Source organism: Micromonospora sp. PTRAS2 (genome assembly GCF_054052245.1).
In genome coordinates this window covers 860198-917868 of the sequence record NZ_JBSWBU010000002.1, presented here as the reverse complement: position 1 = coordinate 917868, position 57671 = coordinate 860198, and the positions used below count along the sequence as shown (strand labels likewise).

The following is a 57671-nucleotide window of genomic DNA, read 5'->3' as shown; positions in this document are numbered from 1 at the left end:
CTCGGCGTCGCCGTGCCCCCACCGGGCGTCGCCGAGGCCGCGCAGCGCGTACGCCCTGCGGACCGGACTGCCGATCGTCTCGGCCAGCTCCAGCGACCGCCGGAAGTACGTCTCGGCCCGGTCGAACCGGCCCCGGTCCCGGTACAGGTCGCCGAGCCGCTCGGCCAGGTCGGCGGCCACGTCGGCGTTGCCGGCCCGGTGGGCGGCGTCCTGGGCCAGCTCGTGGGTGGCCTGCCAGGCGCTCCACTGCGACCGTTCCGCCAGGAACATGGTCGACGCCCGTGCCAGCCGCCAGGTCACCTCCCACCGCCCGGTCCGGTGCGCCTGGCCCAGGGCCGCCACGACGTCGGTCTGTTCCCGGGCGAACCAGCGGCGCGACTCCGCCCCGAACCGGCCCGCCCCGGCGGCGCCGGTCAGCGCGGCGGCGGCCCGCTCGGCGGCGGCCACCCAGGCGGCGAAGGCACGGTCCAGGGCCGCCGCCCGGTCGCCCGCCGGCTCGGCGACGGCCGCCTGCTCCGCCGCGTACACCCGCAGCAGGTCGTGGGTGTGGTAGCGGTCCTGGTCGGTGCCGGTCAGTTGCAGCAGTTGGGCGTCCACGAGCTGGTCCAGCGTGTCCTCGGCGGCGGCCGGGTCGGCGTCGAGCAGCGCGGCGGCCAGCCAGCCGGGGACGGTGGGCTGGTCGAGCAGGGCGAGCAGGTGGAACGCCCGGCGGGCGGCCGGTTCGAGGCTGTCGTAACTGAGCTGGAAGCTGGCCCGGACGTCGAGGTCGCCGACGCGCAGCTCGTCGAGTCGGCGCCGGCCGTCGGCGAGCCGGTCGGCGAACCGGTTCAGGCTCCAGTGGCCCCTGGTCGCCAGCCGGGCGGAGGCGACCCGGACGGCCAGCGGCAGCCGGCCGCACAGCTCGACGATCGCGCCGGCCGCCGCGGGCTCGGCCGCGACCCGGGCGGGTCCGGCCGCCGCGGCGAGCAGCTCGACGGCCTGGTCCCGGTCGAGCACGTCGAGGTGCAGCGTCCGCGCCCCGGCCAGCCCGGCCAGCGGCATCCGGCTGGTGACGACGGCGGCGCAGCCCGGGCCGCCGGGCAGCAGCGGTCGCACCTGCTGTTCGTCGGCGGCGTCGTCGAGCACCACGAGGACCCGGCGGTCGGCCAGCCGGCTGCGGTAGCAGCGGATCCGCTCGTCGAGCTCGACCGGGAGCTGCTGGTCGGTCATGCCCAGCGCCCGCAGGAAGCGGGCCAGCACGTCCGCCGGGTCGACCCGGTGCGCGCCCTGGCCGTGCAGGCCCACGTGCAGCTGGCCGTCGGGGAAGTGCGGCCGGAGCCGGTGCGCGACGTGCACGGCGAGGCAGCTCTTGCCGACCCCGGCGGTGCCGGAGAGCGCCCAGATCCGCATCGCGGCGGCCGGCGGCCGGCCGAGGAAGGCGACGGCGTCGGCGACCTGCTCGTGTCGCCCGGTGAAGTCGGGAACGTCGGCGGGCAGCTCCGCCGGCACGGGCCGGCTGACCCGGGCCGGGGTGGCCGCGGCCGGGCGGCGCAGCCCGGGGGCCAGCGCCCGCAGGGCCGGGCCGGGGGGCACGCCGAGGTCGTCGGCGAGGACCCGCTCGGCGTCCCGGTACGCGGTGACCGCCTCCGCGTGCCGGCCGGCCGCCTGGAGCGCGCGCACCTGCTGCTCCCGGAAGCGTTCGTGCAGCGGATGGTCCGCCACCAGCCGGGCGAGCCGGGGGAGCAGCTCCTCGTGCCCGCCCAGGCGCAACACCGTCTCCACCGACTCGCCGATCGCCCGCAGCCGGCCCTGGTCCAGCGCGGCGGCCTCACCGCACAGCAGACCCCGGCCGACGAGGTCGGCCAGCGCCGGGCCGCGCCACCAGAGCAGGGCGTCGTGGTACGCGTCGCGCGCGGCGCCCAGGTCGCCGCCCGCGGCCAGCCGCCGGGCCACGGTGACCCGGGCGTCGAACTCGTCGGCGTCGAGGCGGTAGGCGCCCGCGTCGAGCCGGTACGCGCCGTTGCCGAAGGTGAGCCCGCCGGGGAGCAGCTTGCGGAGCTGATGCACGTAGAGCTGCAGGTTCTTCAGCGCGGAGCGGGGCGGGGCGGCGGGCCACAGGGCGTCCACCAGGTCGGCGACGGCGGTCGGCCGACCCGGCCGGAGAACCAGGACGGCGAGCACCGCGCGCTGCTTGGGCGGCCCCAGCGGGACCGGCTCGCCGGCCAGCTCCGCCTCGACCGGGCCGAGAATGCGAACGAGTATCCGAACCCCCACGGCAGCCGGCGGAGCGAGCCCAACCTGACGATCAACTCAGTCGATGATTGTAGGCCCGCCCGCCGACATGCCGACGGTGTCCCGACGGGTGGGCGGCGGCGCTACGCCGCCGCCCACCGTGGCGCTAGGAGTGGTTGAACGAGTAGGTGATGGTCTCGGCCTGGTTGGCCGGCAGGCACTGTGCGACGTCGGTCGCGCAGGCCGCCGGGGCGATGCCGAACAGGAACTGCACCGGACCGGCGGTGAACGACCGGCTGGAGTCGGCGGTCACGCTGAGGTTGAACACGTACAGGACGTGGTCGGAGGATTCCTGGAAGTTGGCCGGCGTGCTCGGCATGCTCGGCCGGCTCCACAGCCGGACCCACCCGCCGTTCGCAGTGTTCTGGTGGAAGCGCATGAACGGCTGGCCCCCGGGGTTGTCACGCAGCCACTGGGTCGGCACCGCCACCGGGAACGAGACGTACTGGGTCTTGAAGTTGAGCGTCGCCCCCGAGGCCGGCCCGTAGACCCCGGCCCCCGAGCCGATCAGCGGGGCGTACGACAGCCAGTCCGACCAGGGGCCGGTGCCCCCGAGCCCGGTGAAGCGCACCCGGAACCGCGTCGAGGCGTCCCGGGCGGACGGCACCGGGAACCGGCTGTAGTCCGACGTCGAGCAGCCGTACGGGTCGATCGGCGAGCAGTAGCCGCTGAGCTGCTTGACCTGCCCCCCGATGTCCTGCTGGAGCTGCCACGACGGGTACGACGCCCCGGCGTCCACCACGTACTGCGGCATCTCCCAGTAGCTGACCGGGTAGAGCACGTTGTTGAAGCGGGTGCGCCAGACGACCTCCTTCGGGCGTGGGCAGTGCTCGGTGGCGCCGACCCCCCGCTCCCAGATGAAGTCGCAGTACGCCCGCTTGTAGCGGGGCGGCAGGTTCGAGTAGACGCGGTCGGTGTGCGCCACCAGCCCCCAGTTCTCCGCCGGTGCGCCGGCGTTGCCCTGGTGGTAGCGGTACCAGATCGCCTGGGCGGTGTCGGCGCGGTTGGCCAGGGCGGTGAAGACGTCCTTGACGTACTGGCCCTGCTTGGCCTCCTTCTCCTCCAGGGTCGACGCGGACACGTCGTTGGAGTTGAAGCCGACCTCGGTCAGCCAGAACAGCGAGGTGGACTGCGGCACGCCCGCGGCGGTGAGCACCGCCCGGACGGCGTCGAGCCGGCCGTTGATGCCGGCCAGCAGCGTCGAAGTGGCGGTGTTGGCGTAGCCGCCGGGCAGGCTCAGCCCCATCGCGAAGGGGTACGGGTGGTAGCCGATCCCGTCGAACGGCCACGCCCCGCCGTTGGCCGCGCGGAACGCGGCGACCGAGGCGGAGCTCAGCACCCCGCTCAGGTGAAAGGTGTCGTCGTTGGCGGTGCCGGAGTCGCCGCCGTCCATCCCGGGGTGCATCCCGTGCGTGATCACCTTGACCGTGCTGCCGCAGGGCTTGCTGCCGGCGAGCCGGCAGTACCGGTAGAACTTCCCGATCAGCCGGCCGTACGCGTCGCCCGGCACCACGTACGGGCCGGGGTGGGCGGCGGTGCCGGGGTGGTACAGCTTGTTGGCCTCGTTGAGCACCTCGACGGCGGCCAGGCGGCTGCCGAACGTGGTGACCACCGACAGCGCCTTGTCGATCCACACCTTCATGAACTTCGTCGTGGTGCCGTACTCCGGGTACTGGCTGACCGCCACGGAGTCCTGCAGCTGGTACAGGTAGGGCTCGCTCGCGGGCACCCCGCTGTCGCTGACCCCGCCCTCGACCAGGGCGAAGTTCAGCACCGCGATGACCTTGACGTCGCTGGGCAGCTTGTCGATCAGCCGGCGGTAGAGCGTGAAGTCGACGGCCGTCTCGCCGGGGGCGGCGATCTCCAGTCGTACCGTCTTGACCTTGGCCTCGACCAGGTCCTTGATCATCTGGTCCTCGAACGCGACGCGCTGCGCGTCGGTGAGGTTCGGTTCGACGGCGGGCCGCAGGCTCCACGGGCTCATGACGGCCAAGCCGGTCTTCGACTGGGAGGCGACGACGGCCGGTGCGACGGCGGTCGTCACCCGGCCGGCGCTGGCCGCCGAGAGCTGTGCGGTCGTGATCTGCGCGGCGGCGGCCGGCGGCGGCCCGGCGGCCGGGTCGGCGGCGGCGGGCCGCCCGGTGCCGACCGCCGTCACGGCGACGACGGTCAGGCCGGCCAGCAGCCGGCTCGTTGCTCGGTGTCGCATGCAACCTTCTCCCTTGCCCCGGCCCGTGCCGGCCGGACTGCCGCGAGCATGCGAGCCGCCGGTATGCGTCCGGTATAACCGCCGGTCGGCTCGGCCGCCGGGCCGCCCTTCCGGGTTGATCGTCGGGCCGACCGGCGGGGCGACCATTCACAGCCCGGCCACAAGCAGGCCACAGAGGGCGCCGGCCGGGCGTGTCTAGCGTCGGGACCAGCCGACGAACACCGACCCCGGGAGGAACCCATGCGCCACGACCTCGACCACCACGAAGGGCAGCGGGTCAGCCGCCGCCGGCTGATCGCCGGGATCGGCTCGGTCGGGCTGGCCGGCCTGCTGGCGGCCTGCGGCCGGGACGGCGGCACGGTCACCACGTCCACCGGCGAGACCGTCTCCCCGCAGGCCACCGCCAGCACGTCGACCGACCTGACCGCGCTGTTCGGCGAGGCCAACACGTGCACACTGACCGCGAGCACCACCCAGGGCCCGTACTACTTCGACGCCGACAAGATCCGCAGCGACATCCGGGAGGACCGGGAGGGCACCCGGCTGCGGGTGGCGGTCCGGGTGCAGGACAGCGAGCAGTGCGGGCCCCTGGCCAACGCCGTCGTGGAGATCTGGCACTGCGACGCCGAGGGGCTCTACTCGGGCGCGGAGGCGCAGTCGTCCGGCGCGGGCGGCGCGCCGGGCGGGGCCTCGGGCGGGGGCACCCCGCCGAGCGGCACCGGGGCCCCGGGCGGCACCCCGCCCAGCGGCGGGCCGGGCGGTGGCACCCCGCCGAGCGGCGCGCCCGGCGGCGGTGCGGCACCGGGCGGCGGCTCGGAGGGGTCGGCGGCCGACCTCACGCCCACCGACGACAAGCGGTACCTGCGCGGGGCCCAGGTCACCAACTCCGACGGGATCGTCGAGTTCACCACCATCTGGCCGGGCTGGTACCGGGGCCGCACCACGCACATCCACGCCATGGTGCACGTCGACAACAACCGGGTGCTGACCACCCAGATGATGTTCGACGAGGCCCTCAACACCAAGGTGTACGCCGCGGCGCCGTACTCGGCGCACACCGGGCGGGACACCTTCAACGACAACGACACGATCTACGCCGACAGCATGCTGATGAAGGTCGTCGAGGACGGCGACGGCTACCTCGGCGTGCTCAACTTCTCGGTCGACTCGGACCAGGACGGCGCGTGAGCCCGCCCCGCCCCGCCCCCGCCGGGGGCGGGGTAAGAAGGGGACCCTTCTCTACCGTATGCGTTAACAGGGGGCCCTTCCTTACACAGCACGCGCGTAGCGGAGCTGGCGGGTGAGGGCCGTGCCGATCCGGTCCTCCCGGCGTTCGCCGGTGGGCCGCCAGCCGCCCCGCTCGTAGAAGCGCCGGGCCGGCGCGTTGCCCTCCAGCACCCACAGCACCGCCCGCGTCCGGCCCCGGTCGCGCATGGTGGCCAGCGCGTCGTCCATCAGCGCCCGGCCCGTGCCCCGGCCCCGCTCGCCGGGGTCGAGGTGGATGGCGTTGAGCAGCCCCGTCGCCGGGTCGCCCGCGTCGTCCGGGCCGACGTAGCTGAAGCCGACCAGCCGGCCGTCACGCTCGGCGACGGTCATCAGGTGGTCGTCACGCTCCCAGGTCCACCGCTCCACCCAGTACCACCCCATCGCCTCCGCCGTCGGGTTCGCGAGGGCCTCCGCCGGCAGGAACGACGAGTACGCCGCCACCCGGGAGCGCTGGTGCAGCGCCCCCACGGCGCGCAGGTCGTCGCCGGTGGCGTGGCGGAGGGTGATCGTCACCCGGCCGAGGGTACCCGCCGGGGCGGCACCGGGACGGTCGTCAGGTCCTCGGCGACGACCAGCTCACCGGCGAAGTGCTCCCGGGCCTCGTCGGCGAAGCGCCGGACGTCGCCGTAGCGCTGGGAGAAGTGGGTGAGCACCAGCGTGCGTACCCCCGACTCGGTCGCCACCCGCGCGGCCTGGCCCGCCGTGAGGTGCCCGACCTCGGCGGCGAGCGCGGCCTCGCTCGCCAGGAACGTCGACTCGATGACCAGCAGGTCGGCGTGCTCGGCGAGGGCGTACACGTTGTCGCAGAGCCCGGTGTCCATCACGAACGCGAACCGCTGCCCGGGGCGGGCCACGCTCACCTCGTCGCGGGTGACGCGCCGCCCGCCGACGTCGAGGTGGCCGACGCGCCGCAGCTCGCCGACGGCCGGCCCGGCGATCCCGTACGCGGCCAGCCGCTGCGGCAGCATCCGGCAGCCGTCCGGCTCGACGAGGCGGTAGCCGTACGTCTCGATGGGGTGCCGCAGCCGGCGGGCCTCCAGGGTGCCGCCGCCGCGCAGGGCGATCCGCTGCCCGTCGGCGCTGATCGGCTCGACGGCCAGCTCGGCGGTCTCGTGGAAGGAGCTGGCGTGCCGCAGCCGGGCGAAGTAGTCGGCCCCGCCGGCCGGGAAGTGCACCGCCACCGGGCGCGGGACCCGGTCCAGGGAGAGCCGCTGGATGGTGCCGGGCAGGCCGAGGCAGTGGTCGCCGTGGAAGTGGGTGACGCAGATCCGGGTCAGGTCGGTGGCGGTGACGCCGGTGTGCAGGAGCTGCCGCTGGCTGCCCTCGCCCGGGTCGAGGAGGATCACCTCGTCGTCCCAGCGCAGCACGTACCCGTTGTGGTTGCGCGCCCGGGTCGGGGTCTGGCTGGCCGTCCCGAGCACCACCAGTTCACGCATGGACACGGCGTTCTCCCCGGCGGATACATGAAGCGACCCCCGGGGCTTCCGTGCTCGCGCACGGGCCGGCTGGACTTGGCCGGCACCCCGGGGGTCGGGTGGCTGTCGTGGTTTCGCCGCACCGCTGCCACACGGTCTCGACGATCGTGCACCCGCCTCGCGGCGGGCAGGTTCTCACTGTCGAGGACAGCGGCTAGCGGACAGCCACCTCACGAGTCCGATTGCTATACAAGTCTGGACCACCTCCTTTCCCGTGTACCGCCACGCTATCCACTTCCCGGGGGCGTCGGCAACGGATTTCGACCAGCGGCTCAGGCGCGGTCGGCCGGCGTGGCCGGGGCGGGCCCGACGAGCGCTGCCGGAGCGGCCCTCACGGCGCTGCCGGAGCGGTCAGTCGGCGATGCCGATCGGGCCCTCGCGCGGCCCCTCCTCGCTGGCCGGCTGCACCGCCAGCGACGGGAAGTCGGCCAGGTCGCCCTCCGGCTCGGCGTCCCACTCGGGGAACACCAGCTCGCTCTGGAGATAGAGGCAGAGCAGCTGGGTGAGGTGACCCAGCCCGTCGAGGTGGGTGCGCTCGTGGCCGTGGGTGGCGTCCACCCCGAAGCCGAGCAGCGCCACCCGGGCGTGCGCGCCCGCCTCCACCGCCGCCGCCACGTCCGAGCGGTAGAACTCGAAGACGTCGCGGACCAGGTCCACCCCGTGCTCGCGGGCGATCGCGGCGAGGTTGCGGGTCAGGTGGTAGTCGAACGGCCCCACCCCGTCGCCCATGGCCAGGGTGGCCGCGTTCTCCCGGGACTGCTGCCCGGGGGCGACCACCGCGGCGTCCACGGAGACGATCTCGGCGACGTCCGGGTCGAGGCCGTGGCTCGCCCCGTGGCCGATCTCCTCGGTGACCGTCACCAGCAGGTGCGCGGTCACCGCCGGGGTGACGCCCGCGTCGACCATCGCCTTGAACGCGGTCAGCACCGCCGCCACCCCGGCCTTGTCGTCCAGGTGCCGGGACTTGACGTACCCGCTCGGGGTGATCGTCGGATTCGGCAGGAACGCCACGAAGTCCCCGACGTCGATGCCGAGCGCCCGCAGCCCGGCCTCGTCGGCCACGGGCTCGTCGACCCGCACCTCGACCTGCTCCCAGCCGACCCCCTGGAGGTCGACGGCCTCGTTGTAGCGGTGCCCGCTGGCCTTCAGCGGCAGCACCTGGCCGCTGATCACCCGGTCCAGGTCGTCGGTGAAGATCCGCACGTGCGCGCCCTCGGCGAACCGGGCGCTGTGCGTGCCGACCTGCATCAGCTCCAGCCGGCCGTTCTCCTTGAGCCGCTTCACCATGCCGCCGATGGTGTCGGTGTGCACCACGATCGCCCGGTCCGCCCCGGTCTCCCGGGGCCCCGGCAGGCAGGCGCTGAGCGCGCCGCGCCGGGTCAGCGTGGAGGAGATCCCGAGCGCGGAGAGGCGCTCGCCCACGTACTGCTGCACGTGGTCGGTGCGCCCCGACGGGCTCGGGATCTCCAGCAGCTCCACCAGCACCTGGCGGAGGTAGTCCAGGTCGATCTTCAGGGGGGCGGGTTTGCGTGCGGTCATGCCTGAGAGCTTGCCGCACCCGCCGGGGTCCAGAGGCGTTGCGGTGCCCGCGTGCCGGGGAAGAGGAGGTCGACGAAGCGCTCGGCGGTCGGCTGCGGCTCGTGGTTGGCCAGGCCCGGCCGCTCGTTCGCCTCGATGAACACGTGCTCCGGGCCGTCCGGGGCGCTGACCAGCAGGTCCAGCCCGGTGACCGGGATGTCCAGCGCCCGGCTGGCCGCCACGCACGCCTCGGCGATCGCCGGGTGCAGCTCGCCCGTCACGTCGTGGATCGTCCCGCCGGTGTGCAGGTTCGCGGTGCGGCGCACGGCCAGCACCGTGCCCTCGGGCAGGACGTCGCTCAGCTCGTAGCCGGCCTCGGCGACGACCTCCCGGGTCATGTCGTCGACGGGGATGCGCGACTCGCCCCCGGTGGCGGCGGCCCGGCGGCGGCTCTGCCGCTCGATCAGCTCGGCGACGTCGTGCACCCCGTCGCCGGTGACCTGGGCGGGTCGCCGGACGGCGGCGGCCACCACCTCGTGGTCGATGACGATCACCCGCAGGTCCTCGCCGTCGCGCATCTGCTCGATCAGCACGTCCGGGCAGAAGCCGCGGGCCAGGGCCACGGCGGCGGTCAGCGCCTCCGGCGTGCGTACGCCGACGGTGATGCCGTTGCCCTGCTCGCCGCGCGCCGGCTTCACCACCACCCGGCCCACCTCGGCGAGGAACGCGACGTCGGCGTCGTCGCCGGTCGCGGTGCGCCCGGCCGGCACCGACAGGCCCGCCTCGGTGAGGATGCGCCGGGTGACCCGCTTGTCGTCGCAGCGGCTCATCGCCACCGCCGAGGTCAGCTCGGACAGCGACTCGCGGGTGACGATCGTCCGGCCGCCGTTGCTCAGCCGCAGCTCGCCCCACTCCGGGTCGGTGACCTCCACCCGGATGCCCCGACGCATCGCCTCGTCGGCGACGATCTTCGCGTACGGGTTGAGCCGGTCGTACCCCTTCGGGGCGGCCGGCAGGAACAGCCGCTCGTTGATCGGGTTCTTCCGCTTCACGCAGAGCGTCGCGGTGCGGTAGAAGCCGAGCCGCTCGTACAGCCGGATCGCCCCGGTGTTCTCGGCCAGCACCGACAGGTCGACGAACGCCCGGCCGCGCGCGGTGAGCCGGGCCGCCAGCTCGGTCAGCAGCGCCTGGCCGGTGCCGGGCGGCGCGGTGTTGAAGTCCACGGTGAGGCACCACAGGCTGGCCCCGTTGTCCGGGTCGGCGAAGACCGCGACGTGGTCGACTCCGGTGATCGTGCCGACCACGTCCCCGGCGGCGTCCTCGGCGACCAGGTGCAGGAACCGGTCGGTGCGGGCGTTGTCGACCAGCACGTCGACCGGGGCGGTGACCATGCCGTTGCGGGCGTAGATCCGGTTCACCGCGTCCGCGTCGTCGGCGTCGCGCAGCGTCCGGATTCGCAGGCCGGGCAGCCCGTCGCGGTCGTCGGCGGCGGCCGGGGCCGCGGGCAGCCGCAGCCGGTACGTCAGCGACGGGTCGATGAACAGCTCGTCGGGCAGCCGGGACACCAGCACGTGCGGGTCGCGCAGGTAGATGCAGATGTCCCGCGCCCCGGCCGCCTCCGAGCGCAGCACCGCCGCCACGGCGGCCTGCTCGCTGAACGTCTGGCCGAACACCAGCCGCCCCCAGCCGCAGTCGAGCACCACGCCGCCGCCCGGCGGCGAGCCGTCCCGTTCGGGCTGGGCGCCCGAGCCGTCCGGGGAGTCCGGCGCGTCCGGGTCCGGCGGGGCCGGGGCGGGTGCCACCGGGTCGCCGCCCGGCCCCACCCGCTCGCGGCGGCGGCCCAGCACCCGTTCCCGGTCGGTGCGCGCCGTCCCGGTCGCCAGGGTGTCGCTCACGGTCAGTCGATTCCGTGGCTCTGGAGCCACATTTCCAGGAGTCCCAGCTGCCACAGCTTGTTTCCGTTCAACGGGGTGAGTTCGGCGTTCGGGTCGGCCAGCAGCGCGTCGACGTACTCGGTGCGGAACAGGTTGCGGTGGCGGGCGGCGGGCGCGTGCAGCGCGTCGCGTACCCGGTCGAGGAGCTTGCCCTCCAGGTGGGTGAGGCCCGGCACGGGGAAGTAGCCCTTCGGCCGGTCGATGACCTCGTGTGGCAGGACCCGGCGGCCGATCTCCTTCAGCACGCCCTTGCCGCCCTGGGCCAGCTTCAGCTCCGGCGGGCAGGTCGCGGCCAGCTCCACGAACTCGTGGTCGAGGAACGGCACCCGGGCCTCCAGCCCGTGCGCCATGGTCATGTTGTCGACCCGCTTCACCGGGTCGTCGGTCAGCATGATCTGGGTGTCGATCCGCAGGCCCGCGTCGACGGCGGTCTGCGCGCCGGGCCGGGCCAGGTGGGCGGCCACGAACTCGCGGGCCGGGTCGCCGTCGGCCAGCCACGCCGGGTCCAGCACCCGGGCCAGCCCGGCCGCGTCCCGGTCGAGGAACGCCTTCGCGTACGTCTCGACGGCCCGCTCCCGGTCGACGCCGGCCAGCGGCGGGTACCAGTGGTAGCCGCCCAGGATCTCGTCCGCTCCCTGACCGGACTGGACCACCTTGACGTGCCGCGACACCTCCTGGCTGAGCAGCCAGAACGCCACGCAGTCGTGGCTGACCATCGGCTCGCTCATCGCCGCCACGGCCGCCTCCAGCGGGGGCAGCAGGTCCCGGGCGGCCACCCGGATCTGGTGGTGGTCGGTGTCGAACGTCTTCGCCACGATGTCGGAGTAGACGAACTCGTCGCCGGAGCGGCCGCCGACGGCGTCGAAGCCGATGGAGAAGGTGGCCAGGCCGCGCTGCCCCTGCTCGGCGAGCAGGGCGACGACCAGGCTGGAGTCCAGCCCGCCGGAGAGCAGCACGCCGACCGGCACGTCGGCGACCATCCGGCGGCGCACCGCCGTGGTCAGCGACTCCAGCAGGGCGTCCTCCCAGTCGCGGGCGGACCAGCCGGCCCGCTCGTCGCGCCGGGTGAACGCCGGGTCCCAGTAGACCCGCTCGTGGGTGGAGCCGTCGGCCTCGTAGACCCGGACGGTGGCCGGGGGCAGCTTGGCGACCCCGCGCAGGATGGTGCGCGGCGGCGGCACGATGCTGTGGAAGCTCAGGTAGTGGGCCAGCGCCACCGGGTCGATGGCGGTGTCGACGCCGCCGCCGGCCAGCAGCGCGGGCAGGGTGCTGGCGAAGCGCACCACGCCCGGGGACTCGGCCACGTACAGCGGCTTGATGCCGAGCCGGTCGCGGGCCAGCACGAGGCGGCCGGTGTCCCGCTCGCTGATCGCCACGGCGAACATCCCGACCAGGTGGTCGACGAAGTCGAGCCCCCACTCGGCGTACGCCTTGACGACCACCTCGCTGTCGCCGGAGGAGAAGAAGCGGTGCCCCCTGGCCTGCAACTCCTCGCGCAGCTCGCGGTAGTTGTAGACGCAGCCGTTGAAGACGCCGGTCAGCCCCGACGCCGGGTCGACCAGCGGCTGCCCGCTCGCCGCCGACAGGTCGATGATCTTGAGGCGGCGGTGGCCGAGGGCGACCGCCCCCTGGGACCACACGCCGCTGTCGTCGGGGCCCCGGTCGCTCATCGTGGCCGCCATGCGTTCCACCGCCGCGACGTCGGCCCGCGAGCCGTCACGGCGGAACTCCCCAGCCAGTCCGCACATGCCAGACAATGCTGCCAGAGGTGAGCCCCGCTCGCCTGTTGAGATGATGTCGTCGGCGTTACGTGCTTGCTAAGATGCGCGCCGTCGCGCCCCGGTGGGCCGCAGCCCGCCGGCACCGCCGCCCGGTCCCACCGCCGCCCCGCGTGGCTGCCCGCCCAGCCTGCCCGGCCGGTTGTGAGAAACCCCGCATCGGTGCGACGCCGCCGGGCCCACGGCCGACCGCTTCCGACCGGACGGTCGCGCCGCGCCCGCCGCCGGTGCCCCGTTGTCCCCCGGACGGGGCATTCAGCGCCGAACGTCGCCGTGCCAGGGTGAGATCGGGCCCACGAGGAGGCGATGACCATGGTCGCGACGCGACGGACAGGCGTGCGGACCGGACGCGGCGTGCGTACCGCCGGCCGGCTGGCGCTGGCGGCGGCGGTCGCGGCGGCCGGGGTGCTGGCCGGGGTCGCCCCCGCGCAGGCCGTCGCCACCCGCACCGTGGCCTTCTGGAGCATGGACGAGCCGACGGGCGCCACGGTGCTCACCGACAGCAGCGGCAACGGCCCGCACGGCCGCGTCGGCGACGAGGTGGTGGCCGGGACGCGCTACGACGGCGCCACCGCCCACCGCTTCGCCTACCACAACCCCGCCGACAAGGAGTACGTGCCGGGGCACGTCAACCTGGTGCCGGCGAGCAACGACTTCAACCCCGAGGCCGGCGACTTCTCGTTCTCGATCCGCTACCGCACCACGAAGTCCTTCGGCAACATCATGCAGAAGGGCCAGGGCGGCACGGCCGGCGGCTACTGGAAGTTCGAGGCCCCCGAGGGCAAGCCCCGGTGCATGTTCCGGGGCGGCGACGGGGCGACGCGCACCGGCTACACCGGCACGTCCATCTCCGACGGGCAGTGGCACACCGTCACCTGCAACCGCACCGCCAGCTACGTCGAGATGTACGTCGACGGCGTGCGCACCAGCCGGCTCACCGGCCCCACCGGGACGATCGCCAACAACTGGCAGTTCTCGATCGGCGGCAAGAGCTCCTGCGACGGGGTGAACGTCACCTGCGACTACTTCGCCGGGGACATCGACTGGATCCGGCTCGTCAAGGGCACCGGCGGCGCGGCCAACACCCCGCCCAGCGCCGACCTCGCCGCGTCCTGCTCCGGGCTGGTGTGCGCCTTCTCCGCCGCCGGTTCCACCGACGCCGACGGCGCGGTCCAGGACCACGCGTGGGACTTCGGCGACGGCGCGACCGCCGACACCGCCAGCGTCCCCACCACCACCCACACGTACGCCCAGGCCGGCACCTACCGCGTCGCCGTCACCGTCACCGACGACCGGGGGGCCACCGGCACCGCCACCCGGGACGTCACCGTCGCGCCGCTGCCCGAGCTGATCTCGTACGTCGGGCAGGCCACCGCCAACGCGAACGTCACCAACCACTCCGTCGTCGTGCCCGCCGGAGTCCGGCCGGGGGACGTCCTGCTGCTGTTCCTCAGCCAGAACACCCACGCCGACACCGGGGAGCCCACCGGCGTCACCGGCTGGACGCGACTGGACCGCCTCGACGGGGGCTACGCCACCACCACCGCCTGGTGGAAGATCGCCGCCGCCGGTGACGCCGGGACGACCCTGCGGGTCACCCTCGGCAAGCAGTCGAAGGGCAACCTGGTGCTCGCCGCCTACCGGGGCGCCGACCCGGCCGCCCCGGTGGCCGCGTTCGCCAGCGCCGCCGACCCGGCCAGCTCCGCCACCCGGGTCACCCCGACCGCCCCGGTCGCCGCCGAGCGCGGGTGGGGCGTGTCGTACTGGCTGCACGGCGACGCCACGTCGACCGCGCTGACCCCGCCGCCCGGGGTGCAGGTGCGCAGCAACAGCTCCCAGACCGGCGGGGGGCGGGTCACCGGGCTGCTCGCCGACTCGGGCGCGTCGGTGCCGACCGGCGCGTACGGCGGCCTCGGCGCGACCGCCGCGGCGGCCAGCACCACCACGACCACCTGGACCGTCGTGCTCCGCCCCGCGTGACGCCGGTCGGCCTACCTCTGCTCCAGAGAACGACTGAGGTCGCGCCGCCACTGCGCGAACCGTTCCCGCAGGCCCGGCAGCTCAGCGGGAGAGACGCCGTAGCAGTCGAAGTCCGCGTCGGTGATCTGCGTCAAGGCGCCCAAGGCGTCAACGAAGGCCGCCACCTCAAACCCGGGATCGGCGTTCATCGCCAGATCGAGGAGACGCCCCCGGGTGTAGCGGCCACTGCTGAGCGCTGCATCCACGTCGAGGAAGTCCCGCGCCTCGGCGCGGCCGAACAGGGCACACATCTTGTTGGCGACGGCGTCGTCCGGATGAAGGACAGGGCCGACTGGCGACGGGACCGGAGGATGGGCACGCCAGTCCGCCGACATCTCCAGTTTCTCCGGCTCGCTCCCGGGTCTGGACCGATCAGCGAGAAGGAGACGGGCGAAGGTCTCGTTGCGGATGACAGCGGTCACCTCGAAGCCGTGCGCGTCGAACGCCTTGACGACCTCGTCAACGGCACGGGGGAACTCGGCGCGAGTCTGCCAGGCGGTGAAGAGATCCACGTCCCAGCTCAGTCGGGCACCCATCCCATGGACGCTCACCGCGTATCCGCCCGCCAGAGCAAAGCCGTAACGGCCCGCGACAGCGAGTGCGATCTCGGCGATGAGGGCGTGTTGCTGCTGCATGACCTCAGGCGGCAACCTGGCGCGTCCGCCGAAGTTCGGGGAAACGACTCTCCCACGACTCCCGCACGGAAGTAGGCAGCCACATCGAGGGCCACAACCGGATCAAGGTCTGACGGTCGAGGAACGTGTGCAGGTCCTCGGGGGCGGCGGCCTCGTTGAGTACCGTGCGGTACAGGTCAAGGATGCGGCCGGGGTCCGCGAGGTCGTAGCGGGCGTTTCCCGACCACTTGAGGTGTCGGGGAAGGTCGACGACGCCGCTGGTCGGACCGTCGAGCCGATCGAGGGAATCGGGCACGACGACCGGCTTGGCGTATCCGCGTGGGCGGATGTCACCGGCCATCGTGCCCTCCTAGACGTCTCTGTCAGGGTAACGGGTCAGGGCCGCCGGAGGTGCGGGCCAGCCTGTCCCTTTCAGGCGGTGCGGGCCACGCCCACCGGGCAGCTCAGCCCGTTCGGCCCGTGGTTGCAGTACCCGTTCGGGTTCTTCGTCGGGGCCAGGTACTGCTGGTGGTAGTCCTCGGCGAAGTAGTAGCCGCCGAGCCGGTCGATCTCCGTGGTGATCTCACCCTTGCCGGCCCGCGCCACGATCGGCGCGAACGCGTCCCGCGACGCGGTGGCGGTGGCGAGCTGCTCGTCGGTGCTGGCGTAGATCGCCGACCGGTACTGGGTGCCCACGTCGTTGCCCTGTCGCATGCCCTGGGTCGGGTCGTGGTTCTCCCAGAACACCTTCAGCAGATCCTCGTAGCTGATCACGGTGGGGTCGTAGACGACCTGGACGGCCTCGGTGTGCCCGGTCATGCCCGAGCAGACCTCCTCGTACGTCGGGTTCGGGGTGATCCCGCCCGCGTAGCCGACGGAGGTGGTGAGCACGCCGGGCAGGGTCCAGAACAGTCGCTCGGCGCCCCAGAAACAGCCCATCCCGAACACGGCGACCTGCGCGCCCGCCGGGAACGGCCCCTTCAGCGAGGAGCCGAGCACCTCGTGGCGGTCGCCGATCGGCATCGCGATCGGGCGGCCGGGCAGGGCCCGGTCGGGGGTGGGCAGCTCGGCGGGCATGCGACGAAGGAACACGGTGGAACTCCTCTCGTACCTCTCCCCGCGTGCAACACCGCCGGGCCCCGGTTCCTTACCCGCCCCGGCGGTGGGTAACCGACGCCCGTCGGGCGGGGCCTCAGGCCACGGCGGCGGCGACCCGGGCGGCGTACGCCCCGGCCTCGGCGTCGTCGGCGTAGCGCGTGCGGGGCCAGAAGAACCCGCGCAGGCCGTCGCCCTTCGTCCTCGGCACGACGTGGGTGTGCAGGTGCGGCACCGACTGGGACACCTTGTTGTTCATCGCCACGAACGTGCCGCCGGCCCCGAGCCCCGCCTCGACGGCCACGGCGAGCCGCTGCACCAGCCCGAAGTAGCCGGGCAGGTCGCCCGCCGGCAGGTCGGCCAGGGTCACCAAGTGGGTGCGCGGCACCACCAGCACGTGGCCCTTGAACACGGGCCGGGTGTCGAGGAACGCCACCCCCTCCGGGGTGTCGGCGACCCGGAACGCCGGGACGTCACCGGCCGCGATCCCGCAGAACACACACCCGCCCATCCGGCCAGGCTAGCCGCGCGCCCCGCCCACCGCCGCACCGCGAACTGCGGCTCCGCGTCGCACATCGCCCCGGCGACGTCACCACCGATCGAGATAGGTGTCCCACTCGTCGTCGGCAACGCCTGGCGGGCCGGTCTCACCGTTCGCCAGGCGAGCCCTGATGTCGGCCTCCCACCGCGATGCCCAGCGTCGCAGCTCATCAAGGTCCGGCTCGGTCAGGCCGTAGGTGAGGAATGTGCGAGGGTCACGCTCGTCGACAGCACCGAGCCGGTCTGCCAACTCATCCAGCGAGAATCCCGCGGTGTGACGCGCGCCGAGAGCCTCAAGCTCGGTCCAGCTGAGTTGTGCGTTCGCGGCGTGGATGTCGATGAAGTCCCGGTGCGCGGCTCGATCGTGCAGGGCTCGCACCTTCAGCCCGACCGCGTCCTCGAAGGCGAGAACGGGGCCGATGCTCAGCATCGGCCAGCCGGCTCACCACGGTCGAAAGCGGCAGCGCCGAGGCGGTGGCGAAGTCGATGTCCTGTGACGGCCGGCTCACCAGCTCGTGCGCGCACATGGCGTAGCCACCCGCCAACACCAGACCGAGATCGTCACCAGCGGCGAAACCGATTCTCAGCAACTGGCGGTGCAGCTCCTCCATCAGAGGGCGGCGAGACCGGGCAGCCGGCGTTCCCAGAGAGCGATCAGGCGTCGAGCGGTCAACCGGCGGATGCGGGGCCAGTCGTGTCGGAGCAGAGTGGCGTTGACGTACCGGATCAAGTCGTCCCGCTGGCCGCAGTCGAGCAACAGGCAGTAGAGCGTCAGGCGCTCACGAGGGTCGCTGACGTCGAAGTCAGCCGGACCGGACCAGGCCAGCCGCACCGGAAGGTTGACCCGCCCGTGCTCCGGGCCGGCCAGCAGCCCCAGGGAGGGCGGGATCCGGTCTGCTGCGCCGACCAGGCGCGAGGGCAGCGGCACGGTCGAGGTCATCCGCCAAGTATGGAACACCGGTCGGACAACCTCACGAAGGCGCGGCCGGCTCGGGAGGCGGTGAGCGGGGAACCCTTCTCTACCGTAGGCGTTAACAAGGGGCCCCTCCTTCCCACCGGCTAACGTCTGCGGCATGAACCACGGCTTCGAGACGCTCGCGATCCACGCCGGACAGGACCCGGAGGCCCGCACCGGCGCGGTGATCCCACCGATCTACCAGACCAGCACGTACGCCCAGGACGCCGTCGGCGCGCCCCGGCAGGGCTACGAGTACAGCCGCTCCGGCAACCCGACCCGCGACGCCCTCCAGGAGTGCCTCGCCGCGCTGGAGGGCGGCCCTGTCGGGCTGGCCTTCGCCAGCGGCCTGGCCGCCGAGGACGCCCTGCTGCGTACCGTCTGCAAGCCGGGCGACCACGTGGTCATCCCCGACGACGCGTACGGCGGCACGTACCGGCTGTTCGCCAAGGTGGCCGAGCGGTGGGGGCTGACGTACACCCCGGCGAAGGTCTCCGACGTCGACGCCGTGCGGGCCGCGATCCGGCCCGGCGCGACCCGGATCGTGTGGCTGGAGACGCCGACCAACCCGCTGCTCGGCATCGCCGACATCGCCGCCCTGGCCGCCGTCGCCCACGACGCGGGCGCGCTGCTGGTGGTCGACAACACGTTCGCCTCGCCGTACCTGCAGCAGCCGATCGCGTACGGCGCGGACGTCGTGGTGCACTCCACCACCAAGTACGTCGGCGGGCACTCCGACGTCGTCGGCGGGGCGTTGGTCGCCGCCGACCGGACGCTCGGCGAGGAGCTGCGCTACCACCAGAACGCGATGGGCGCGGTCAACGGCCCGTTCGACGCGTGGCTGACGCTGCGCGGCATCAAGACCCTCGGCGTACGGATGGACCGGCACTGCGACAACGCCGAGCGGATCGCCGCGTACCTCGACGGGCACGCAAAGGTCGCCCAGGTGATCTACCCGGGCCTGCCGTCGCACCCCGGTCACGAGGTGGCCACCAAGCAGATGCGCCGCTTCGGCGGCATGATCTCGTTCCGGGCGGCCGGCGGCGAGGAGCACGCCGTCGAGATCTGCAACCGGGCCAAGCTGTTCGTGCTCGCCGAGTCCCTCGGCGGGGTGGAGTCCCTGATCGAGCACCCGGGCCGGATGACACACGCAAGTGCCGCCGGCTCGCCGCTTGAAGTTCCCGGTGATCTCGTGCGACTGTCTGTCGGCATCGAGACGGTCGACGACCTGCTCGCCGATCTGGAGCAGGCACTGGGCTGACCGCTGGTGAGGGAGGGTGGCCGTGCAGGACCTCATGCCGACCTGGGTGGGCGCGACCGCGAAGCAGATCGCCCGCGGCGTACGCCGGGGTGACGTCTCCGCCACGCAGGTCGTGGCCGACCACCTCGACCACATCGCCCGGGCCGACGCTGACCTCGCCGCGTTCCGCACGGTGCGCGGCGGCGAGGCGATCACCGAGGCGGAGAAGGTCGACGAGCAGGAGGAGCTGGCCAACCTCCCCCTGGCCGGCGTGCCGGTCGCGGTCAAGGAGAACACCGCCGTCGCGGGCCTGCCCACCTGGCACGGCTCGGCGGCGGTGCGCAGCGCCGTCGCCGAGGCCGACCACGAGGTGGTCCGGCGGCTGCGCGGCGCGGGCGCGGTGATCCTCGGGGTGACCCGGATGCCCGAGCTGGGCCTCTGGGCGCTCACCGACGACGCGAGCGCGGTCACCCGCAACCCGTGGGACCTGCGGCGCACCCCCGGCGGCTCGTCCGGCGGCGCGGCGGCGGCGGTGGCCGCCGGGCTGGTGCCGATGGCGCACGGCAACGACGGCCTCGGCTCGATCCGCATCCCGGCGGCCTGCTGCGGCCTCGTCGGGCTCAAGCCGGGCCGGGGCGTGGTGCCCTGCCAGCTCGGCGCCGACGACTGGTTCGGCCTCACCGAGCACGGCATGCTGACGTCCACGGTCGCCGACGCGGCGGTCGGCTTCCAGGTGCTCGCCGGCCGCCCGCAGGAGAAGCTGGTCCCGCCGCAGCGGCTGCGGGTGGGCGTCTCGCTGCGGTCCCCGGTGCGCGGCGTCGCCCCGGACGCGCCGAACCGCGACGCGGTCGCCGCCGCCGGCCGGCTGCTCGCCGCCGCCGGCCACGACACCGTGCCCGCCGACCCGGTCTACCCGACCCGCCTCGGCCTGGCCGGCATCGCCACCTGGTTCGCCGCTGCCGCCGCCGACGTGCGGGCCGCCGGGCTCGACCGGCGCAGCCTCCAGCGGCGCAACCGCCGGCACGTCGCGCTGGGGGAGTGGGCGCAACGCCGGGGGTACGTCCGCGAGTCCGACCGGGTCGCCTGGCGCGAGCGGTCCATCGGCTTCTTCGCCGACCACTCGGTCGACCTGCTGCTCACCCCGGCGCTGGCCGGGCCGCCTCCGGAGGCCGTCGGCTGGTCGGGCCGGTCCTGGGCGGCGAACATGAAGGCCAGCATCCGGTACGCCCCGTTCGCCGCCCCGTGGAACATCGCCGGCCTGCCCGCGATCGTGGTGCCGGTGGGCCGCCGCCCCGACGGGCTGCCGGTGGCGGTGCAGCTCGTCGGCCCGCCCGGCTCGGAGCTGCTGCTGCTCGGCGTCGCCGGCCAGTTCGAGATGCAGGCCCCGTGGGCCCGGCACGCCCCCGGCTACCCCCGCGTCGGCACGGGGTCGCCGGCCGCCGCGTGACCGTCCGGCCCGCCGTGACCGGCTCGTAGCCGCAGGTAGCGGCCGGTGTCGCCGCCGTCGGGCGGTGCCGGTGGTGGCACGATCGGGGCATGACGGAACTGGTCGGCCTCGCCGAGGTACGCGCCGCGCGGGAGCTGCTCGCCGGCGTCACCCGCACCACCCCGCTGGAGCCCTCCCGCCCGCTGAGCGCCGCGCTCGGCGGGCCGGTGTGGCTCAAGTGCGAGAACGTGCAGCGCGCCGGCTCGTACAAGGTGCGCGGGGCGTACGTGCGGATCTCCCGGCTGTCGGCGGCGGAGCGCGACCGGGGGGTGGTAGCCGCGAGCGCCGGCAACCACGCCCAGGGGGTGGCCCTCGCCGCCGGGCTGGTCGGCACGCACTCGACGGTCTTCATGCCGGTGAACGCGCCGCTGCCGAAGGTCGCCGCCACCAAGGGCTACGGCGCGCAGGTCGAGCTGATGGGCAACACCGTCGACGAGTCGCTGGTGGCGGCGCAGACCTTCGCCGAGCGGACCGGGGCGATCCTCATCCACCCGTTCGACCACCCGGACGTGATCGCCGGGCAGGGCACCGTGGCGCTGGAGATCCTGGAGCAGTGCCCCGACGTGCGGACGATCGTCACCGGGGTCGGCGGCGGTGGCCTGATCTCCGGCATGGCGGTGGCGGCGAAGGCGTTGCGGCCCGACGTGCGGCTGGTCGGGGTGCAGGCGGCGGGCGCGGCGGCCTACCCGCCCTCGCTGGCGGCCGGCGAGCCGGTACGCCTGCCGGCGTTCAGCACCATCGCCGACGGCATCGCCGTGGGCCGCCCGGGGGAGATCACCTTCAACCACGTCCGCAAGCTCGTCGACGAGATCGTCACGGTCTCCGAGGAGGACATCTCCCGGGCGCTGCTGATGCTGCTGGAACGGGGCAAGCAGGTCGTCGAGCCGGCCGGGGCGGTCGGGGTGGCGGCGCTGCTGGCCGGCGTGCTGGAGGTCGAGACACCGGTGGTGGCGGTGCTCTCCGGCGGCAACATCGACCCGCTGCTGATGCTGCGCGTCATCGAGCACGGGCTCGCGGCGGCCGGACGCTACCTGCGGGTGACCGTGCGCTGCTCGGACCGCCCCGGGCAGCTCGCCTCGCTGCTCAGCGAGATCGCCGAGCACCGGGCGAACGTGGTCGACGTGGAGCACCAGCGGGCCAACCCGCACCTGCGGCTCGGCGAGGTCGAGGTGGCGTTGTCGGTGGAGACCCGGGGCGTCGAGCACTCCGACACGCTGATCAGCGCCCTGCGGGCCAGCGGCTACCAGGTGGTCTTCGCCGCCGACCGCTGAGCTGCTGCCGGTGCAAGGAAGGGCCCCTTGTTAACGCATTCCGTTGTACAAGGGGCCCTTGTTAACAGTTGTTCGGCTCGACGGCCGGGTCAGCCGGTGAACGGCTCGAAGCTGACCACCGTCACCTTGATGTCCGCGCCGCTCGGCGCGGTGTAGGTCACCGTCTGGCCGGGCCGGCTGCCCAGGATCGACTTGCCCAGCGCCGACTCGGGGCTGTAGACGGTCAGCTCCGTGGTGGAGGAGATCTCCCGCGAGCCGAGCAGGAAGGTCTCGGTGTCGTCGGTGTCGTCGTCGAAGTAGATCGTGACGACCATCCCGGGGGAGACCGTGTCGGCGCTCGGCGCCTCGCCGACCTTGGCGGTGCGGAGCAGCTCCTTCAAGTAGAGGATCCGTCCCTCCTGCTTGCCCTGCTCCTCGCGGGCGGCGTGGTAGCCGCCGTTCTCCCGGAGGTCGCCCTCCTCGCGCCGCGCGTTGATCTCGGCCGCGATCACGGGCCGGTTGGCGATCAGCTCGTCGAGCTCAGCCTGGAGGCGGTCGTGCGCGTCCTGGGACAGCCAGGTGGCGGGCGCCTCGTTCCCTTTGTTGGACACAGGCGATCTCCTCGGTTGTGCGGACTGGCTGACGGGTGAACTACCAAGTTACCAGTGCCGTGCCCGTCCGGGTGCAGACGATCACCGCGGGTGCCGGCGGCGGGGCCCGCGGTGCGCGTGGCGCGGTGGCGTCTCAGCAGCTCAGTCGGCCGGTCGGCAGCGCACCACCTCACCGATGAAAGGGCGGGCCGTGGTGGCCAGCCGATGCCGGGCGGCGGCCTGGGACTCGCCTGGCGGGGCGGCCACGGTGACCTCCTCGCGGGCCACCTCCGCCCCGTCGTGCGAGCGGGCCCGCAGCACGCAGGTCGCCGAGCCGCCCGCCGGGACCGTCACCCGGAAGTCGACCACCACCTGGGAGTCGGTGATGTCCGTGTACGTGATCACCTGGGCGTCGTAGGTCGGGTCGCCGTACTTGCCGTACATGCTGAACGCCGCCAGCCCGAGTGCCGCCACCAGGGCTGTCGCGAGCAGCGCGACCAGCGCCGGCCGGCGTCGGCCCGGCTCCCTGCGCCGGCCGTAGCGGCCCGGCGGGAACACGGGCGCACCCGGCGTGATTGTGGCGTGCGTCTCGGTCACCGGCGGCGGTCTCCTGGCGTTGTTGTCGGCCCCATCGGCAAGAATGGCAGAGTCCAATCTTTCCAGCCCGGCGCCGGCTCGTGGACGAGTCCTCAGTCACCTTCGCTGAGGTAAGGATGACAGGTCGGCGGGCGACGCCGGCAGGCAGCGCCGGTGGGCACAGACGAGGAGCGCCGCAAGTGGCAGAGCAGCTGCGTCTCATGGCCGTCCACGCGCATCCCGACGACGAGTCGAGCAAGGGTGCCGCGACCATGGCGAAGTACGTCGCCGAGGGGGTCGACGTGCTGGTCGTGACGTGCACCGGTGGCGAGCGCGGCAGCGTGCTCAACCCCAAGATGGACCGGCCGGACGTGTGGGCCAACATCGCCGAGATCCGCCGCGCCGAGATGGACGCCGCCCGCGCCATCCTCGGCGTCGAGCAGGCCTGGCTGGGTTTCGTCGACTCGGGGCTGCCCGAGGGCGACCCGTTGCCGCCCCTGCCCGAGGGCTGCTTCGCCCTCCAGGACGTCGAGGTGGCCGCGGGCCCGCTGGTGCGGCTGATCCGGCAGTTCCGTCCGCACGTGATCACCACGTACGACGAGGACGGCGGCTACCCGCACCCCGACCACATCATGACCCACAAGGTCACCGTGGCCGCGTTCGACGCCGCCGGCGACCCGGAGCGCCACCCCGACCTCGGCGACCCCTGGCAGCCGCTCAAGCTCTACTACGACGTGGGCTTTTCCAAGGGAAAGATCCTGGCGCTGCACGAGGGCATGCTCGCCGCCGGCCTCGCGTCGCCCTACGAGGAGTGGCTCAAGCGCTGGGACGACCGCCCCGACAAGGGCCCCCGGATCACCACCCGCGTCGAGTGCGCCGACTACTTCCCGGTCCGCGACGACGCGCTGCGCGCCCACGCCACCCAGATCGACCCGGACGGCTTCTGGTTCCACGTGCCGATGGAGCTCCAGCGGCAGGCATGGCCCACGGAGGACTTCCAGCTCGCCCGCTCGGTGGTGGACAGCCCGCTGCCCGAGTCCGACCTCTTCGCCGGGGTCCGCGAGACGGCCCATGCCTGCTGAGCCGGCCGTGCCGGCGGGAGCTGCACGGGCCGCACGGCCCGTGCGGCTCACCGAGCCGGCCGTGACCGCCGATCCGGCGCCGGGCTACCCTGGGGTCCTGCCACGACCCGGAGGAACACCATGCTGACCGCCGCCCAGGTGCTCGCGCAGAACAACTTCGGTGACACGCGTACGGGTGGCCTGGCCGGCCCGATGGGCCTCTTCCTCATCGTGCTGCTGGGCACCGCCACCGTGCTGCTCATCCGCAACATGAACTCCCGGCTGCGCCGCCTGCCCGACCACTTCCCCGCGCCCGGTGAGTCCGCCGACGCGGGCCGGGTGGACGCCGCCGTCGGGAGCGGGCCAGCGGCCACCGACGCGGGGCGGGCCGACGCCACAGTCGTCGATCCGACAGACGGGACCTTGGGGCACGACTCACGCTCGACCGCCCCGAAGGGCCCCCAGCAGCACGGAAACGGGTGATCGGGGCGTGATTCACGCCGAAGCCGGCCGTCGCCCCCTGTTGCGCTCCCCGGCTTTGGCTTAGCCTTCCGCCGGGGGACCAAAAGTCCCCGGGCCGCGCGCGGGAGGGGGCACCGATGACCGGGTCAGCGACGGCTGCCCGCTGTGCGGTGCGACGGGCTGTCCGTCTTGCGGCGCTCTGCCCGGCTGCCTGCGGTGCGGCGCGATCGGCTGCCCACCGCCACGCGGTGCGACCGGCTGCCCACGGCGCGGTGCGGCGACCGGCGGACGGGGGAGGTCGGTGACCTCCGCCAGGGCCGACGATCCGCTCGGCCTGCCGGAGCCGGCCAGCGCCGATCCCGGCCCGTCGGGGCGGGCCGGCACCGAATCCGACCCGCAGTCGCGGGCCAGCACCGAATCCGGTCCGCCGGGGCGGGGCGCCGCCGGAGACCCCGACCGGTCGGCGGAACGGAGCACCCCTCACCGGGTCCTCGCCCTGACCGTCGCCGTGGCGCTCACCGCCCTCGTGGCCGCCGCGATCGGGCTCACCCTCCCCACCCACCTGCCGCCCGACGACCCGCTCCCGGCACCCGCCCGGTTCGGCATCGGCGTCGCCGTCGTCGTGGTCGCCCAGCTCGCCCGGCTGCGCTTTCGCACCGCCTCCGGAATGGTGAGCACCACCTGGGGCGAGGCGGCCCTCGTCGTCGGGCTCCACCTGGTCCCCGCCGGCTGGCTCCCGGCCACCACGCTCGTCGGCGCCGGGCTGGCCTGGGCGCTGCTCTCCCTGGCCGCCGACCGTCAGCCGCCGCTGGAGACCGTCCGCATCGCCGCCTCGCTGAGCGCCGCCACCGCCCTCGCCGTCGCGGTCACCAGCGCCCTCGGCGCGCCCCTGCTGGCCACCCCCACCCCGGAGCTGGCGCTGGCGCTGGCGGCCGGCGCGGTGACGTACCTGCTCGCCACGGCCTGGCTCGGCGGGGTCGCCGTCGCCCTGCGGCACGGCGTGCCGATGGGCCCGCCGCTGCTCGCCGCGCTGCGCGGCAAGCTGCTCATGTTCGTCGGGAACGTGGCTGTCGGCCTGGCCGCCGTGACGCTGCTGGAGCTCGACGCCCGCTGGCTGCTCGCGTTCCCGCCCGTGCTCTGGCTGCTCCAGCAGACCTACCGGCACCGGCTGCGGGCCGACCAGGAGCGGCGCACCTGGCGGGCCTTCGCCGAGGCCACCGCCGCGCTCAACCAGCTCGACGAGCGGGGCGTCGCCACCGCGGCCGTCACCGGCGCGCTGACCCTCTTCGGTGCCGAGCTGGTCGACGTGGACGTGGCGCGGGGCGACGGCCGGTGGCGACGCTACCGGGGCGACAGCGGCGGCCGGGTGACCGACCGGGAGATCGACCCGCCCACCGGCTCCGCCGCCGGCCCGCACGAGCTGGTCCGCCCGCTGACCGTCGGCAGCAGCCGGGTCGGCGAGCTGCGCGTCCGGTTCCCCGGCTCGGCGCCACCCGACGCCCGCGAGCAGGACGCCGCCGCCGCATACTCCGACGCCCTCGCCGCCGCCCTGCACGACGCCGCCACCCACCGCGAGCTGCGCCTCGTCACCGCCCGTTCGTCGTACGAGGCGGTGCACGACCCGCTGACCGGCCTGCTCAACCGGGCCGCCATGCTCGGCAAGGGCGACCAGGCGCTGCGGCAGCGCGCGCACGACCACCCCGTGGCCCTGCTGCTGCTCGACATCGACCAGTTCAAAGAGGTCAACGACACCCTCGGGCACGCCGCCGGCGACCAGCTGCTGCGGCTGACCGCCAACCGGCTCGGCGCGCTGACCCGCTCCGGGGACCTGCTCGGCCGCCTCGGCGGCGACGAGTTCGCCCTGCTGCTGACGTCGGTTCCGGTGGTCGGTGCCCGGACCGCACCCATGGCGTACGCGCTGCGCCAGGCCCGGGAGATCGCCGAGCGGCTCGCCGCCCCGACCGAGGTGGCCGGGGTGCGGATGTCCGTCGAGGTTTCCGTGGGGGTGGTGGTGGCCGACGCCGGCACCGCCGACCTGACGGAGCTGCTGCGCCGGGCCGACATCGCGATGTACCAGGCGAAGGAGGGCGGCGGCAGCGTCGCCGCGTACGACAGCTCGAAGGACGCCGCGAGCACCGACCAGCTCGCGCTGCTCGCGGAGCTGCGGGAGGCCCTCGCCGCCGACGACCAGCTGGTGCTGGCGCTCCAGCCGGCGGTGGACCTCGCCACCGGCGCGCCGACCGGGGTGGAGGCGCTGATCCGCTGGCGGCACCCGCGTCGGGGCTGGCTCGGCCCCGGCGACTTCATCCGCCCGGTGGAGAACAGCGAGCAGCTCGGCACGTTCACCCGGTACGTGCTGGACAAGGCGCTCACCGTGGCCGCCGAGTGGGCCCGCGCCGGCCTCGACGTGCCGATCTCGGTGAACCTGTCGGCCCGCAGCCTGCTCGACCCCCGGCTGCCCGCCGAGATCGGCGAGGCGCTGCGCCGCCACCAGGTGCCGCCGCAGCGGCTGGTGCTGGAGATCACCGAGACGGTGGTGATGAGCGAGCTGGAGGTCATCGACGAGGTGCTGGCCACCCTGCGGTCGATGGGCGTGCAGCTCGCCGTGGACGACTTCGGCACCGGCTTCTCGTCGCTGGCGTTCGTGACCCGCATCGCCGTGGACGAGCTGAAGGTCGACCGGTCGTTCGTGATCCGGATGGCGGACTCACCGGAGGCGGCGGCCATCGTCCGGGCGACCGTCGGCCTCGCCCACGAGCTGGGCCTGCGGGTGGTCGCCGAGGGCGTGGAGACCGCCGAGCAGCGGCTCGCCCTGGCCGAGCTGGGCTGCACGGCCGCCCAGGGCTACCACTTCTTCAAGCCGATGCCGGCCGACAAGATCAGCGCGGTGCTCGGGTCGCTGGTGGACACGTCCCAGGCGAACGTCGTGCCGCTGCGCGCAGACGGCGCCTCCTGACCTCGACGGCGGGTCCAGGGCATTCAGGCTCGGGTGCCTGACCGGACCAGGTAGTCCGGGCACGGGTCCAGTTCCGGCTCGACGCCTGGGAGATCTTGGAAAGAAACGGCCCCCGGAGGGGCCGAAATCTTCCAAGATCTCCATCGCCTTCGCGTCTCAACACACCCGACTCATGCTCGGCAGCCCTCTTTGCCGCCGACGCGCGGATCGGTCAGCCGCGGGGGAGGACGTCGTCGACCACGCTGGGCAGGGCCGCCCAGTCGGCCGAGGCGATGCTCGCGTGGGCCCGCGCTAGTTGCGCCACCCGGGCCGCCGCCGCGTCGGGGTCGGTGTTTCCCACCGCCGGGGGGACGTTCTGCGCACTGGTCATCACCAGCAGGTAGTGGTTGGTGTCGTACCAGGCGGTGTCGATGCCGCCGGTGACGTACGCCGACGCGTCGCCGTCGAAGACGACGAACCAGGGGCGCAGGGCGGTGTCGGCGTACCGGGTGCGGGGGTCGCCGGCCTGGGCGCGGTGCACGGCCGGGAACGCCTGCGCCGAGCCGAGGGTGCCGGCGGCGGCGAGCGCGGCGAGGTGCTGGGCGTACTCGATGTCGGTCCACAGCTTGTCGGTGGGGTTGCTCTCCTCGAGGGTGCCGGGGATGAGGTGCACGACGACCCGGCCGGCGAGCTGCTGTCGGGTGGGCCAGTTGTCGGCGCGGGTGGCGGCGTCGAGGCTGGCGTGGCCGCCCAGGAGGTCGGCGGGGCGGAACACGGCTGACCCGAGCCGGGCGGCGAGCAGCGCGTCGAGCTGCGCCGGCCCCTGCCCGGTGCGGGCGCTGAAGCCGGTCTTCAGCTCCAGTTTGAGGTGCAACGGGCCGGCGTCGGGGTGGGCGGCGAGCCAGAGCCGGATGTCGTCGAGGCAGTGTTCGAGGTTCTTGTTGCGGGTGCCGGTGTAGAGCTGGGCGGCGTTGGTGGCGGCGACGCAGTTGTTGTTGTTGCCGAGCGGGTTGGAGTGGCTGACCCGCCACTGGTTGGCGACGATGTCGGGCCAGACGTCCAGCTCGATCATCCCGGGCCGGGCGTCGAGGGCCTGCGCCAGGTAGTCGTACGTCCCCTTGTCGTACGCGTTGTGCGTGCCGACGGCGGTGGTCGCCGAGACCCGGGCGCCGGGGTCGACGGCGGCCTCGGCGGGGCCGGCGGCGACGAGTGCCGCGAGCACCGCGATCGACGTGAGCGCGGGCAGGGAACGGGATCGGCGCATGCGTGCCTCCTCGGCGGGCCGGCGACCGTCGCCGGGCATGCACCGATATAAATACATGAACGTGAATGGGGGAAGACCTGCGGGCGGCCGGCGCGGTACCGCCGCCCGGTGGATATGGTCGACGGGTGAACCGACTCGCGAGCGCCACCAGCCCGTACCTCCTCCAGCACGCCGACAACCCGGTGGACTGGTGGCCGTGGTGCGACGAGGCGTTCGCCGAGGCGAAGCGGCGCGACGTGCCGGTGCTCGTCTCCGTCGGCTATGCCGCTTGCCACTGGTGCCACGTGATGGCGCACGAGTCGTTCGAGGACGAGGCCGTCGGCAAGCTGCTCAACGACGGCTTCGTGGCGATCAAGGTGGACCGCGAGGAGCGCCCCGACGTCGACGCCGTCTACATGACCGCCACCCAGGCGATGACCGGGCAGGGCGGCTGGCCGATGACGGTCTTCGCCACCCCGGACGGCACCCCGTTCTTCTGCGGCACCTACTTCCCGAAGCCCAACTTCGTCCGGCTGCTGGAGTCCGTCGGCACCGCCTGGCGGGAGCAGCGCGAGGCCGTGCTGCAACAGGGCTCCGCCGTGGTCGAGGCGATCGGCGGGGCGCAGGCCGTCGGCGGCCCGACCGCCCCGCTCACCGCCGACCTGCTCGACGCCGCCGCCGCCCAGCTCACCCGGGAGTACGACCGGGAAAACGGCGGCTTCGGCGGGGCCCCGAAGTTCCCGCCGCACCTGAACCTGCTCTTCCTGCTGCGTCACCACCAGCGCACCGGCTCCGCCGAGAGCCTGGAGATCGCCCGGCACACCGCCGAGGCGATGGCCCGGGGCGGCATCCACGACCAACTGGCCGGGGGCTTCGCCCGCTACTCGGTGGACGGGCACTGGACGGTGCCGCACTTCGAGAAGATGCTCTACGACAACGCGCTGCTGCTGCGCGTCTACACCCACCTGTGGCGGCTCACGGGCGACCCGCTCGCCCGGCGCGTCGCCCGCGACACCGCCCGGTTCCTCGCCGACGAGCTGCACCGGCCCGGCGAGGGCTTCGCGTCCGCGCTGGACGCCGACACCGAGGGCGTCGAGGGGCTCACGTACGCCTGGACCCCGGCCCAGCTCGTCGAGGTCCTCGGCGAGGATGACGGCCGCTGGGCCGCCGACCTCTTCGCGGTCACCGAGTCAGGTTCGTTCGAGCACGGCACGAGCGTGTTGCGGCTGGCCCGGGACGTCGACGACGCCGACCCGGCGGTCCGGGGCCGCTGGCGCGACGTCGTCGGGCGGCTCCTCGCGGCCCGCGACACCCGCCCCCAGCCGGCCCGCGACGACAAGGTGGTGGCCGCCTGGAACGGGCTGGCGATCACCGCGCTCGCCGAGTTCGTCCGCCTCGTCGAGACCCTCGGCACCGGCGGCGACGAGGCCGACGCCAACCTGCTGGAGGGCGTCACGATCGTCGCCGACGGCGCGCTGCGGGACGCCGCCGAACACCTGGCCACCGTGCACCTCGTCGACGGCCGGCTGCGCCGGGTGTCCCGCGACGGGGTGGTCGGCGAGCCGGCCGGGGTGCTGGAGGACTACGGCTGCGTGGCCGAGGCGTTCTGCGCCATGCACCAGCTCACCGGCGAGGGGCGCTGGCTGGAGCTGGCCGGCAACCTGCTGGACACCGCCCTCGCCCGGTTCGCCGCCCCCGGCGGCGGGTTCTACGACACCGCCGACGACGCCGAGCAGCTCGTGGCCCGGCCGGCCGACCCGACCGACAACGCCACCCCGTCCGGCCGGTCCGCGCTCGCCGCCGCCCTGGTCACGTACGCGGCCCTGAGCGGGGAGGCCCGCTACCGGGAGGCCGCCGAGGCGGCCCTCGCCACCGTCGCGCCGATCGTCGCCCGGCACGCCCGGTTCACCGGGTACGCGGCGGCGGCCGGCGAGGCGCTGCTGTCCGGCCCGTACGAGATCGCCGTGGTGACCGACGACCCGGCCGGCGACCCGCTCGTCGCCGCCGCGTACCGGCACGCCCCGCCGGGCGCGGTGCTGGTCGCGGGCCGGCCCGACCAGCCGGGCGTGCCGCTGCTCGCCGATCGGCCGATGCGCGACGGGCGGCCCACCGCGTACGTCTGCCGGGGGTTCGTCTGCCAACGCCCGGTCACGACCGTCGACGACCTCCTCGCCCAGCTGTAAGGAAGGGCCCCTTGTTAACGCATTCGGTATAGCGGGGTACCCCGCTCACCCCTCGCCCCGATCCTCGCCGGCGGCGGAGCCGCCGCTAGGCTGGCCCGCGAGATGGATACCCGAACCGGTCTGCCAGTTGTCGGCATGGTGGGGGGCGGCCAGCTGGCCCGGATGACCCACCAGGCCGCGATCGCCCTCGGTCAGTCGCTGCGCGTGCTCGCGCAGGCCCCGGACGACGGGGCGGCCCTCGTCGCCGCCGACGTCCAGTACGGCGACCACACCGACCTCGCCGCCCTGCGCACCTTCGCCAAGGGCTGCGACGTGGTCACCTTCGACCACGAGCACGTGCCGACGGAGCACATCCGTGCCCTCGCCGCCGAGGGGGTGAAGCTCTTCCCTCCGGCCGACGCCCTGCTGCATGCCCAGGACAAGCAGGTCATGCGGGAGCGGCTCGGCGAGCTGGGCGCACCCAACGCGGCGTGGCGGCCCGTCGCCGAGCCGGCCGACCTGGTCGCCTTCGGCGACGCGCAGGGCTGGCCGGTGGTGCTGAAGGCGGCCCGGGGCGGCTACGACGGTCGGGGCGTCTGGCTGGTCGACGACGCCGCGCAGGCCGCCGAGCTGGCGGCCACCCTGCTCGCCGGCGGCACCCGGCTGATCGTCGAGGAGCGGGTGGCGCTGCGCCGGGAGTTGGCCGTGCAGGTGGCCCGCTCCCCGTTCGGGCAGGTCGCCGCGTACCCGGTGGTGGAGACCGTGCAGGTGGGCGGCATCTGCGTCGAGGTGCTCGCCCCCGCGCCGGGCCTGCCCGAGGAGCTTGCCGTCGCCGCCCAGCAGCTCGCCATCGACCTGGCCACCGCGCTCGGCGTGGTCGGCCTGCTCGCCGTGGAGCTGTTCGAGACCCCGGCCGGGCTGGTGGTCAACGAGCTGGCCATGCGCCCGCACAACTCGGGCCACTGGACGATCGAGGGGGCCCGCACGTCGCAGTTCGAGCAGCACCTGCGGGCCGTGCTCGACTATCCGATGGGCGACACCTCGCTCGCCGCCCCCGTCGTGGTGATGGCGAACGTGCTCGGCGGGCAGCCGGGCGGCATCTCCATCGACGAGCGGCTGCACCACCTCTTCGCCGCCGAGCCGGGCGCGAAGGTCCACCTGTACGGCAAGCAGGTGCGACCCGGCCGCAAGATCGGGCACGTCACGGTGCTCGGCGACGACCTGGCGGACGTGCGGGCGCGGGCCGCCCGGGCCGCCCACTGGCTGACGGAAGGGACGCCGGCATGACCACCGTCGGTTTGATCATGGGCAGCGACTCCGACTGGCCGACCATGAAGGCCGCCGGGGAGGCCCTCGCCGAGTTCGGGGTCGGCTACGAGGTGGGCGTCGTCTCCGCCCACCGCACCCCCGGCAAGATGATCGAGTACGGTCGCACCGCCGCCGACCGGGGCCTCAAGGTGATCATCGCCGGGGCGGGTGGGGCCGCCCACCTGCCCGGCATGGTCGCCTCGGTCACCCCGCTGCCGGTGATCGGCGTGCCGGTGCCGCTCAAGCACCTCGACGGGATGGACTCGCTGCTGTCCATCGTGCAGATGCCGGCCGGTGTGCCAGTGGCCACCGTGTCGATCGGCAACGCCCGCAACGCCGGGCTGCTCGCCGTCCGCATCCTCGCCGCCGCCGACGAGGGGCTGCGGGCGCGCATGGTGGCCTACCAGGCGAGCCTGGAGCAGTTGGTCGCCGACAAGGAAGCCGCCCTCCACGCCACCCTGGCCTGACCGCCGCCGGCCCGCCCTGCCGTCACCGCCGGCCGGACCCGCCGCACGCTGCCGTCACCCGCGTGCGGACCCGGCGCACTCCGCGCAACAAGGCACCCACGCCACAGGGCCCCTCCGATTCATCTCATTCCGCGCAGGGCCGTCTGGAGGCGGTCCTGGGCGCGGCGGCGGCGCTCGTTGCTCGCGCCGAGCACCAGCAGCACCAGCCCCACCGGGATCAGCACCAGCCAGGGGCCGAGGCTGAACAGCGCGTGCACCGCCGCGATGGCGGTGACCGTCGCGCCGACGATCACCGGGGCCTGCTGCTGGCTGGTGGTGCCGAAGATCAGCACCGCCACCGCGCCGAGCAGCAGCAGCACCTGCCGCAGCATGCTGGAGTCGGTGGCCAGCACGATCGCCAGGGTCGGCACGAACGCGGCCACCAGCGCGGGCCCGTACGCCACCCAGCTCGACAGGTCCGGCCGCTGCCGCAGCTCCAGCACCCCCACCAGCAGGGCCAGCGCCGCGAACGGCAGGGTGTAGGCCTCCGGCAGCGCCACGTCGGCGACCCGCATCAGGATCCACCAGGCGACGATCTCGCAGAAGACCACCGCCCAGAACAGGATCCGCCGCTCCACCGGCTGCCGCCCTGGCCGGGCCGCCGCCACCCCGAGCACGGCACCCCAGGCGGCCAGCAGCGCGGCGATGTGCCGGGGCGAGTCGAAGGCCAGCGCCAGGGCGATCAGCGCGGCGGCGAACCCGCTCCACTCCACCGTGGCCGCCTCGCGCCGGGCCTCCGGCCGACGCAGCCGGGGCAGGGTCGCGGCGAACACCTGCAGGGCCGCCCCGACGGCCAGCACCCCGAACGCGGACCAGACCGCGGCCAGGCCCGCCACCAGGCCGACGACCAGCACGAACAGCTGCGCCGTCAGCGAGGCGAACAGCCAGCCGAGGATCCGGGCCCGCTGCGTGGTGCCGTACAGGGCGGCGACGACGCCCACGCCGACCGCCCCGCCGAGCGTGAACAGGGTCAACTCCCGGGTGGCCAGGCTGCCCAGCAGCCCGGCCCCGCCCCCGGCGAGGCCGATCACGAAGACCAGCACCCGGGCGGTACGCAGCGACCGCGCCCGCTCCGCGATCGGCGGGGGCGGGCTGAGCGCCAGCCCCAGCATCGAGATCGTGAACACCGACAGGGCGGCCAGCACGCTCACCGGCCAGCCGTGGCCCAGGGCGGTCGGTGTGATCAGCAGGGTCACCGCCGCCCCGGGCAGCACCACCGGCACCGCCCGGGACCGTCGCCCGCCGCTGAGCCCGACGGCGGCCAGCGCCGCGGTCAGCGTGAGCAGCAGCGCGGTCAGCACGTGCGTCGGGTCGACCGCGTCGGCGGGCGGGGCGAGCAGTTCCGGCGGCGGCCCCTGCCACACCCGCTTCAGCGCCCGGTACGGCTCGACCAGCGCCACCTCCAGCGCGGGCGCGAGCGAGAACACGGCCAGCGCGACGGGCAGCGCCGCGGCGGCCAGCGCCCCCGCCGCCGGGCTGACGCGCCAGCGCACCGCCGTGCCGTCGTCGTCGGGGGCCCGGCGCAGCGCGCCGTCGAGCAGCACCGTCCAGCGCCGGACCCGTTGCGCCGAGCCGGCCGGCGGCACGGTCGACGCGCGGACCAGCTCGGCGAGCACCCCGAGCAGCGCGGCGGCCGCCGCGTACACGCCGGAGGGCAGCCCGGCCACGATGGCGGCGGCGGCACTGACGGTCGCGCCGCCGACGATGGCCGCGCTGGCGTACGGAAGATATTGCGGGACCTGCCGGCGGACCGCGGCGATCGCGGCCAGGCCCAGGCTCGACGCGGCCAACGCGGCCGTCAGCACCACCTCGGGTGACCGGCCGAAGTCGGCGGCCAGGGCGGCCACCGCGCCGGGGAGCGCGAGCAGCGCGGCCCCGGCCGCGATCCCCCCGATCTGCACCAGGTGCGGCGGCATCCCGTCCGCTTCCACGTCGTCCACCAGCGGGGCGGCGAACACCCGGGACAGGGCCGCCACGACCACGCCGACGAGCACGATCCCGCCCAGCGCCAGCGCGGTCGTCCACGGCCGGACCAGCCCGGCGCCGGCCGCGTGCAGGGCGACCGCCCCGGCGACGGTCGCCCGGGACAGCCCGGCGCGCGGGTCGAGCGACGCGGCGGCGGCCGTCCCGAAGGCGGTGGCGACCGCCAGGCCGACCACCACCGGGGACCACCAGGGCAGGTCGAAGGCGGCCGGGAGGCTGATGGTGGCGAGGACGGCGGCGGCACCCGAGACGTCGTGCCTCCACGGATGCGGCAGCAGCACCCCGGCGGCGATGCCGAGCAGGGCCAGGGCGACCGGCGCCTGCCAGGTGGACCCGCCGGTCGGCGCGGCCGGCCAGCCGGACAGGTCGCCCGCCCAGATCGGGCCGGGGGTGGCCAGCACGCCCCAACCGCCGCGCAGCGCGCTCCAGCCCGCGAGCAGCCCGATCAGGGCGCCGCCGACGGCCAGGCCGAGGATCGGCCCGCGCCGCCACTCCTCCGGCATCGCCCGTGCCACCGCCGCGACCGCCGCCACCAGCGCGGCGGCCACCACGAGCTGCCCGCCCGGGGTGAGCACCGCCGCGACCCGGACCAGCGTCGCGACCAGCGCCGCGGTGACCGCCGCCGTGGCCAGGTCGGAGCCGTCGAGCGTCACGTCCGCACGCCGCCCCGCGTCGATCGACGGGGCGAGGAAGACCAGCAGGCCGGCCACGAACAGCAGCGCGCCCACCCAGGCGTCGGCGGCGGTGGCCCCCGGCGCGGTGAACGCGGCGGCCGTCACCACCAGCGCCCCGAGCCCGGTGCCCAACGCCAGCGGCATGGGGATGCGCCGCTCGGAGACCTGCACCAGGGCCGCGTAGCCGAGGGTGACGCAGACCGCGAGGAAGCTCGCCGCCAGCACCGGCACGGTGACCACGCGCAGGCTCGCCGGGGTCGGCGTCGGGTCGGTCGGCACGGTCGCGGCGACGAACGCCGCCACCGCCCCCGGCAGCGCGAACGCCGCCCCGCCCGCGGCCCAGTTGGCGACGGTGTCCGCGGCGGCTGCGGCGGTCATCCGGACCCGGGGCACCACCGCGACCAGCGCGCCGCCCACGAAGAGGGCGAGCAGCACGGCGGCGGTCAGCGCCGGCCGGGCCAGCCCGGCGCCCGCGCCGAGCAGGCCGACGACGGTGGCGGCGACCGCGTGCACGGTGGCGGACCGGGTCGTCGTGGCGGTGAGCCCGACCGCGCCGATGCCGACGGCGGCGACCACCATCGGCCACGGCGCGGCCGCCCAGCCCAGGCCGAACGACGCGGGGACGGCCAGCGCGGTCAGCGCCGCCCCGGCCACCGCGAACTCGCGGCGGATCTGCGGGGGCAGCGCCAGCACGGCGGCGACGGTGAGCAGGAAGGCGCTGGCGGCGAGCTGCCAGGCCGCCGGGCCGACGGAGGCGGCCAGCTCGGCGGGGTAGCGGTCGAGGTCGGCCGCCCAGGCCGGGGTGGCCGCGAGGGCCGGGGCCAGCCCGGCGCGCAGCGCGCCGACGGCCACCACCAGGCCGCTGACCGTGAGCGCCGCCGCCGAGGCGAGCTGCGGGCCGCGCCGGGCGGCCTCCGGCAGGGCTCGCACCGCCAGGCCGGTGACCGTGATGACGGCGGCGACGAGCAGCAGGGCCCGCCCGGGGAGGGCCACCGCCGCGACCCGGCCCAGCGCGCCGACCACCGCGAGGGTGAGCACGCCGGCGGCCACGTCCGGCAGGGGCGGCCGGCGCAGCACCAGCGCGCCGCCCAACCCCACCAGGGCGGCCAGCAGCAGCGCCGCGCCCGCCCCGGCCGCCGTCGGCACCGAGGCGGCGCGCAGCAGCGCGGTCACCGCGTACGCCAGGGCCAGCACCACCGCGACGCCGTGCAGCAGCCAGGTCAGCTCGCGCAGGGCCGGCACCGGGCGGGTGGGCGGCTCGCCGGCCGGCACCCCGCCGGAGGCGTCGAGCACCTCGCCGGCCTCCTCCGGGTCGCCCTCCGGCCGCCGCTCCCCGCCGGGCCGGCCGCCCCGGGTGGGCCGGTCCTGCACGGCGTCCCCGGCGGACGGGTCGGCTCCGGCGGGCCGGTCGTCCTCGCTGGGCCGCCGGGGCGGCGGGGCGGGCGGGGCGATCCGGCCGCCCGGCAGGTCCTGACGCACCGGCCGCTCCACCGTCACCGGGGACCGGGCCAACCAGAGGTCGACCATGGCGACGACGGTCAGCACCAGGGCCCAGCCGGCCGGCCCGGACACCCGGTCGTACGCCAGCAGCGGCAGCACCGGCTGCGCGGCCAGCACCGTGGCGAAGCGGGGCGCGCGCAGCCCCGTGAAGAGGGCGTAGCCGAACCCGACGGCGGCGGTGACCAGGAAGATCACCCCGGCGAAGACCGCACCGGACGCGCCCCCGCCGCCGATGAGGTCCACCGCCCACAGCGCGTACCCGGCGAGGGGCACCAGCAGCAGGCCGACGGCGGAGATCGTCTCGGCGGTCGAGGTGAGCCCGCGCCGGGCCAGCACCGGCGGGGCGAGCAGCAGCAGCACCGTGGCGACGAGCAGGACCCCGAGCCGGGACAGGGCGTCCATCGAGCTGGTGGCCACCACGGCGAAGACCACCGCGGCCACGGCGAGCAGCAGCGCGCCCAGCCCGAGGGGGATGTTCTGCACCTCGCGGGACGACGCCTCCGGCGGATTCTCGGGGTCGTCGGCGTCCAGCCAGCGGGCGGCCGACGGGGGTGGGGGCGGCGGGTCCTGCGGCGGGGGTGGGGCGGCGCCCTGGCGGGGCACCCGGGGCGGGGCTCCCGTCGTCGCGGTCGGCGGGCGGCGGCCGGGGCGGCGGCGCAGCACCCGCCGGGGGCGTACGGCCTGCTTGAGGCGTTCCTCGGTGGCGTGGCTCAGGATGTCCCGCTGGAAGAGGGCGGCCTGCATCTTCGCGGCGATCTGCCGCTGCTCGGCGGCGATGGCGGCCTCGCGGGCCTTCATCTCCGCGATCGAGCGCTCGACCTCCGCGAGGTGACCGGCCCACTGGGGCTGGTGCGCGCCGCAGTGCGGGCACTGCGCGGCCGGCTTGATCTCCCGACTGCACGAGGAGCACTGAAAGGTCTGCACGACACCCCTCCACCCGGCCGGCCCGCACTGTGGACTACCACTGTCGCAGCATGCCCTGAGCCGGCGCGGATTTCGACACCTGTCGGCGGTTCGGCGGTGACGAATGGGTGACCGGGGACGCCACCGGGCCGACCGGGGCGGCCGACGGGGTGACCGGGGCGGCCGAGCGGTGGCCCCGACGTGCGACGGCCGGCCCCGGACGAGGTCCGTGGCCGGCCGTCACCGGTGTCGGTCGGGGGTCAGGGGCGGCCCATGCCCCGGTATTCCCAGCCGGCCTGGCTCCACAGTGTCGCGTCGAGGCAGTTGCGGCCGTCGACCACGCGGCGGCCGGCGACCAGCTCGCCGAGGGCGACCGGGTCGGCGTTGCGGAAGTCGGCCCACTCGGTGAGCACGCAGACCAGGTCCGCCCCGGTCACCGCGTCGGCCATCGTGGACTCGTACGTCAGCTCGGGGGCCACCCGGCGGGCGTTCTCCGCGCCCTGCGGGTCGAACACGTGCACGTCCGCCCCGGCCTTGCCGAGCAGCCCGGCGACGGCGAGCGCCGGTGCGTCGCGTACGTCGTCGGTGTTGGGTTTGAACGTGGCGCCGAGCACGGCGATCCGGGTGCCGGACAGGTCCGGGCCGGCGGGCCCGGCGCGGCGGCCGAGCAGCTCGGCGGCCAGCGCGATCACCCTGGTCCGGCGGCGCAGGTTGATCAGGTCGACCTCGTGCAGGAAGCGCAGCGCCTCGCCGGCCCCCAGCTCCTGGGCGCGGGCCTGGAACGCGCGGATGTCCTTGGGCAGGCAGGCGCCGCCGAACCCGAGGCCGGCCTGGAGGAAGCGGTTGCCGATGCGGGGGTCGTACCCGATGGCCTTGGCGAGCTGGGTGACGTCGCCGCCGGCGACCTCGCACACCTCGGCCATCGCGTTGATGAACGAGATCTTGGTGGCCAGGAAGGCGTTCGCGGCGACCTTGACCAGCTCGGCGGTGGCGAAGTCGGTGACCACCAGCGGGACCTCCCGGTCCTCGGTGGCGGCCAGGTCGAAGACGCCCTTGTGGGCGGCGTAGAGCATGCCGTTGGCCCAGTCGCTCTTGACGCCGACCACGATCCGGTTGGGGCGCAGCACGTCGTCGACGGCGAAGCCCTCCTGGAGGAACTCGGGGCTCCAGGCCACCTCGACGCCGAGGTCGGCCGGGGTGTGCTTGCCGACGAGCTGCTCCACCCACTCGGCGGTGCCCACCGGCACGGTGGACTTGCCGACGATCAGCGCCTTGCGCGTCAGGTGCTGGGCGAGGCCGGTGACGGACGCCTCGACGTACGACAGGTCGGCGCCCATCCCGTCGGCCCGCTGCGGGGTGCCCACGCAGATGAAGTGCACGTCGCCGAAGTCGGCCGTCTCGGCGATGTCGGTGCTGAACCGCAGCCGGCCGGCGGCCAGGTTGCGCCGCAGCAGCTCGTCGAGGCCGGGCTCGTGGATCGGCACCTCGCCCGCGTTCAGCTTGGCGATCTTGTCGGCGTCGACGTCGAAGCCGAGCACCTCGTAGCCCAGCTCGGCGTAACAGATGGCGTACGTCGCACCGAGGTACCCGGTGCCGAGGAAGGTGACCCGGGGCCGGGCCGCGCCCGACGGCGGCGTGACCGCGGCGATGGCCGGCATCGGTTGGGTGTTCGGGTACGGGATCGTCACGCCTGTCTTCTCCGCTCGCGCTGGCGGCGCTTGCTCGCGTCGCATTCGGCTGCGGCGCCTGGCCGGCACCGAAGGGGAATTGTGTCGTTTTCTGCTCGCCGTGCCGCGTCGACCTCCGCGCGCCGTGTCGCGTCGACGCCTCGGTCAGGCCCGAGCCTACGCGCCGGTAAGGATCAACTGAGCGCTGGTCGCTATCCTTCAGTCTGCGCGGTCGGCGGTTCCGAGACGCTACAGACTGGGCATGATAGCCGTGAAGGGGAGGGGCCGACATGGCCGCAGAGCAGTCGTTCGACGTCTACCGGTTGCCCGAGGAGCACGAGGCGGTCCGCGAGGCGGTGCGTGAGGTCTGTGCGGCGAAGGTGGCGCCGCACGCCGCCGAGGCGGACGAGACGGGCGAGTTCCCGAAGGCGTCCTACGACGCGCTGCGCTCGGCCGACTTCCACGCCCCGCACATCCCCGTGGAATACGGCGGCGCTGGCGCGGACGCCCTGGCCACGGCCATCGTGATCGAGGAGGTCGCCCGGGCCTGCGCCTCGTCCTCGCTGATCCCGGCGGTCAACAAGCTGGGCACCATGCCGCTGATCCTGGCCGGCTCCGACGAGCTCAAGCGCGCCTACCTGACCCCGGTGGCCGCCGGGGAGGCGATGTTCTCCTACTGCCTCTCCGAGCCGGAGGCCGGCAGCGACGCCGCGTCGATGACCACCAGGGCGGTCCGCGACGGCGACCACTGGGTGCTCAACGGCGTGAAGCGGTGGATCACCAACGCCGGAGTGTCGGATTTCTACACCGTCTTCGCCGTGACGGATCCCACAGCCCGATCGAAGGGCATTTCGGCGTTCGTGGTCGAGAAGTCCGACCAGGGCGTCAGCTTCGGCGCCCCCGAGAAGAAGCTCGGCATCAAGGGCTCGCCGACCCGCGAGGTCTACCTCGACAACGTCCGCATCCCCGCCGACCGCATGATCGGCGCGGAGGGCACCGGCTTCGCCACCGCCATGAAGACCCTGGACCACACCCGGGTCACCATCGCCGCGCAGGCCGTCGGCATCGCGCAGGGCGCGCTCGACTACGCCAAGGGGTACGTGCAGGAACGCAAGCAGTTCGGCAAGGCGGTCGCCGAGTTCCAGGGCGTCCAGTTCATGCTCGCCGACATGGGCATGAAGCTGGAGGCGGCCCGCCAGTTGACGTACGCCGCCGCCGGCAGGTCCGAGCGGGGCGACGCCGACCTGACCTACTTCGGCGCGGCGGCCAAGTGCTTCGCCTCCGACGCCGCCATGGAGATCACCACCGACGCCGTGCAACTGCTCGGTGGGTACGGCTACACCCGCGATTACCCGGTCGAGCGGATGATGCGGGACGCCAAGATCACCCAGATCTACGAGGGCACCAACCAGGTCCAGCGCATCGTGATGGCCCGCCAGCTGCTGCGCGGCTGACCCGTCGGCGGCGCCCCTGGGCTCGGGCCGGGCCCCTGGCCTCGGGCCGGCGGCGCGGGCGTCGGGGCCCGGGGGCGCCGGCATCCGGGCCGGCCCGACGTGCCGGGCACGGGGTGCCGGCCTCCGGTTCGTTCGACGTTGCCGGGCACGGGGTGCGGTGGCGGGGGGAGGCCCCGTCCGCGCCCCGTGCCCGACGGCGGTCTCGTCAGCGCAGCTCGGTGGTGGTGTCCTCCGGGCGGCGCGGCGGGGCAGACCAGGGGGACTCCCCGGCCGTGCGGCGGGGCAACGGCTCCGGCGGCGGCTGGTCCGGGTAGCCCAGGGTGAGCGGCGCGGTGTCCCGCTCCGCCGCGCTGCCGCCCGACGGCCAGTCGGTGAGCGTGAACGTGTTGGTGGCGGCGTCCTCCGGCCGCTGCGCCGGCACGGGACCGGCCGCCGGCCGGGGCCAGCGCCGCCACCGCTGCCGGCTGAACGTGGCCATCAGCAGCAGCGCGCCGACCAGGAAGAGCGTGCCGTTCTGCACGGGCAGGAACAGCGGCAGCGGGTCGCCCAGCGCCCTCCAGCCCTCGGGGACGCGGTCGCGCACCTCGAACGGCGCGACGAACATCCCGACGTACGGGGCGATCAGCAGCAGCCCGGCGACCAGCGGGCCGAGCGGCGAGACACGCAGGGTGCCGAGCAGGCCGAGCAGGACGCCGGCCACGGCCAGGTAGACGCCCGGCTCGATCAGGTTGGCCGTGTTGAACGTGCCGATCTCCACCCACCGGGTGATCGTGCGGGTCGACCCGTCCTGCCCGAGCGCGAGCAGCACCCAGGTGACGGGCGCCACCACCAGCCCGGCGAGGAAGCTCCAGAGATGTCGCATTGGCGCACCGTACCGTTTCCGGCATGACAGATCACCTCTCCACCGCGCCGCATCCCGCTGCGTCCCCGCAGGGCAAACCCACGTCGTACTCCCGCGTCACGCTCAGTCGCATCATGACCGCGGTCGATGTCAATCTGTACGGGACCGTGCACGGAGGGGTGTTGATGAAGTTCGTCGACGACGTGGCGGGCGCGGCGGCGGCCCGGCACAGCGGCGGCACGGCGGTGACGGCCGCGATCGACGAGATCGTGTTCTCCGAGGCCGTCCGGGTGGGCGACCTGGTGCACGCGCACGCCCAGGTGAACTGGACCGGGCAGACCTCGATGGAGGTGGGCGTGCGGGTGGTCGCCGAGCGCTGGGACTCGGCCGAGGACGAGCCGGTGCCGGTCGCCACGGCGTACCTGGTCTTCGTGGGGGTGGACGTGGGCGGCCTGCCCCGCCCGGTCCGGCCGGTGCTGCCGGAGACCCCGGAGGACGAGCGCCGCTACCGGGAGGCGGAGATCCGCCGGGCCCACCGCCTGGCCCGCCGCCGCGCCATCCAGGCCCACCGCGAGGGCTGACTGTCCCCCTCCCGGCCCGCCCCGTCCCCGCCTGGCGGCCGCTGTGAGAAGGGTGCCCTTCTCTACCGTATGCGTTAACAAGGGGCCCTTCCTTACACCCCACACAGCGCGGGCGGCGGGGGTGTGGGGCGGGCACGCCCCGGCGGTGGGTACCGGGGCGGACAATGTCCCTGCGACATAGGGCAAGATGGCATCACGGCCCACGTGACGGGGCGGTCCGGGGCCTGGAGGAGGGTGAAGCTGTGGGTGACGTGCTGTGGACACCGCCGGCGGACGTGCGCGAGCGGTCCCGGATCGGTGCCTACCTGCGTTGGCTGGCGGAGCACCGGGGGCTGGAGTTCGCCGACTACGCCGCGCTGTGGGAGTGGTCGGTCACCGACCTCGACGGGTTCTGGCGGTCCGTCTGGGACCACTTCGGCGTCGTCGCGCACACCGAGCCGACGGCCACGCTGGCCGACCCGGCGATGCCCGGCGCCCGCTGGTTCCCCGGGGCCACGCTCAACTACGCCGAGAACGTGCTGCGCATGCCGGGGCTCGGCGACGACGACCCGGTGGTGATCGCGCACGGGCAGACCCGCGCGCCGCAGACCCTGACGGCCGCCGGGCTGCGCGAGCAGGTCCGCCGGGTGGCGGCCGGGCTGCGTCGCCTCGGCGTCGGCCCCGGCGACCGGGTCGCCGCGTACGCGCCGAACATCCCCGAGACGTACGTGCTGCTGCTGGCCACCGCCAGCCTCGGCGCGATCTTCTCGTCCTGCGCGCCGGAGTTCGGCACCCGCAGCGTCACCGACCGGTGGCGGCAGATCGAGCCGAAGGTCCTCGTCGCCGTCGACGGCTACCGGTACGGCGACAAGCCCGTCGACCGGCGCGGCGAGGTGGCCGCCATCCGGGCCGCCCTGCCGTCGCTGGAGCACACCGTCGCCGTCGCGTACCTCGACCCGGACGGCCCGGCCCCCGACGGCGCGCTGCCGTGGGCGGAGCTGGCCGCGCCGACCGACGAGCCGCTGACCTTCGCCGGCGTGCCGTTCGACCACCCGCTGTACGTGCTCTATTCCTCCGGCACCACCGGGCTGCCCAAGCCGATCGTGCACGGCCACGGCGGGATCCTGCTGGAGCACGTGAAGATGCTCGCCCTGCACCACGACCTGGGCCCGGGCGACCGGTTCTTCTGGTTCACCACCACCGGCTGGATGATGTGGAACTTCCTGGTCTCCGCGCCGGCGGTCGGCGCGGCGATCGTGCTGTTCGACGGCAACCCGGGCCACCCCGACCTGGGCGGGCTGTGGCGGCTGGCCGCCGAGACCGGCACCACCTACTTCGGCACCTCCGCGCCGTTCCTGCTGGCCTGCCGCAAGGCCGGCCTCGTGCCGCGCGAGGTCGCCGACCTGTCCGCGCTGCGCGGCGTCGGCTCGACCGGCGCGCCGCTGCCCGCCGAGGGCTTCACCTGGGTCTACGAGGCCGTCGGCGACGACCTCCAGCTCCAGTCGCTCTCCGGCGGCACGGACGTGTGCACCGGCTTCGTCGGCGGCGTGCCGCTGCTGCCCGTCCACGCCGGGGAGATCACCTGCCGGGCGCTCGGCGCGCGGGTGGAGGCGCGCTCGGCCGACGGCACGCCGGTCCTCGGCGAGCTGGGCGAGCTGGTGATCACCGCACCGATGCCGAGCATGCCGGTCGGGTTCTGGAACGACACCGACGGGTCCCGCTACCGGGAGGCGTACTTCGAGCTCTACCCGGGCGTGTGGCGGCACGGCGACTGGATCACGATCAACGAGCGGGGCGGCTGCGTGATCACCGGCCGGTCCGACGCCACCCTCAACCGGGGCGGCGTGCGGCTCGGCACCGCCGAGTTCTACTCCGTCGTCGAGGGCCTCGACGAGGTCGTCGACTCGGTGGTGGTGCACCTGGAGGACGACGAGGGCGGCGCGGGGGAGCTGCTGCTGTTCGTGGTGCTCGCCGCCGGCCTCGAACTCGACGACGCGCTGCGGAAGAAGATCTGCCGCGAGCTGCGCACCGCCCTGTCGCCCCGGCACGTCCCCGACGAGATCCACCAGGTCCGGGCCGTCCCGCGCACCCTGAGCGCGAAGAAGCTGGAGGTGCCCGTGAAGAAGATCCTCACCGGCACGCCGGTGGACGACGCGGCGGCCAAGGGCGCCCTGGCCAACCCGGAGTCGCTGACGGCGTTCGCCGCGTTCGCCCAGCGCCGGCCCGCCCCGGAGGCACCGGCCCGCTCCTGACGCCCGTCGTCAGGCCAGGGTGCGGGTGACCCGTTCCGTCTCGGCGCGGGCGGGCAGCCTGGCCGGGTCCGCGTTGGCGCACAGCACCGTCGACGCGCCGGCCACCAGCGGGGCGAGCAGCCAGTCGACCGGGTCCGGGTGGGCGGTCACGTCCAGCAGGACCCGGTCGCCCCGGGTCAGCCCCAGCTCCGCCACCCGGGCCGCCGCGCGGCCCAGCAGCTCCGCGTCGGCCGGCCCACCGGCGGCGTACGGGGTGAAGTGGTCGCCGTGCGCGCGCACGGCGACCACGTAGTCGGCGAAGCCGGCGGGCACCTCGCGCAGCGGCAGGGCGAACGGGGCGAGCGCCAGCGCGTACCGCTCGGCGGCCGGCCAGGCGTCGGCCTCGCCGACCCGGTCGGCGGCGGCGAAGAGCACCTCCACCGGGCCCGGCGCGTCGGCCACCACCAGCCCGGCCGACCAGCAGCCCAGCAGCACGGCGGCGGTCTGCCAGTGCGGCGGGAGCAGCGCCCCGGCCGACTCGCCCGGGCCGGCGGCCACTTCGTCGGTCAACAGGTTGGCGGTCTTGGCCACCCAGTTCGCCAGCGTCGCGCCGGACAGTTCGGTGCGCTCGCCGGTGGCGTCGTCATACCAGGTCAGCAGGGGTTGCGCGGGGTCGGGTGCGATCGCTGCGGCGAACACCCGGGCAATGTTGTCGGCCATCGGCGCGAACGATACGCCGCCGGAGTCCGTATCCCACGACAGTGACAAGTCGGCGAACGGTCGGGTCGCAGTCAGCGACCGGGCCGGGCTCCGGCGTAGGCTTGCCCGGAGTGTTGTTCCCCACAGATTTCGCCACCGCAAGGAGTCGCCCCGTGACCGCCGGTCGTCCGCCCCGCGTACTCATCGACGCCACGAGTGTCCCCGCCGACCGGGGCGGCGTCGGTCGATACGTCGACGGCCTGCTCGGCGCCCTCGGGAAGGTGTGCGGCCAAGGGATCGACCTGGCCGTGGTCGGCCTGCGCACCGACCTGGAGCGCTACTCCCGGATGCTGCCCGGCGCGGAGATCGTCGCCGCCCCCGCCGCCGTGGCCCACCGCCCGGCCCGGCTCGCCTGGGAGCAGACCGGCCTGCCGCTGCTGGCCCAGCAGGTCGGCGCGCAGGTGCTGCACTCGCCCTTCTACACCTGCCCGTTGCGGGCGGGTTGTCCGGTCACGGTGACCGTGCACGACGCGACCTTCTTCACCGAGCCGGAGCACTACGACAAGTCCCGCCGCACGTTCTTCCGCAGCGCGATCAAGACGTCGCTGCGCCGGGCCGCCCGGGTGATCGTGCCCAGCAAGGCCACCCGCGACGAGCTGATCCGGCTGCTCGACGCCGACCCGACCCGCATCGACGTCGCCTACCACGGGGTCGACCACGCCGCCTTCCACGCGCCCGGCGAGGAGGAGAAGGCCCGGGTCCGGGCCCGGCTGGGGCTCGGCGACAGCAGCTACGTCGCGTTCCTCGGCGCGAAGGAGCCGCGCAAGAACGTCCCGAACCTGATCCGGGGCTGGGCGCGCGCGGTCGCCGACCGGCAGGACCCGCCCGCCCTGGTGGTCGCCGGCGGTCAGGGGCACGACGACGACATCGACCGGGCCGTCGCCGAGGTGCCGTCGCACCTGCGCCTGCTGCGCCCGGGCTACCTGCGCTACGCCGACCTGCCCGGCTTCCTCGGCGGCGCGCTGGTCGCCGCCTACCCGTCGTACGGCGAGGGATTCGGCCTGCCGATCCTGGAGGCGATGGCCTGCGCCGCCCCGGTGCTGACCACGCCGCGGCTGTCGCTGCCGGAGGTCGGCGGCGACGCGGTGGCGTACACGAGCGAGGCCCCGGAGCAGATCGCCACCGACCTGGCCGCCCTGCTCGACGACGAGCAGCGCCGGCTGTCGCTGGCCAAGGCCGGCTTCGACCGGGCGAAGGAGTTCACCTGGGAGTCCAGCGCCGAGGTGCACATCGCGGCGTGGACGCGGGCCCGCGCCTGAAGCCGCGCGGCGTGACGATGCGCCCGTAGCGTGCGGGTTCGGGCATGATGTGCTGATGCTCTACGCCGTCATCCCGGCGGGCGGCAGCGGCACAAGGTTGTGGCCGTTGTCCCGTGCGGGCCATCCCAAGTTCCTCCACCCGCTCACCGGCACCCCCGCGTCCCTGCTCCAGGCCACGGTGGACCGGCTGGCGCCGCTGACCACGCCGGAGCGCACCCTGGTGGTCACCGGAGCCGCGCACGTCGCGGCGGTGGCGCGGCAACTGGCCGGCCTGCCCGAGGAGAACATCCTCGTCGAGCCCTCGCCCCGCGACTCCTGCGCGGCCATCGCCCTCGCCGCGGCGGTGATCGCGCAGCGCGAGCCGGGCGCGGTGATGGGCTCCTTCGCCGCAGACCACCTGATCCGCGACGCCGACGTCTGGCGGGCCACGGTCGCCGAGGCGGTGACCGGCGCGGAGCAGGGGCTGCTGATGACGGTGGGCATCACCCCGACGCGCGCCGAGACCGGGTACGGCTACCTGCACACCGGCGACCCGACCGCCGACGGTCCACTGCGGCCGGTGCTGGAGTTCAAGGAGAAGCCGGCCGCCGAGGTCGCCGAGGCGTACCTCCGCTCCGGGCACCACCTGTGGAACGCCAGCATGTTCGTCTGGCGGGTCGACGTGTTCCTGGCGGAGCTGGCCCGCCAGCAGCCGGCGCTGCACGCCGGGATCACCGCGATCGCCGCCGCGTGGGGCACCCCCGAGCAGGACGACGTCCTCGGCACGGTCTGGCCGACCCTGCCGAAGATCTCCGTCGACTACGCGGTGATGGAGGGCGCGGCGACCGCCGGGCGGGTGGCCACCGTCCCCGGCGACTTCGGCTGGAACGACGTCGGCGACTTCCACACCCTCGGCGACGTCCTGCCCGCCGACGCGGCCGGCAACGTGGTCCTCGGCACCGACGCCAAGCCGGGCGTGCTGCTGCGCGACGCCAGCGGGCTGGTCGTGGTGCCGCACTCCGGCCGGCTGGTGGCCGCCCTCGGCGTGCACGACCTGATCGTCGTCGACACCCCCGACGCCGTGCTGGTCTGCCCCCGCGACCGCGCCCAGGACGTGAAGGCCCTGGTCGACGAGCTGAAGGACCGGGGCGAGGAGAACCTGGTCTGACCCCGCGCCGAGCGGGCGGCTGCCCAGGCGGCCCCGCCGCCCGCTGTCCGGCCGCCCGCTGTCCGGCCGGCTGCGTGGCCCGGCGGTCCGCTGCCGGCCGGCGTGGGCCGGGTCAGCCGCGGCGGCGGCGCAGGGCGGCCAGGGCCGGGGCGACGAGCTGGGCGGTCCCGCCGGCCAGCGGCTCCGGCAGCCGGTCCGGCGGGAACCAGCCGAGCGCTTCGGACTCGTCGCTGACCTGCTCCGTCGCGCCCGCCGGCGCGAAGACCGCGAACCGAACGTCGTAGTGCAGCGACCCGCCCTGGCAGGCGACCGAATGGACGTCCACGTCGATCGGGACCGGGTCGACGACCAGGCCGGCGATGCCCGACTCCTCGCCCGCCTCGCGCAGCGCCGGCCAGGGTCCGGTCGCCGGGCTCGCAGTGCCCGCCGAGCTGCACCCACTTGCGGAACTTGCCGTGCAGGCAGAGCAGCACCCGCCCGCCGGTCGGGTCGAGGACCAGCGCGCTGGCGGTGACGTGGCCCGCCCGGTGCTCCCGGGCCAGGGCCGCCGGCCCGGCGGCCAGCAACTCCAGGGTGCGGTCGCGGGCCGCGCCGGCCGCCGCCCCGGTCGGCGTCCACCCTTCGAGTACGCGCGTCGCGTCGCCGTGCAGCGCCGCGTAGCTGGGGACATGGCTGTTAAGCGGGGGCCCCTGCTCGACAGAATGCGTTAACAGGGGGCCCTTCCTTGCATCTGGCACGGGTGCCACCCTATGCGGGTGACCTTGCGACTTGTCGAGTTCGTCGTCGCCGGCAACGAGGCCAGCGATCTGCTGCCGGTGCGCTCGCCGGCCGTGCTCGCCGCCCACCGCGCCCGGCGCGGCTTCTGGACCGTCCTCGACGAGGGCCCGGTCGAGCAGTGCCTCGCCCTGCTGCTCGAACACGACGACGGCGAGTGGTCCGCCCACCACGTCGACGCCGACGCCGGCACCGAGAACGGCCGCACCGAGGACGGCGAGGCGCTGGCCCACCACGACGGCTGGGTGTACGTCTTCGGCTCCCACTTCGGCTCGAAGGCCGGCCCGCTGCGCCCCCGCCGCGCGTTCGTGGCCCGGTTCCGCGAGGACGACGCCGTCGGCGGCCGGCTGCCGGTGCGGGTGGTGCGCAACCGGTTCCGGCTGCACCGGGCGGTCAACGACGCGCTGGCCGCCGCCGAGCTGACCACGCTGCCGCCGGGGCAACGGGTGCGGGAACGGTTCATCGCCGAGACGGTGGCCCGGGGCACCGCCCGGGCGAAGGGCTGGGTGAGCCGGCTCGCCGAGGGCGACCTGCCGCTCAACGTCGAGGCGGCGGCGTTCACCCCGCACGGGACGGTGCTGCTCGGCCTGCGCTTCCCGGTGACCACCGACGGGGAGCCGATCCTGGTCGAGGTGGCCGGGGTGCCGGAGATGTTCGACGGCGGAAACTGGCCGCGGGCCCTCGGCGCGTACGCCCTGACCGGCGTGACCCCGCCGGGCGCGCTCACCGGCTTCCGCGCGCTCGTGCCGCTGTCCGACGGCGGCTACGCGGCGATCGTCGGCTCGATCGACGCGCTGGGCAAGGGCTCGGTGCTGCTCGACGACCACCCGCACGGCGGCGACGTCACCTCGCGGCACGTCCGGTTCCGGCTGGAGAAGGCGGCCGGGCATCTCGTGCCGGGCGAGCTGGTGGCGGACCTGGCGCCGTTCCACCACGTGGAGGGGCTGGCCGAGGCCGACGGCCGCTGCTGGTATGTCACGGACGAGGACCACCGGGTCGCGCTCTGGCTCGGCTGACCGGGCGCGCGGAAGCGGGCGGGCGAGCCTCGACTCGGCCGGGTTGGCGGACGGGGACACCTCTGCGGAGCAAGGGCCGCAGACCCTCGTGGTGCCGCCCGTCCGCCGGATCCTCCCCGGCCCCGGTGGCCGGGCCGGCGTCGGTGACGGACGGCCCGTGCGGGACAACCCAGAGCATGCCGAAGGTCGACCGGGGACGTCGAGGTTTTTCATCCCACGCTTAAAAGTGGAGATAACTGCCGCCCGGGTACAGTGCGAACGGTCGGCAGTGTCTCCCCCCTCTGCCCGCCGCACGGGAGCGATCCAATGCTGAAGATCTATTTCTCACCCGACGACATCCTCCGGACCCGGGTGGCCCCGGGCGCGGACCCGCTCTGGGAGCTGATCCTCAGCGTGCACGTGCTCCAGGTCCGCAGCCCGGACCCGCTGACCTCCGGCTGGCGTCGGGGCGTCTCCCGGGAGCTGCGGCGGCTGGTCGGCGCGGAGCCGATGCGGCTGCTGTTCGCGCTGAACCCGGGGCGCGGCTACTTCCCCGACTTCCTCACCCCGCACGAGGGGCTCCAGGGGCTGGCGGAAGGGCTGGAGGCCATCCGCAGCACGCCCGTGCGGCTGCTGCACCGGGACATGACCCGGATGGCCGGGGAACACCCGCTGCCCGCCTCGGCGGGGGCGCTGGCCCGGGGCGAGCCCGAAATGCTGCGCCACCTGACCGACTCGATGGAGCGGTACCGCGAGCTGGCGCTGAGCCCGTACTGGGCGCACGTCCAGGCCGCGATCGACTCGGACCGGATGCGGCGCGCCCGGGCCCTGCTCGACGGCGGCGTCGAAGGGCTGCTCGACAGCTTCCGCCCGCTCGCCCGCTGGGACTCGGGGGTGCTGGAGATCCACGGCTACCCGGAGAGCCGGGAGTTGCACCTGGACGGCCGGGGCCTGCTGCTGGTGCCGTCGTTCTTCTGCGCCGGCACCCCCGTGGCGCTGGCCGACCCGGACCTGCCGCCGGTGCTCGTCTACCCGGTGGACCGGCTGGGCGGGCTCGTCACGGCGGGGACCGGCGGCGGCGCGTCGGCCCGGGCCGGCACGGGGCGGGAGGCGCTCGCCGCGCTGCTCGGCCGCACCAGGGCGGCGGTGCTGGAGGCCACCGACGACGGCTGCACCACCGGCGAGGTGGCCCGCCGGCTGCGCATCTCCCCGGCGGCGGCGAGCCAGCACGCCACCGTACTGCGCAACGCCGGCCTGCTGGTCAGCCACCGGGACCGCAACACCGTCCTGCACACCCTCACCCCGCTGGGCCGCGCCATCCTCGACGCGTGACCCCTGCCGGGGCGACCCGCGGCCGGAGCGCCGGTCGGGCGGCCTCAGAGCGCCAGGCAGGCGGCGGCCGTGCTGCCCGGCGGGGGCGGCAGCAGGGTCGACGGGACGCCCTCGGCGGCCAGGGCGGTGCGCAGGCGTTGCAGGTCCGCGCCGAGTCGCACCAGGCCGGCCGGGTCGACCGGCGTCGGCGGCTCCCCGAGCACCAGGCCGGTGGCCTGCTGCGGCCAGCCGGGCACGGTGGCGGCCAGCGCGGCGCGTACCTCGTCGTCGGTGACGGGGGTGAAGACCGTGCCGGGGGCGACCACGCCGGCCACCGCGGCGATGGCCCGCGCCACCGCCGCCGGGTCGGCGGGGGCCGCGCCGGGCCCGTCGGGCAGGGTCGCGGCGGCGGCCAGCCCGGCGGCGCGCGCCTCCGCCGTGCCGAGCGAGAACAGGTCCAGCTCCGCGTCGCGGACCAGCGCCCGCGCGCCGAGGCCGTCGTCGGGCGCGGTCGCGGCGAGGTATCCGCGCACCACGGCCACGGGGACCTGGTCGCACTTGCCCTTGATCAGCTCGCCGGCGCCGGCCAGCTCGTCCACCACCGCCATCTGGGTGAGCTGAAGCTCGTTGCCGTACGGGTCGACCTCGCCCCGGTGGTCGCGGATCGCCGGCATCCCGGCCACCCCGAGCGCCACGTCGGTGAGGCCGTTGCGCCAGGGCCGGCCCATCGTGTCGGTGACGATCACCGCGACGTCCAGGTCGTAGCGCTCGCGCAGCGCCGCTCGCAGGGCCCGCGCCGAGGCGTCCGGGTCCTGCGGGAGCAGCACCAGCCGGGTCTTGTCGACGTTCGAGGCGTCGATGCCGGCCGACGCCATCACGAAGCCGTGGTGGGTCTGCACGATCCGGGTCGCGCCCCGGGTGGCCACGACCCGGGCCGTCTCGGCGGCCAGCACCTCGTCGCGGGCGGCCAGCCGCTCCGGCCCGTCGGCCGGCACGTCCACCAGCCGCCCCTCCGCCTTGGAGACGATCTTGCTGGTCACCACGAGCACGTCGCCGTCGCGCAGCCACGGCGCGGCAGTGGCGATCAACGCCGCCAGGTCGTCACCCTCGGTCACGTCGCCGATGCCCAGCACCGGCAGGATCTCCAGCCTCACGCCAGCTCCACCGCCGCCCGCACCATCGCCGCCGTCGCCGCCTCGTCGGTCATCAGCAGCGGGATCGCCCGGACCGGCACGCCCGGCACCATCGCGTCGGCGTCCTCGGGGGCGACCAGCCAGCCGTCCAGCAGCCCGCCGGAGGACCGGGCGCCGTACAGGCCCCCCACCCCGGCGGCGCTGCACTCGACGCCGAGCACGGCCAGGCAGCGGTCGGCCATCCCGCGCACCGCCGCGCCGCCGATGATCGGGGACACCCCGATCACCGGGGCCGGCCCGTCGGCGAGCGCCTCGCGCAGCCCCGGCACGGCCAGCACCGGCGCGACGCTCACCACCGGGTTGCTCGGCGCGACCAGCACCACGTCGGCGGCGGCGATCGCGTCGAGCACGCCGGGCGCGGGCTTCGCCGCCTCCGCGCCGACGAAGACGAACCGGTGGGTGGGGATGCCGGCGCGGTGCCGGATCCACCACTCCTGGAAGTGGATCGCCCGCTGGCCGCCGCCGTCAGGGTCGCTCACCACCACGTGCGTCTCCAGCCGGTCGTCGGTCGCCGGCAGCACGCGTACGCCGGGCTGCCAGCGCGTCGCCAGCGCCTCGGTGACCGCCGACAGGGGATACCCGCCGGTGAGCATGGTGGTGCGCACCAGGTGGGTGGCGACGTCCCGGTCGCCGAGCCCGAACCAGGTCGGCTCCGCGCCGTACGCGGCCAGCTCCGACTTCACCGCCCAGGTCTCGTCGGCCCGGCCCCAGCCCCGCTCGGCGTCGGCCCCGCCGCCGAGGGTGTACATGACGCTGTCCAGGTCGGGGCAGACTTTGAGCCCGTGCAGGTAGAGGTCGTCGCCGACGTTGACCACGGCGGTCACCTCGGCGCCCACCTCGCGGGCGTACGCCCGGACGCCGAGCAGGAATCGGGCACCCCCGATGCCGCCGGCCAGTACGACGATGCGCATGCCGCCCATCCTCCCGCACGCCCCGCGCCGGGGTCGCCGGTGCCCGGGGAGACTAGGCTCACGTCGGCAACTGTCCGTTACCGCCCCGAGGGGGAGTTCGTGACCAGCCCCGCCGAGCCCGCGTCCGGTGACGCGGCGCCCGCGTCCCACCCCGCCACCCCGGCCCGTCGGCTCACCGACCCGTTACGCGAGCTGATCGCGCTCGCGCTGCTCGGCGCGAACGCCGTGCTGCTGTTCGTCGGCCTGATCCGGCTGCTCGCCCCGGCCGACTACAGCACCTTCTACAGCCGGGCGGGCAGTGGCTTCTTCTCGTTCGCCGGCCTGGAGGCGGCCGTGCTGCCGGTGCTGGCCGTGCTGCTCGCCACGCACGTCGCCCCCGTGGCGCAGCGGGCGAAGCTGATCGTCCAGGTGGCGCTGGGCGAGTACGCCGTCGCCGCCCTTCTCGCCGCGCTGACCCTGCTGATCTGGACGGTCGACCGGCTGGCCAAGGCGGAGGTCCTCGACGCGTTCCTCGGCCTGCTGACCCGGGCCGCCTGGTTGGCGATCTTCGCGTCCGGCGCGTTCGTGGTCTTCCGGGTCTGGCGCGCCCTCTACTTCACCCCGAAGCCGAAGCCGGCCCCCGGCATGTACGGCCAGCCGCAGCCAGGCTGGCCGCAGCAGCCCGGTCAGCCGGGCCAGGGCGGCCCGCAGGGCTGGAGCCCGGGGCAGCAGGGCGGCTGGCCGTCCGCCGGGCAGCAGCCCGGTTACCCGGTCGCCGGGCAGCAGCCCGGTTACCCCTCCGCCGGTCAGCCGGGTGGATTCCCGGCCTCCGCACCGCCCGCCTCCGCGCCGCCTGCCTCCGCGCCGCCGTACCCGGCCCCGTCGCAGTCCGGCTCGCCGTTCACGCCGCCCCAGGCGGGCGCGCAGCCGGCCTCGCCGTTCCCCCCGCCGCAGCCCATGGCGCCCGCCGCGCCCCCGTTCGGGCAGCCGCCGTCGGCCGACCCGACCCAGGCGATCCCGCGCCAGCCCGGCGAGCCGGGCGCGTCCGGCGGCGAGCGGAACTCCGACGCCGACCGCACCCAGCGCTTCCCGCGCGAGGACTGAACCGCCCCCCGTCGGGTGGGCTCCCCGGCCGGTCGCGGCCGCCGGGGGAGCCCACCCGACGCGCTTTTCGGCATGCCGGTCACCGCTGCGTGGCAGAGCGTCACTTCCCGAGGTCGGAGCGCACCATCCCGGTCCGCCCCCCTTTGCTCTGCACCCGGATACGCAACGCACTACGCACCGCGCCGGGATCGCCGAACCCGCGCCATCCATGGCCTTGCATCTGCCCAGCCCGCCCCCGGTGTTGCGTCCGTGGGTGCAGAGCAAAGGGAGCGAGGGATGTCTGGCGGGGTCGGCCAGACGTGACGGACAGTCAGCCCGGGGAGCCGCCGTGGGTCGCCGCTCGCCCGTCACCGACCGTGTGCGGGGAGGCCGTCGCGGCAAAGGTGGCCTGGCCAGCGGATCAGGGCCGCAGGCAGGGCGCATAGGCTGGGCGGATGGTTGATCGCACCGAGCCCCGCCCCACCGCGGCCAGCATCGAGCGCGCCCTGCGCCGGGCCGCCTCCGGGCTCGCGCTGGACGTCGACGAGGCCGCCGCCCTGCTCGCCGCCCGGGGTGCCGCCCTCGACGAGCTGCTCCGCGTCGCCGGTGACATCCGCGACGCCGGCCTGCGCGACGCCGGCCGTCCCGGCGTCGTCACGTACTCGAAGAAGGTCTTCGTCCCGCTGACCCGGCTCTGCCGGGACCGCTGCCACTACTGCACCTTCGCCACCGTCCCGCACCGGCTGCCGGCCGCCTTCCTCGACCGGGACGAGGTGCTCGCCATCGCCCGGCAGGGCGCGGCGCAGGGCTGCAAGGAGGCGCTGTTCACCCTCGGCGACCGGCCCGAGGAGCGCTGGCCGGCCGCCCGGGAGTGGCTGGACGCGCGCGGCTACGACTCGACCCTCGACTACCTGCGCGCCTGCGCGGTGGCGGTGCTGGAGGAGACCGGCCTGCTGCCCCACCTCAACCCCGGGGTGCTCTCCTGGTCGGAGCTCCAGCGGCTCAAGCCCGTCGCGCCGAGCATGGGCATGATGCTGGAGACCACCGCTACGCGGCTGTGGTCGGAGCCGGGCGGCCCGCACTTCGGCTCGCCCGACAAGGAGCCGGCGGTGCGGCTGCGGGTGCTCGACGACGCCGGCCGGGTCGGGGTGCCGTTCACCACGGGCATCCTGATCGGCATCGGCGAGACCCCGGCCGAGCGGGTCGACGCGCTCTTCGCGATCCGCCGGGCCCAGCGCGCGTACGGCCACCTCCAGGAGGTGATCGTGCAGAACTTCCGCGCCAAGCCGGACACGGCGATGCGCGGCATGCCCGACGCCGAGCTGCACGACCTCGCCGCCACGGTGGCGGTGGCCCGGGTGCTGCTCGGCCCCGGTGCCCGGATCCAGGCCCCGCCGAACCTGATCGCCGGCGAGTACGCCCTGCTGCTGCGCGCCGGCATCGACGACTGGGGCGGCGTCTCGCCGGTGACCCCCGACCACGTCAACCCGGAGCGCCCCTGGCCGCAGCTCGACGAGCTGGCCCGGCGCACGGCGGAGGCCGGTTTCACGCTGCGCGAGCGGCTGACGATCTACCCCGAGTACGTCCGGGCCGGCGACCCGTGGCTGGACCCGCGCCTGCTGCCGCACGTGTCCGCGCTGGCCGACCCGGCGACCGGCCTCGCCGTCGAGTCGGCCCGCCCGCAGGGCCGGCCCTGGCAGGAGCCGGAGGAGGTGTTCGGCGGCGGGCGGACCGACCTGCACGCCACCATCGACACCACCGGCCGCACCGGCGACCGGCGTGGCGACTTCGACAACGTCTACGGCGACTGGTCGGAGGTGGCCGCGCAGGCCGAGGCGAGCCGGGCGGGAGCAGGGGCGGCAGCGGCGGCGGGAGCGGCAGCGGCAGCGACGGCCGGGGAGGGCGCCGGGGACGCCGAGCTGCGGGCCGGGCTGCGGCTGGCCGCCGACGACCCGGCGGCGCTGCTGACGCCGGCCCACGAGGCGAAGGCGCTCGCCCTGTTCGCCGCCGACGGGCCGGCGCTGGACGCGCTGTGCCGCATCGCCGACGACGTGCGCCGCGACACCGTCGGCGACGACGTCACCTACGTCGTCAACCGCAACATCAACTTCAGCAACGTCTGCTACGTCGGCTGCCGGTTCTGCGCGTTCGCCCAGCGGGAGCGCGACGCCGACGCGTACCGGCTCTCCGTCGACCAGGTGGCCGACCGGGCCGAGGAGGCGTGGGCCGCCGGCGCGACGGAGGTCTGCCTGCAGGGCGGCATCGACCCGAAGCTGCCGGTCACCGGCTACGCGGACCTGATCCGGGCGATCAAGACCCGGGTGCCGGGGATGCACGTGCACGCGTTCTCGCCGATGGAGATCGTCACGGCGGCGGCGAAGGCCGGCGTGCCGGTGAAGGAGTGGCTGACCGGGCTGCGCGAGGCCGGCCTCGACACCATCCCGGGCACCGCCGCCGAGATCCTCGACGACGAGGTGCGCTGGGTGCTCACCAAGGGCAAGCTGCCGGCCGCCGCCTGGGTCGAGGTGGTCTCGACGGCCCACGAGCTGGGCATCCGGTCCAGCTCCACCATGATGTACGGCCACGTCGACCACCCCGGGCAGTGGCTGGCCCACTTCCGGGTGCTGGCCGGGGTGCAGGACCGCACCGGCGGGTTCACCGAGTTCGTGGCGCTGCCGTTCGTGCACACCAACGCCCCGATCTACCTCGCCGGCATCGCCCGGCCCGGCCCCACGTGGCGGGAGAACCGGGCGGTGCACGCGATGGCCCGGCTGCTGCTGCACGGCCGGATCGACAACATCCAGTGCTCCTGGGTGAAGCTCGGCGACGCCGGGACGGCGGCGATGCTCAACGGCGGCTGCAACGACCTGGGCGGCACCCTGATGGAGGAGACGATCTCCCGGATGGCCGGCTCGGGCAACGGCTCGGCGCGCACCGAGGAGCAGTTGCGGGCCATCGCGGCGCTGGCCGGACGACCGGCGCGCAAGCGGACGACCGCGTACGGTCACCTTCGGCCGTAGCGTCGAACCTTTCCGGCGTGCGGGCCGTACCACTGCTTGCCGGCGGCGGCTGAGGCCAGAGCCGCGGTCGGCGGCCCCCTGCGGGCCCGGCGGTCGGCCGGCCCCGCCTTTCGTCACCGCGGGCGCGGACGCGCCGCGCGCCGGAAAGGTTGCCCATGTCCAGTGATCAGCGGAAGCGGCGTTGGCCGCGACTGACCCGCCGGCAGACGTTGACCGCCGCGGCGAGCGCCACCCTCGGGGCCGCCGCGCTCACCGTGCCCGGGTTGTCCGCGGCGCAGAACTCCCCGTCGTCCGGCGGGAAGAAGGACGAGCCCATCGTCGTGCACCTGCGGGGCGGCGACGCCATGGACGTCTTCGTCGGCACGTCCCGGATCGAGGTACGCGACCGCGGCCTGGCGGACCGGCTGCGGCGCGCCGCCGGCAAGCGCTGACGCCGGCCCGGTCCCGTTTCTCCGGCGCGGTCCCCGGCGCCGGCCCTCTCCACTCTTCCCCTGATCGCTTGCTGCCCAGTGAGGTTGGTCCGCCATGTCTTCCCACCGCGAGGCCCCGGAGATCGCGAAAGATCCGGTCGCCGACAGCTCCGACCTGTACGCGTTCGTCAGCCCCGACCGCCCCGACTCGGTCACGCTGATCGCCAACTACGTGCCGTTGCAGCTCCCCTCCGGCGGCCCGAACTTCTTCGAGTTCGGCGACGACGTGCGGTACGAGATCCATATCGACAACGACGGCGACGGCAAGCCGGACGTCACCTACCGGTTCGAATTCACCACCGAGATCACGAACCCGAACAGCTTTCTCTACAACACGGGGCCGATCGAGTCGCTGGACAGCAAGAACTGGAACCGCAAGCAGTTCTACTCGCTGACCCGCATCGCCGACGGCAAGGAGCACCGGCTGGCCAACAAGCTGGCCTGTCCGCCGTGCAACGTCGGCC

44 protein-coding genes and 2 pseudogenes (2 of these 46 running past the window's edge) are annotated in these 57671 nt (G+C 74.7%); 22 read left to right on the top strand and 24 right to left on the bottom strand.

The genetic code is table 11. From position 1 onward, the window contains the following. Both ACVMYR_RS09910 and ACVMYR_RS09905 read right to left on the bottom strand, forming a co-directional pair. Positions 1-2253 carry the 5' portion of an AfsR/SARP family transcriptional regulator gene (locus tag ACVMYR_RS09910; RefSeq protein WP_396789777.1) on the bottom strand. Its footprint begins 729 nt before the window's first position, so the window shows 2253 of its 2982 coding nt (coding positions 1-2253); its start codon is at positions 2251-2253; the stop codon falls past the left edge of the window. Between the two features lie 124 nt (positions 2254-2377). Beyond that, entirely contained in the window at positions 2378-4480 is a 2103-nt protein-coding gene (locus tag ACVMYR_RS09905) for a hypothetical protein (protein WP_457121649.1), read from the bottom strand. A 240-nt stretch (positions 4481-4720) separates the two neighbouring features. On the opposite strand from ACVMYR_RS09905, the gene ACVMYR_RS09900 reads away from it, so the two are divergent. After that, positions 4721-5668 carry a dioxygenase family protein gene (locus ACVMYR_RS09900; protein WP_077936199.1) on the top strand — a complete coding sequence of 316 codons (948 nt, stop codon included), beginning with the start codon at positions 4721-4723 and terminating at the stop codon, positions 5666-5668. Positions 5669-5749: 81 nt separating this feature from the next. Here ACVMYR_RS09900 and ACVMYR_RS09895 read toward each other — a convergent pair whose 3' ends face one another. The 5 genes from ACVMYR_RS09895 to ACVMYR_RS09875 all read right to left on the bottom strand — a co-directional run bounded on the left by ACVMYR_RS09895 (position 5750) and on the right by ACVMYR_RS09875 (position 12421). Beyond that, a complete protein-coding gene (locus ACVMYR_RS09895; RefSeq protein WP_457121648.1) occupies positions 5750-6259 on the bottom strand; it encodes an N-acetyltransferase family protein in 510 nt (169 codons plus the stop codon). Continuing rightward, complete coding sequence (locus ACVMYR_RS09890) at positions 6256-7188, bottom strand: ribonuclease Z (protein ID WP_457121647.1); 933 nt, start codon at positions 7186-7188, stop codon at positions 6256-6258. The genes ACVMYR_RS09895 and ACVMYR_RS09890 overlap by 4 nt, the downstream gene beginning before the upstream one ends. 384 nt (positions 7189-7572) lie before the next feature. Next, complete coding sequence (locus tag ACVMYR_RS09885; protein WP_457121646.1) at positions 7573-8760, bottom strand: osmoprotectant NAGGN system M42 family peptidase; 1188 nt, start codon at positions 8758-8760, stop codon at positions 7573-7575. After that, the gene (gene ngg, locus ACVMYR_RS09880; protein WP_457121645.1) at positions 8757-10634 is read right to left on the bottom strand and encodes an N-acetylglutaminylglutamine synthetase; all 1878 of its coding nucleotides are present in this window, start codon (positions 10632-10634) and stop codon (positions 8757-8759) included. Before ngg ends, ACVMYR_RS09885 begins: the two co-directional genes overlap by 4 nt. Positions 10635-10636: 2 nt before the next feature. Then, on the bottom strand, positions 10637-12421 hold the full coding sequence (locus ACVMYR_RS09875; protein WP_077936204.1) for an N-acetylglutaminylglutamine amidotransferase: 1785 nt from the start codon (positions 12419-12421) through the stop codon (positions 10637-10639). Positions 12422-12787: 366 nt separating this feature from the next. On the opposite strand from ACVMYR_RS09875, the gene ACVMYR_RS09870 reads away from it, so the two are divergent. Next, positions 12788-14431 (top strand): PKD domain-containing protein, encoded by a 1644-nt coding sequence (locus tag ACVMYR_RS09870; protein WP_457121644.1) that lies wholly within the window; start codon positions 12788-12790, stop codon positions 14429-14431. Positions 14432-14442: 11 nt separating this feature from the next. Here ACVMYR_RS09870 and ACVMYR_RS09865 read toward each other — a convergent pair whose 3' ends face one another. The 7 genes and pseudogenes from ACVMYR_RS09865 to ACVMYR_RS09835 all read right to left on the bottom strand — a co-directional run bounded on the left by ACVMYR_RS09865 (position 14443) and on the right by ACVMYR_RS09835 (position 17659). Next, positions 14443-15105: a nucleotidyl transferase AbiEii/AbiGii toxin family protein gene (locus ACVMYR_RS09865; RefSeq protein ID WP_091279362.1), complete on the bottom strand. Its 663-nt coding sequence runs from the start codon at positions 15103-15105 to the stop codon at positions 14443-14445. Between the two features lie 4 nt (positions 15106-15109). Beyond that, entirely contained in the window at positions 15110-15445 is a 336-nt protein-coding gene (locus tag ACVMYR_RS09860) for a hypothetical protein (RefSeq protein WP_077936205.1), read from the bottom strand. Positions 15446-15516: 71 nt separating this feature from the next. After that, positions 15517-16176: a peptide-methionine (S)-S-oxide reductase MsrA gene (gene msrA / locus ACVMYR_RS09855; RefSeq protein WP_457121643.1), complete on the bottom strand. Its 660-nt coding sequence runs from the start codon at positions 16174-16176 to the stop codon at positions 15517-15519. A 100-nt stretch (positions 16177-16276) separates the two neighbouring features. Further along, positions 16277-16690, bottom strand: coding sequence for an HIT family protein (locus ACVMYR_RS09850; protein WP_457121642.1), 414 nt, complete (start codon positions 16688-16690; stop codon positions 16277-16279). Positions 16691-16768: 78 nt separating this feature from the next. After that, positions 16769-17149 (bottom strand): nucleotidyl transferase AbiEii/AbiGii toxin family protein, encoded by a 381-nt coding sequence (locus ACVMYR_RS09845; RefSeq protein WP_457121641.1) that lies wholly within the window; start codon positions 17147-17149, stop codon positions 16769-16771. Positions 17150-17194: 45 nt separating this feature from the next. Beyond that, positions 17195-17246: pseudogene (locus ACVMYR_RS09840) on the bottom strand (hypothetical protein); the annotation flags it as partial. Positions 17247-17329: 83 nt separating this feature from the next. Next, a complete protein-coding gene (locus tag ACVMYR_RS09835; RefSeq protein WP_457121640.1) occupies positions 17330-17659 on the bottom strand; it encodes a hypothetical protein in 330 nt (109 codons plus the stop codon). A gap of 133 nt (positions 17660-17792) precedes the next feature. Between ACVMYR_RS09835 and ACVMYR_RS09830 the strand changes: the two genes are divergently transcribed. The 3 genes from ACVMYR_RS09830 to ilvA all read left to right on the top strand — a co-directional run bounded on the left by ACVMYR_RS09830 (position 17793) and on the right by ilvA (position 21671). Next, a complete protein-coding gene (locus ACVMYR_RS09830; RefSeq protein ID WP_077936209.1) occupies positions 17793-18935 on the top strand; it encodes a cystathionine gamma-synthase in 1143 nt (380 codons plus the stop codon). A 16-nt stretch (positions 18936-18951) separates the two neighbouring features. Beyond that, positions 18952-20361, top strand: coding sequence for an amidase (locus ACVMYR_RS09825; protein WP_457121639.1), 1410 nt, complete (start codon positions 18952-18954; stop codon positions 20359-20361). Between the two features lie 89 nt (positions 20362-20450). Then, positions 20451-21671 carry a threonine ammonia-lyase gene (gene ilvA, locus ACVMYR_RS09820; RefSeq protein WP_396789812.1) on the top strand — a complete coding sequence of 407 codons (1221 nt, stop codon included), beginning with the start codon at positions 20451-20453 and terminating at the stop codon, positions 21669-21671. Between the two features lie 89 nt (positions 21672-21760). On the opposite strand, the gene greA is transcribed toward ilvA, so the two are convergent. Together greA and ACVMYR_RS09810 are read right to left on the bottom strand one after the other, a co-directional pair. Further along, a complete protein-coding gene (gene greA, locus ACVMYR_RS09815) occupies positions 21761-22261 on the bottom strand; it encodes a transcription elongation factor GreA (protein ID WP_077936213.1) in 501 nt (166 codons plus the stop codon). Positions 22262-22402: 141 nt separating this feature from the next. Next, the gene (locus ACVMYR_RS09810; RefSeq protein WP_353899371.1) at positions 22403-22837 is read right to left on the bottom strand and encodes a DUF4307 domain-containing protein; all 435 of its coding nucleotides are present in this window, start codon (positions 22835-22837) and stop codon (positions 22403-22405) included. Between the two features lie 179 nt (positions 22838-23016). On the opposite strand from ACVMYR_RS09810, the gene mca reads away from it, so the two are divergent. From mca to ACVMYR_RS09795, 3 genes are all read left to right on the top strand, one after another. Next, positions 23017-23898 carry a mycothiol conjugate amidase Mca gene (mca, locus tag ACVMYR_RS09805; RefSeq protein WP_457121638.1) on the top strand — a complete coding sequence of 294 codons (882 nt, stop codon included), beginning with the start codon at positions 23017-23019 and terminating at the stop codon, positions 23896-23898. A gap of 120 nt (positions 23899-24018) precedes the next feature. After that, on the top strand, positions 24019-24360 hold the full coding sequence (locus ACVMYR_RS09800) for a hypothetical protein (RefSeq protein ID WP_457121637.1): 342 nt from the start codon (positions 24019-24021) through the stop codon (positions 24358-24360). 487 nt (positions 24361-24847) lie between these two features. After that, entirely contained in the window at positions 24848-27295 is a 2448-nt protein-coding gene (locus tag ACVMYR_RS09795) for a putative bifunctional diguanylate cyclase/phosphodiesterase (RefSeq protein ID WP_457121742.1), read from the top strand. 211 nt (positions 27296-27506) lie between these two features. Here ACVMYR_RS09795 and ACVMYR_RS09790 read toward each other — a convergent pair whose 3' ends face one another. Then, positions 27507-28538 (bottom strand): phosphatidylinositol-specific phospholipase C domain-containing protein, encoded by a 1032-nt coding sequence (locus ACVMYR_RS09790; RefSeq protein ID WP_457121636.1) that lies wholly within the window; start codon positions 28536-28538, stop codon positions 27507-27509. A 125-nt stretch (positions 28539-28663) separates the two neighbouring features. Here ACVMYR_RS09790 and ACVMYR_RS09785 point away from each other — a divergent pair, with 125 nt between their 5' ends. The 3 genes from ACVMYR_RS09785 (at position 28664) to purE (ending at position 32454) form a co-directional block, all read left to right on the top strand. After that, positions 28664-30700, top strand: coding sequence for a thioredoxin domain-containing protein (locus ACVMYR_RS09785; protein ID WP_457121635.1), 2037 nt, complete (start codon positions 28664-28666; stop codon positions 30698-30700). 102 nt (positions 30701-30802) lie between these two features. Beyond that, positions 30803-31966 (top strand): 5-(carboxyamino)imidazole ribonucleotide synthase, encoded by a 1164-nt coding sequence (locus ACVMYR_RS09780; protein ID WP_457121634.1) that lies wholly within the window; start codon positions 30803-30805, stop codon positions 31964-31966. Beyond that, positions 31963-32454, top strand: a complete 492-nt coding sequence (purE, locus tag ACVMYR_RS09775) for a 5-(carboxyamino)imidazole ribonucleotide mutase (RefSeq protein WP_363632250.1) — start codon at positions 31963-31965, stop codon at positions 32452-32454. Before ACVMYR_RS09780 ends, purE begins: the two co-directional genes overlap by 4 nt. A gap of 119 nt (positions 32455-32573) precedes the next feature. Here purE and ACVMYR_RS09770 read toward each other — a convergent pair whose 3' ends face one another. Both ACVMYR_RS09770 and ACVMYR_RS09765 read right to left on the bottom strand, forming a co-directional pair. Next, positions 32574-37574: an SCO7613 C-terminal domain-containing membrane protein gene (locus ACVMYR_RS09770; RefSeq protein WP_457121633.1), complete on the bottom strand. Its 5001-nt coding sequence runs from the start codon at positions 37572-37574 to the stop codon at positions 32574-32576. Between the two features lie 239 nt (positions 37575-37813). Continuing rightward, positions 37814-39241, bottom strand: coding sequence for a UDP-glucose dehydrogenase family protein (locus ACVMYR_RS09765; protein WP_043961973.1), 1428 nt, complete (start codon positions 39239-39241; stop codon positions 37814-37816). Between the two features lie 269 nt (positions 39242-39510). Here ACVMYR_RS09765 and ACVMYR_RS09760 point away from each other — a divergent pair, with 269 nt between their 5' ends. After that, a complete protein-coding gene (locus tag ACVMYR_RS09760; protein ID WP_077936230.1) occupies positions 39511-40674 on the top strand; it encodes an acyl-CoA dehydrogenase family protein in 1164 nt (387 codons plus the stop codon). A 205-nt stretch (positions 40675-40879) separates the two neighbouring features. Here the strand turns inward: ACVMYR_RS09760 and ACVMYR_RS09755 are convergent, their stop codons facing one another. Further along, positions 40880-41536: a hypothetical protein gene (locus ACVMYR_RS09755; RefSeq protein WP_457121632.1), complete on the bottom strand. Its 657-nt coding sequence runs from the start codon at positions 41534-41536 to the stop codon at positions 40880-40882. A gap of 23 nt (positions 41537-41559) precedes the next feature. On the opposite strand from ACVMYR_RS09755, the gene ACVMYR_RS09750 reads away from it, so the two are divergent. Further along, positions 41560-42096 (top strand): acyl-CoA thioesterase, encoded by a 537-nt coding sequence (locus tag ACVMYR_RS09750; protein WP_043961976.1) that lies wholly within the window; start codon positions 41560-41562, stop codon positions 42094-42096. A 242-nt stretch (positions 42097-42338) separates the two neighbouring features. Beyond that, positions 42339-44327 carry an acetoacetate--CoA ligase gene (locus tag ACVMYR_RS09745; RefSeq protein WP_457121631.1) on the top strand — a complete coding sequence of 663 codons (1989 nt, stop codon included), beginning with the start codon at positions 42339-42341 and terminating at the stop codon, positions 44325-44327. Between the two features lie 9 nt (positions 44328-44336). Here the strand turns inward: ACVMYR_RS09745 and ACVMYR_RS09740 are convergent, their stop codons facing one another. Further along, positions 44337-45026, bottom strand: a complete 690-nt coding sequence (locus tag ACVMYR_RS09740) for a TIGR03089 family protein (protein ID WP_353899361.1) — start codon at positions 45024-45026, stop codon at positions 44337-44339. Positions 45027-45178: 152 nt separating this feature from the next. Between ACVMYR_RS09740 and ACVMYR_RS09735 the strand changes: the two genes are divergently transcribed. Both ACVMYR_RS09735 and ACVMYR_RS09730 read left to right on the top strand, forming a co-directional pair. Continuing rightward, positions 45179-46324, top strand: a complete 1146-nt coding sequence (locus ACVMYR_RS09735) for a glycosyltransferase family 4 protein (protein WP_077936234.1) — start codon at positions 45179-45181, stop codon at positions 46322-46324. Positions 46325-46379: 55 nt separating this feature from the next. Beyond that, positions 46380-47471, top strand: a complete 1092-nt coding sequence (locus ACVMYR_RS09730) for a mannose-1-phosphate guanylyltransferase (protein ID WP_043963986.1) — start codon at positions 46380-46382, stop codon at positions 47469-47471. A 112-nt stretch (positions 47472-47583) separates the two neighbouring features. Here the strand turns inward: ACVMYR_RS09730 and ACVMYR_RS09725 are convergent. Next, positions 47584-48184: pseudogene (locus ACVMYR_RS09725) on the bottom strand (NUDIX hydrolase). A 42-nt stretch (positions 48185-48226) separates the two neighbouring features. Between ACVMYR_RS09725 and ACVMYR_RS09720 the strand changes: the two are divergent. Together ACVMYR_RS09720 and ACVMYR_RS09715 are read left to right on the top strand one after the other, a co-directional pair. Beyond that, entirely contained in the window at positions 48227-49261 is a 1035-nt protein-coding gene (locus ACVMYR_RS09720) for a hypothetical protein (RefSeq protein ID WP_457121630.1), read from the top strand. 306 nt (positions 49262-49567) lie between these two features. Beyond that, complete coding sequence (locus tag ACVMYR_RS09715) at positions 49568-50572, top strand: winged helix-turn-helix domain-containing protein (RefSeq protein ID WP_457121629.1); 1005 nt, start codon at positions 49568-49570, stop codon at positions 50570-50572. Positions 50573-50616: 44 nt separating this feature from the next. Here ACVMYR_RS09715 and ACVMYR_RS09710 read toward each other — a convergent pair whose 3' ends face one another. Both ACVMYR_RS09710 and cofD read right to left on the bottom strand, forming a co-directional pair. Then, a complete protein-coding gene (locus ACVMYR_RS09710) occupies positions 50617-51705 on the bottom strand; it encodes a coenzyme F420-0:L-glutamate ligase (protein ID WP_457121628.1) in 1089 nt (362 codons plus the stop codon). Further along, positions 51702-52655 carry a 2-phospho-L-lactate transferase gene (cofD, locus tag ACVMYR_RS09705; protein ID WP_457121627.1) on the bottom strand — a complete coding sequence of 318 codons (954 nt, stop codon included), beginning with the start codon at positions 52653-52655 and terminating at the stop codon, positions 51702-51704. The genes ACVMYR_RS09710 and cofD overlap by 4 nt, the downstream gene beginning before the upstream one ends. 99 nt (positions 52656-52754) lie before the next feature. Between cofD and ACVMYR_RS09700 the strand changes: the two genes are divergently transcribed. The 4 genes from ACVMYR_RS09700 to ACVMYR_RS09685 all read left to right on the top strand — a co-directional run. Next, positions 52755-53738, top strand: coding sequence for a hypothetical protein (locus ACVMYR_RS09700; protein ID WP_457121626.1), 984 nt, complete (start codon positions 52755-52757; stop codon positions 53736-53738). 434 nt (positions 53739-54172) lie between these two features. Then, positions 54173-56737, top strand: a complete 2565-nt coding sequence (locus ACVMYR_RS09695; RefSeq protein ID WP_457121625.1) for a bifunctional FO biosynthesis protein CofGH — start codon at positions 54173-54175, stop codon at positions 56735-56737. Positions 56738-56892: 155 nt separating this feature from the next. After that, on the top strand, positions 56893-57168 hold the full coding sequence (locus ACVMYR_RS09690) for a hypothetical protein (protein WP_043961986.1): 276 nt from the start codon (positions 56893-56895) through the stop codon (positions 57166-57168). 94 nt (positions 57169-57262) lie between these two features. Continuing rightward, on the top strand, positions 57263-57671 hold the 5' portion of the coding sequence (locus ACVMYR_RS09685) for a DUF4331 domain-containing protein (protein ID WP_229403791.1). The gene runs 986 nt beyond the window's last position; 409 of the gene's 1395 nt are visible here — the first part of the coding sequence; its start codon is at positions 57263-57265; its stop codon lies beyond the right edge, outside the window.

Bases quoted from the DNA above. Each gene is read 5' to 3' on its own strand.
- ACVMYR_RS09905 (WP_457121649.1), bottom strand. From the start codon at position 4,480: ATGCGACACCGAGCAACGAGCCGGCTGCTGGCCGGCCTGACCGTCGTC.
- ACVMYR_RS09900 (WP_077936199.1), top strand. From the start codon at position 4,721: ATGCGCCACGACCTCGACCACCACGAAGGGCAGCGGGTCAGCCGCCGC.
- ACVMYR_RS09885 (WP_457121646.1), bottom strand. From the start codon at position 8,760: ATGACCGCACGCAAACCCGCCCCCCTGAAGATCGACCTGGACTACCTC.
- ACVMYR_RS09875 (WP_077936204.1), bottom strand. From the start codon at position 12,421: ATGTGCGGACTGGCTGGGGAGTTCCGCCGTGACGGCTCGCGGGCCGAC.
- ACVMYR_RS09865 (WP_091279362.1), bottom strand. From the start codon at position 15,105: ATGCAGCAGCAACACGCCCTCATCGCCGAGATCGCACTCGCTGTCGCG.
- ACVMYR_RS09860 (WP_077936205.1), bottom strand. From the start codon at position 15,445: ATGGCCGGTGACATCCGCCCACGCGGATACGCCAAGCCGGTCGTCGTG.
- ACVMYR_RS09850 (WP_457121642.1), bottom strand. From the start codon at position 16,690: ATGGGCGGGTGTGTGTTCTGCGGGATCGCGGCCGGTGACGTCCCGGCG.
- ACVMYR_RS09845 (WP_457121641.1), bottom strand. From the start codon at position 17,149: ATGCTGAGCATCGGCCCCGTTCTCGCCTTCGAGGACGCGGTCGGGCTG.
- ACVMYR_RS09835 (WP_457121640.1), bottom strand. From the start codon at position 17,659: ATGACCTCGACCGTGCCGCTGCCCTCGCGCCTGGTCGGCGCAGCAGAC.
- ACVMYR_RS09830 (WP_077936209.1), top strand. From the start codon at position 17,793: ATGAACCACGGCTTCGAGACGCTCGCGATCCACGCCGGACAGGACCCG.
- ilvA (WP_396789812.1), top strand. From the start codon at position 20,451: ATGACGGAACTGGTCGGCCTCGCCGAGGTACGCGCCGCGCGGGAGCTG.
- ACVMYR_RS09800 (WP_457121637.1), top strand. From the start codon at position 24,019: ATGCTGACCGCCGCCCAGGTGCTCGCGCAGAACAACTTCGGTGACACG.
- ACVMYR_RS09790 (WP_457121636.1), bottom strand. From the start codon at position 28,538: ATGCGCCGATCCCGTTCCCTGCCCGCGCTCACGTCGATCGCGGTGCTC.
- ACVMYR_RS09780 (WP_457121634.1), top strand. From the start codon at position 30,803: ATGGATACCCGAACCGGTCTGCCAGTTGTCGGCATGGTGGGGGGCGGC.
- purE (WP_363632250.1), top strand. From the start codon at position 31,963: ATGACCACCGTCGGTTTGATCATGGGCAGCGACTCCGACTGGCCGACC.
- ACVMYR_RS09760 (WP_077936230.1), top strand. From the start codon at position 39,511: ATGGCCGCAGAGCAGTCGTTCGACGTCTACCGGTTGCCCGAGGAGCAC.
- ACVMYR_RS09755 (WP_457121632.1), bottom strand. From the start codon at position 41,536: ATGCGACATCTCTGGAGCTTCCTCGCCGGGCTGGTGGTGGCGCCCGTC.
- ACVMYR_RS09750 (WP_043961976.1), top strand. From the start codon at position 41,560: ATGACAGATCACCTCTCCACCGCGCCGCATCCCGCTGCGTCCCCGCAG.
- ACVMYR_RS09740 (WP_353899361.1), bottom strand. From the start codon at position 45,026: ATGGCCGACAACATTGCCCGGGTGTTCGCCGCAGCGATCGCACCCGAC.
- ACVMYR_RS09730 (WP_043963986.1), top strand. From the start codon at position 46,380: ATGCTCTACGCCGTCATCCCGGCGGGCGGCAGCGGCACAAGGTTGTGG.
- ACVMYR_RS09715 (WP_457121629.1), top strand. From the start codon at position 49,568: ATGCTGAAGATCTATTTCTCACCCGACGACATCCTCCGGACCCGGGTG.
- cofD (WP_457121627.1), bottom strand. From the start codon at position 52,655: ATGCGCATCGTCGTACTGGCCGGCGGCATCGGGGGTGCCCGATTCCTG.
- ACVMYR_RS09695 (WP_457121625.1), top strand. From the start codon at position 54,173: ATGGTTGATCGCACCGAGCCCCGCCCCACCGCGGCCAGCATCGAGCGC.
- ACVMYR_RS09690 (WP_043961986.1), top strand. From the start codon at position 56,893: ATGTCCAGTGATCAGCGGAAGCGGCGTTGGCCGCGACTGACCCGCCGG.